Source organism: Hymenobacter artigasi (genome assembly GCF_012275535.1).
Classification (GTDB): Bacteria; Bacteroidota; Bacteroidia; order Cytophagales; family Hymenobacteraceae; genus Hymenobacter; species Hymenobacter artigasi.
In genome coordinates this window covers 748,365-806,035 of record NZ_JAAVTK010000001.1, presented here as the reverse complement: position 1 = coordinate 806,035, position 57,671 = coordinate 748,365, and the positions used below count along the sequence as shown (strand labels likewise).

47 protein-coding genes (2 of these 47 cut by a window edge) are annotated in these 57,671 nt (G+C 62.0%); 29 read left to right on the top strand and 18 right to left on the bottom strand.

What is annotated here, in order from left to right:
* The 3 genes from HBN54_RS03235 to polA form a co-directional block, all read left to right on the top strand.
* On the top strand, nt 1-33 hold the 3' portion of the coding sequence (locus HBN54_RS03235) for a DUF4249 domain-containing protein (protein WP_168671685.1). The gene continues 1,095 nt to the left of window position 1, outside the view; 33 of the gene's 1,128 nt are visible here — the last part of the coding sequence; its start codon lies beyond the left edge, outside the window; it ends in the stop codon at nt 31-33.
* 47 nt (nt 34-80) lie between these two features.
* Nucleotides 81-2,480 (top strand): hypothetical protein, encoded by a 2,400-nt coding sequence (locus HBN54_RS03230; protein WP_168671684.1) that lies wholly within the window; start codon nt 81-83, stop codon nt 2,478-2,480.
* Between the two features lie 121 nt (nt 2,481-2,601).
* Entirely contained in the window at nt 2,602-5,493 is a 2,892-nt protein-coding gene (gene polA / locus HBN54_RS03225; RefSeq protein WP_168671683.1) for a DNA polymerase I, read from the top strand.
* 82 nt (nt 5,494-5,575) lie between these two features.
* Here polA and HBN54_RS03220 read toward each other — a convergent pair whose 3' ends face one another.
* Together HBN54_RS03220 and HBN54_RS03215 are read right to left on the bottom strand one after the other, a co-directional pair.
* Nucleotides 5,576-6,106: a hypothetical protein gene (locus tag HBN54_RS03220; RefSeq protein WP_168671682.1), complete on the bottom strand. Its 531-nt coding sequence runs from the start codon at nt 6,104-6,106 to the stop codon at nt 5,576-5,578.
* A gap of 194 nt (nt 6,107-6,300) precedes the next feature.
* Complete coding sequence (locus HBN54_RS03215) at nt 6,301-6,870, bottom strand: hypothetical protein (RefSeq protein WP_168671681.1); 570 nt, start codon at nt 6,868-6,870, stop codon at nt 6,301-6,303.
* A 145-nt stretch (nt 6,871-7,015) separates the two neighbouring features.
* Here HBN54_RS03215 and HBN54_RS03210 point away from each other — a divergent pair, with 145 nt between their 5' ends.
* A complete protein-coding gene (locus tag HBN54_RS03210) occupies nt 7,016-7,438 on the top strand; it encodes a DoxX family protein (protein ID WP_168671680.1) in 423 nt (140 codons plus the stop codon).
* A gap of 14 nt (nt 7,439-7,452) precedes the next feature.
* Nucleotides 7,453-7,935: a DinB family protein gene (locus HBN54_RS03205; protein WP_168671679.1), complete on the top strand. Its 483-nt coding sequence runs from the start codon at nt 7,453-7,455 to the stop codon at nt 7,933-7,935.
* A 68-nt stretch (nt 7,936-8,003) separates the two neighbouring features.
* On the opposite strand, the gene HBN54_RS23780 is transcribed toward HBN54_RS03205, so the two are convergent.
* Both HBN54_RS23780 and HBN54_RS03200 read right to left on the bottom strand, forming a co-directional pair.
* Nucleotides 8,004-8,126: a hypothetical protein gene (locus HBN54_RS23780; protein WP_262888243.1), complete on the bottom strand. Its 123-nt coding sequence runs from the start codon at nt 8,124-8,126 to the stop codon at nt 8,004-8,006.
* 82 nt (nt 8,127-8,208) lie between these two features.
* Nucleotides 8,209-10,377, bottom strand: a complete 2,169-nt coding sequence (locus HBN54_RS03200; protein ID WP_168671678.1) for a sigma-54-dependent Fis family transcriptional regulator — start codon at nt 10,375-10,377, stop codon at nt 8,209-8,211.
* A 253-nt stretch (nt 10,378-10,630) separates the two neighbouring features.
* On the opposite strand from HBN54_RS03200, the gene HBN54_RS03195 reads away from it, so the two are divergent.
* From HBN54_RS03195 to HBN54_RS03185, 3 genes are all read left to right on the top strand, one after another.
* Nucleotides 10,631-11,992, top strand: a complete 1,362-nt coding sequence (locus HBN54_RS03195) for a TolC family protein (protein WP_168671677.1) — start codon at nt 10,631-10,633, stop codon at nt 11,990-11,992.
* Nucleotides 11,993-12,150: 158 nt separating this feature from the next.
* Complete coding sequence (locus tag HBN54_RS03190) at nt 12,151-12,576, top strand: universal stress protein (RefSeq protein ID WP_168671676.1); 426 nt, start codon at nt 12,151-12,153, stop codon at nt 12,574-12,576.
* Between the two features lie 111 nt (nt 12,577-12,687).
* The gene (locus HBN54_RS03185) at nt 12,688-13,791 is read left to right on the top strand and encodes an HlyD family secretion protein (protein ID WP_168671675.1); all 1,104 of its coding nucleotides are present in this window, start codon (nt 12,688-12,690) and stop codon (nt 13,789-13,791) included.
* Between the two features lie 76 nt (nt 13,792-13,867).
* Here HBN54_RS03185 and HBN54_RS03180 read toward each other — a convergent pair whose 3' ends face one another.
* Complete coding sequence (locus tag HBN54_RS03180; RefSeq protein WP_168671674.1) at nt 13,868-14,242, bottom strand: four helix bundle protein; 375 nt, start codon at nt 14,240-14,242, stop codon at nt 13,868-13,870.
* A gap of 74 nt (nt 14,243-14,316) precedes the next feature.
* Here HBN54_RS03180 and HBN54_RS03175 point away from each other — a divergent pair, with 74 nt between their 5' ends.
* Nucleotides 14,317-15,888: a DHA2 family efflux MFS transporter permease subunit gene (locus tag HBN54_RS03175; RefSeq protein ID WP_168671673.1), complete on the top strand. Its 1,572-nt coding sequence runs from the start codon at nt 14,317-14,319 to the stop codon at nt 15,886-15,888.
* Between the two features lie 239 nt (nt 15,889-16,127).
* Here the strand turns inward: HBN54_RS03175 and HBN54_RS03170 are convergent, their stop codons facing one another.
* The 4 genes from HBN54_RS03170 to HBN54_RS03155 form a co-directional block, all read right to left on the bottom strand.
* On the bottom strand, nt 16,128-17,162 hold the full coding sequence (locus tag HBN54_RS03170) for a hypothetical protein (RefSeq protein ID WP_317170164.1): 1,035 nt from the start codon (nt 17,160-17,162) through the stop codon (nt 16,128-16,130).
* 97 nt (nt 17,163-17,259) lie between these two features.
* A complete protein-coding gene (locus HBN54_RS03165; protein WP_168671672.1) occupies nt 17,260-18,090 on the bottom strand; it encodes a class I SAM-dependent methyltransferase in 831 nt (276 codons plus the stop codon).
* Between the two features lie 266 nt (nt 18,091-18,356).
* Entirely contained in the window at nt 18,357-19,751 is a 1,395-nt protein-coding gene (locus HBN54_RS03160; protein ID WP_168671671.1) for a M56 family metallopeptidase, read from the bottom strand.
* Nucleotides 19,729-20,136: a BlaI/MecI/CopY family transcriptional regulator gene (locus tag HBN54_RS03155; RefSeq protein ID WP_168671670.1), complete on the bottom strand. Its 408-nt coding sequence runs from the start codon at nt 20,134-20,136 to the stop codon at nt 19,729-19,731. Before HBN54_RS03155 ends, HBN54_RS03160 begins: the two co-directional genes overlap by 23 nt.
* 267 nt (nt 20,137-20,403) lie before the next feature.
* Here HBN54_RS03155 and treF point away from each other — a divergent pair, with 267 nt between their 5' ends.
* The 5 genes from treF to HBN54_RS03130 all read left to right on the top strand — a co-directional run bounded on the left by treF (nt 20,404) and on the right by HBN54_RS03130 (nt 28,619).
* Nucleotides 20,404-22,062 (top strand): alpha,alpha-trehalase TreF, encoded by a 1,659-nt coding sequence (treF, locus tag HBN54_RS03150; protein WP_168671669.1) that lies wholly within the window; start codon nt 20,404-20,406, stop codon nt 22,060-22,062.
* 200 nt (nt 22,063-22,262) lie between these two features.
* Nucleotides 22,263-22,817 (top strand): RNA polymerase sigma factor, encoded by a 555-nt coding sequence (locus HBN54_RS03145; RefSeq protein ID WP_168671668.1) that lies wholly within the window; start codon nt 22,263-22,265, stop codon nt 22,815-22,817.
* On the top strand, nt 22,814-24,565 hold the full coding sequence (locus HBN54_RS03140) for a hypothetical protein (protein WP_168671667.1): 1,752 nt from the start codon (nt 22,814-22,816) through the stop codon (nt 24,563-24,565). Before HBN54_RS03145 ends, HBN54_RS03140 begins: the two co-directional genes overlap by 4 nt.
* Nucleotides 24,566-24,713: 148 nt before the next feature.
* Nucleotides 24,714-27,515: a DUF7619 domain-containing protein gene (locus HBN54_RS03135; RefSeq protein WP_168671666.1), complete on the top strand. Its 2,802-nt coding sequence runs from the start codon at nt 24,714-24,716 to the stop codon at nt 27,513-27,515.
* Between the two features lie 285 nt (nt 27,516-27,800).
* Entirely contained in the window at nt 27,801-28,619 is an 819-nt protein-coding gene (locus tag HBN54_RS03130) for a porin family protein (protein WP_235955352.1), read from the top strand.
* Between the two features lie 227 nt (nt 28,620-28,846).
* On the opposite strand, the gene HBN54_RS03125 is transcribed toward HBN54_RS03130, so the two are convergent.
* Nucleotides 28,847-30,901, bottom strand: a complete 2,055-nt coding sequence (locus tag HBN54_RS03125) for a vWA domain-containing protein (protein WP_168671665.1) — start codon at nt 30,899-30,901, stop codon at nt 28,847-28,849.
* A 238-nt stretch (nt 30,902-31,139) separates the two neighbouring features.
* Here HBN54_RS03125 and HBN54_RS03120 point away from each other — a divergent pair, with 238 nt between their 5' ends.
* Nucleotides 31,140-31,838, top strand: a complete 699-nt coding sequence (locus HBN54_RS03120) for an RNA polymerase sigma factor (protein ID WP_168671664.1) — start codon at nt 31,140-31,142, stop codon at nt 31,836-31,838.
* Nucleotides 31,825-32,991, top strand: a complete 1,167-nt coding sequence (locus HBN54_RS03115; RefSeq protein ID WP_168671663.1) for an energy transducer TonB — start codon at nt 31,825-31,827, stop codon at nt 32,989-32,991. Before HBN54_RS03120 ends, HBN54_RS03115 begins: the two co-directional genes overlap by 14 nt.
* A 216-nt stretch (nt 32,992-33,207) precedes the next feature.
* Here HBN54_RS03115 and HBN54_RS03110 read toward each other — a convergent pair whose 3' ends face one another.
* Nucleotides 33,208-34,296: a proline iminopeptidase-family hydrolase gene (locus HBN54_RS03110; RefSeq protein WP_168671662.1), complete on the bottom strand. Its 1,089-nt coding sequence runs from the start codon at nt 34,294-34,296 to the stop codon at nt 33,208-33,210.
* Between the two features lie 257 nt (nt 34,297-34,553).
* Nucleotides 34,554-34,937 (bottom strand): dodecin family protein, encoded by a 384-nt coding sequence (locus HBN54_RS03105; RefSeq protein WP_168671661.1) that lies wholly within the window; start codon nt 34,935-34,937, stop codon nt 34,554-34,556.
* A gap of 198 nt (nt 34,938-35,135) precedes the next feature.
* Here HBN54_RS03105 and fumC point away from each other — a divergent pair, with 198 nt between their 5' ends.
* The 6 genes from fumC (at nt 35,136) to HBN54_RS03075 (ending at nt 39,392) form a co-directional block, all read left to right on the top strand.
* Nucleotides 35,136-36,536 carry a class II fumarate hydratase gene (gene fumC / locus HBN54_RS03100; protein ID WP_168671660.1) on the top strand — a complete coding sequence of 467 codons (1,401 nt, stop codon included), beginning with the start codon at nt 35,136-35,138 and terminating at the stop codon, nt 36,534-36,536.
* A gap of 161 nt (nt 36,537-36,697) precedes the next feature.
* A complete protein-coding gene (locus tag HBN54_RS03095) occupies nt 36,698-37,291 on the top strand; it encodes a GNAT family N-acetyltransferase (RefSeq protein ID WP_168671659.1) in 594 nt (197 codons plus the stop codon).
* On the top strand, nt 37,284-37,691 hold the full coding sequence (locus HBN54_RS03090; protein WP_317170161.1) for a diacylglycerol kinase family protein: 408 nt from the start codon (nt 37,284-37,286) through the stop codon (nt 37,689-37,691). The genes HBN54_RS03095 and HBN54_RS03090 overlap by 8 nt, the downstream gene beginning before the upstream one ends.
* A gap of 89 nt (nt 37,692-37,780) precedes the next feature.
* Complete coding sequence (locus tag HBN54_RS03085) at nt 37,781-38,239, top strand: DUF6970 domain-containing protein (RefSeq protein WP_168671658.1); 459 nt, start codon at nt 37,781-37,783, stop codon at nt 38,237-38,239.
* 106 nt (nt 38,240-38,345) lie between these two features.
* Nucleotides 38,346-38,837, top strand: coding sequence for a DinB family protein (locus tag HBN54_RS03080; protein ID WP_168671657.1), 492 nt, complete (start codon nt 38,346-38,348; stop codon nt 38,835-38,837).
* Between the two features lie 30 nt (nt 38,838-38,867).
* Nucleotides 38,868-39,392 carry a gluconokinase gene (locus tag HBN54_RS03075; RefSeq protein ID WP_168671656.1) on the top strand — a complete coding sequence of 175 codons (525 nt, stop codon included), beginning with the start codon at nt 38,868-38,870 and terminating at the stop codon, nt 39,390-39,392.
* A gap of 323 nt (nt 39,393-39,715) precedes the next feature.
* Here HBN54_RS03075 and HBN54_RS03070 read toward each other — a convergent pair whose 3' ends face one another.
* The 5 genes from HBN54_RS03070 to HBN54_RS03050 form a co-directional block, all read right to left on the bottom strand.
* Nucleotides 39,716-40,555 carry a DUF4382 domain-containing protein gene (locus HBN54_RS03070; protein WP_168671655.1) on the bottom strand — a complete coding sequence of 280 codons (840 nt, stop codon included), beginning with the start codon at nt 40,553-40,555 and terminating at the stop codon, nt 39,716-39,718.
* Nucleotides 40,556-40,817: 262 nt separating this feature from the next.
* Nucleotides 40,818-42,362, bottom strand: a complete 1,545-nt coding sequence (locus HBN54_RS03065) for a TolC family protein (RefSeq protein ID WP_168671654.1) — start codon at nt 42,360-42,362, stop codon at nt 40,818-40,820.
* Between the two features lie 221 nt (nt 42,363-42,583).
* A complete protein-coding gene (locus tag HBN54_RS03060) occupies nt 42,584-43,945 on the bottom strand; it encodes an HlyD family secretion protein (protein WP_168671653.1) in 1,362 nt (453 codons plus the stop codon).
* Nucleotides 43,938-44,951 (bottom strand): ABC transporter ATP-binding protein, encoded by a 1,014-nt coding sequence (locus HBN54_RS03055; RefSeq protein ID WP_168671652.1) that lies wholly within the window; start codon nt 44,949-44,951, stop codon nt 43,938-43,940. Before HBN54_RS03055 ends, HBN54_RS03060 begins: the two co-directional genes overlap by 8 nt.
* A gap of 230 nt (nt 44,952-45,181) precedes the next feature.
* Nucleotides 45,182-48,211, bottom strand: coding sequence for an AsmA family protein (locus tag HBN54_RS03050; RefSeq protein WP_168671651.1), 3,030 nt, complete (start codon nt 48,209-48,211; stop codon nt 45,182-45,184).
* A 416-nt stretch (nt 48,212-48,627) separates the two neighbouring features.
* On the opposite strand from HBN54_RS03050, the gene HBN54_RS03045 reads away from it, so the two are divergent.
* The 3 genes from HBN54_RS03045 (at nt 48,628) to HBN54_RS03035 (ending at nt 52,333) form a co-directional block, all read left to right on the top strand.
* Nucleotides 48,628-49,851: an OmpA family protein gene (locus tag HBN54_RS03045; protein WP_168671650.1), complete on the top strand. Its 1,224-nt coding sequence runs from the start codon at nt 48,628-48,630 to the stop codon at nt 49,849-49,851.
* Between the two features lie 91 nt (nt 49,852-49,942).
* A complete protein-coding gene (locus HBN54_RS03040; RefSeq protein WP_168671649.1) occupies nt 49,943-50,995 on the top strand; it encodes a PorP/SprF family type IX secretion system membrane protein in 1,053 nt (350 codons plus the stop codon).
* A gap of 69 nt (nt 50,996-51,064) precedes the next feature.
* Nucleotides 51,065-52,333, top strand: coding sequence for an SUMF1/EgtB/PvdO family nonheme iron enzyme (locus HBN54_RS03035; protein WP_168671648.1), 1,269 nt, complete (start codon nt 51,065-51,067; stop codon nt 52,331-52,333).
* A gap of 165 nt (nt 52,334-52,498) precedes the next feature.
* On the opposite strand, the gene HBN54_RS03030 is transcribed toward HBN54_RS03035, so the two are convergent.
* Nucleotides 52,499-53,200, bottom strand: a complete 702-nt coding sequence (locus tag HBN54_RS03030) for a ComF family protein (protein ID WP_168671647.1) — start codon at nt 53,198-53,200, stop codon at nt 52,499-52,501.
* A 211-nt stretch (nt 53,201-53,411) separates the two neighbouring features.
* Here HBN54_RS03030 and HBN54_RS03025 point away from each other — a divergent pair, with 211 nt between their 5' ends.
* The 4 genes from HBN54_RS03025 to HBN54_RS03010 all read left to right on the top strand — a co-directional run.
* Nucleotides 53,412-53,825, top strand: a complete 414-nt coding sequence (locus tag HBN54_RS03025; protein ID WP_168671646.1) for a carboxymuconolactone decarboxylase family protein — start codon at nt 53,412-53,414, stop codon at nt 53,823-53,825.
* Nucleotides 53,822-54,214 carry a hypothetical protein gene (locus HBN54_RS03020; RefSeq protein ID WP_168671645.1) on the top strand — a complete coding sequence of 131 codons (393 nt, stop codon included), beginning with the start codon at nt 53,822-53,824 and terminating at the stop codon, nt 54,212-54,214. Before HBN54_RS03025 ends, HBN54_RS03020 begins: the two co-directional genes overlap by 4 nt.
* Before the next feature lie 65 nt (nt 54,215-54,279).
* Nucleotides 54,280-55,050, top strand: a complete 771-nt coding sequence (locus HBN54_RS03015; protein ID WP_168671644.1) for an exodeoxyribonuclease III — start codon at nt 54,280-54,282, stop codon at nt 55,048-55,050.
* Between the two features lie 162 nt (nt 55,051-55,212).
* Nucleotides 55,213-57,671 carry the 5' portion of a DUF4175 family protein gene (locus HBN54_RS03010; protein WP_235955351.1) on the top strand. It continues 1,060 nt past the right edge of the window, so only the first 2,459 of its 3,519 coding nucleotides appear in the window; its start codon is at nt 55,213-55,215; its stop codon lies beyond the right edge, outside the window.

Here is a 57,671-nt window from a genome sequence, read left to right as displayed (position 1 = left end):
CGGGGCTCGGCTACCCGCCCGGCGTTCTGGTAAGGCTTTGGTTTATGAAACTCCTGTTTACAAAGGCAATGAACCATCCATTGAAATTATCCCGCCCTGGGGCCCGGCATGGGGCGTTGCTGCTGCTGCTCTGGCTGGTTGCCTTTGGCCCGGCCCGGGGCCAGGCCGATACGCTGGCTAGCCTACCGCGCCAGCTGGCGCGCTACGAGAAAGCCCGGGTGCAGGAAAAGCTGTACTTGCACCTAGACCGGCCCGTGTACCTCAGCGGCGAAACCATGTGGTTTAAGGTGTATGCCATTGACGGCACCTATGCCCGCCCGCTCACGCTGAGCAGCGTGGCCTACGTGGAAGTACTCGATGCGAAGAATCACCCCGTGCTGCAGGGGAAAATCGCGCTGAAAAACGCGGTTGGGCAGGGCTCGTTCGTGGTGCCGGCCTCGGTGGCCTCGGGCAGCTACACGGTGCGGGCCTATACGCGCTGGATGAAAAACTTTCCTCCTGAGACCTATTTCCACAGCTCGGTAACGGTGCTCAACACCTTTGTGGCGTCGGGGGCGGCCCGCCCGGCCAAAGACTCGGTGGCCTACGAGGCGCAGTTTTTTCCGGAAGGCGGCAACCTCGTGCAGGGCCTGCGCAGCAAAGTGGCCGTGAAAGTAACCGACCAGCACGGGCACGGCGTGGCCGCTACCGGCAAAGTGCTGAACCCGCAAGGGGCCGTGGTAGCCACCTTCAGCACCTCGCGGCTGGGCATGGGCAGCTTCCTGTTCACCCCGGCCTCGGCCCAGGAAACCTACACGGCGCAGCTCACGCTGGGGCCGGGCCATACCATCAGCCGGCCCCTGCCCCGTGCCTATGCCGAAGGCTACGTAATGCACCTGGAGCGGGGCGAGCAGAACCTGCTCACCCTGACTGTTGACGCTACGCAGCGGCCGCCGGAAAACCTGTTTCTGCTGGCCCACTCCCGGCAGCACACCGCCCTGGCCACCCGCTTGCAGCTGGTGAACGGCCACGCCGTCTTCGTCTTCCGCCCCGACCAGCTGCTCGGGGGCGTGTCGCACCTCACCGTGTTCAACGAAGCGCAGCAGCCCGTGGCCGAACGGCTGTATTTCCAGCGCCCCGCGCAAGGACTGGCCCTCACGGCCCAGGCCGACAAACCCCGGTACGGCCCGCGCGAAAAAGTGCAGCTGCAACTCGCAGTGACCGCCGCGCCCACGGCCAGCGCCAGCCTCTCCATGGCCGTGTACCGGCTCGACTCGCTCGCGGCCACGCCCTCCCACACCATTGACCAGTACCTGGGCCTGACCTCCGAGTTGAAGGGCAACGTGGAAAACCCCGACTATTATTTCACGACCAACGACCCCGAAGCCACGGATAACCTGCTGCTGACCCAGGGCTGGAGCCGGTTTCGGTGGGAAGATGTGCTGGCCCCGTCGCTGCCCGCCCCCAGGTTCCTGCCCGAGCCCAATGGCCCCGTGGTGCAGGCCCGGCTTACGCGGGCGGGCACTGCCACGCCGCGCCCGGGCGTGATGACCTACCTCTCGTCGCCGAGCCGCATCATTCGCCTGACCAATGCCGTGAGCGACGAGGACGGCCTGGTGCAGTTCGAGATGCACCACTTCGACGGGCCGCAGGACCTGATGGTGCAAACCGACCCGCAGCAGGACAGCACCTGCCAGATTCAGGTGCTGGAGCCTTTTTCGACGCGCTACCGCAGCGGGCCGGGCCGGGCGTACGGTCTCACGCCCCGCTTTCAGAGCGACTATGAGAAGCGGCACCTGCAAGCGCAGGTGCAAAACCTTTACTTCGGCAAGTACCGTAATCTGTACGCCCGCGAACGCACTGATAGCCTGGCATTTTATGGCAAGCCCGACGAAACCTACCTGCTGGATAAGTACACCCGCTTCAAAGTGCTGGAAGAAGTGCTGCGCGAGTACGTGCCCGGCGTAGTGGTCCGGATTCGGAAGGACGGCTTCCACTTTCTGGTGGTGGATAAGGTGAACCAAACCCTACTCGCCGAGAATCCCATGGTGCTGCTCGATGGGGTGCCGGTGTTCAACATCAACAAGATAATGGCCATGCCAGCCATTAAGATTCGAAAGTTGGAAGTGATTGACAGCCGGTACTTTCAGGGCCTGGCCGTGTACAACGGCATAGTGAGCTTCAGCACGTACAAGGGCGACCTGGAAGGCTTTCAGCTCGACCCGCGGGTGCTGGTGGAGCGCTACGAAGGCGTGCAGCGCCAGCGCGAGTTCTACGCCCCGCGCTACGACACGCCCGCCGCCGCCCAAAGCCGCCTGCCCGACCTGCGCAACCTGCTCTACTGGAACCCGAACATCACCACGACCGGCACCCAGGCCCAAACGCTAAACTTCTTCACCGGCGACCAGGCCGGCCGCTACCTGGTGGTGGTGCAGGGCCTGGCGGCCGATGGGCAGGCGGGCAGCCAGCGCCTGGTGCTGGAAGTGAAGCCGGCGCTGTAGCTTTTCAGAACCGGCTGCTCAACGGTTCTGGCGGTGCTTTTTGCAATCGTCAGGACCGTTTTGTTTGGGCTATTGAGGCCGGATTTAGCCGTCGGTTTCGTTCCGCCCGTACCTTCGTACCATGACCGACACCACCGCCGCTCCCGCCAAAAAGCTCTTCCTGCTCGACGCCTTTGCCCTTATCTACCGCTCGCACTTCGCGTTCAGCAAAAACCCGCGCATCAACTCCAAGGGCATGAACACGGGGGCCGTGCTGGGCTTCACCAACACGCTGGTGGAAGTGCTGCAAAAGGAGAAGCCCACCCACATCGGCGTGTGCTTCGACGGGCCCAAAAAGACCTTCCGGCATGAGCAGTATGCCGAGTACAAGGCCCAGCGCCAGGCCATGCCCGAGGACATCGGCATTGCCCTGCCCTACATCAAGAAGATTATCCAAGGCTTCCACATTCCCATTCTGATGCTCGACGGCTTTGAGGCCGACGATGTGATTGGGACGCTGGCCCAGAAGGCTGAGAAGGAAGGCTTCGAGGTGTTTATGATGACGCCCGACAAGGACTACTGCCAGCTGGTGACGGAGAACATCAAAATTTACCGGCCCGCCTTCATGGGCAACGCGGCCGAAATCCTGGACGTGGCCCACGTGCTGGCCCGCTTCGAGATTGAGCGCGTGGAGCAGGTGATTGATATTCTGGGCCTCCAAGGCGACGCCTCCGACAACATTCCCGGCATTCCCGGCATCGGCGAGAAGACTGCCAAAACGCTCATTCAGAAGTACGGCTCGGTGGAAAACCTGCTGGCCAATACCGACCAGCTGAAGGGCAAGCAGCAGGAAAACGTGCGCAACTTCGCCGAGCAGGGCCTGATGAGCAAGGAGCTGGCCACCATCCACGTGAACGTGCCGCTGGAGTTCGAGGCCGATAAGCTGGTACTGGATGCGCCCGACGAAGCCACCCTGCGCGAGCTGTTCGACGAGTTGGAATTCCGGCAGCTGGCGGCCCGCATTCTGGGCGGCGGTGGCCCCGTGCGCACGCCGGCCGGCGTGGCCGCGCCCGGCAGCAAGCCCGTGCGCCGGCCCAAGCTGGTACCCGGCGGGCAGTCATCGCTGTTCGGCAATAGCGAGGACGCGGCCGTGGCCATCGGCGCGGAGGAAGGCGAAACCGGTGGTTTCGGCGCACCCGGCGGCCCGCGCAAACGCCTTGAAGACGTGCCCTACCAGTACCACCTGATGGACACGCCCGAGCTGCGCCAGTCGCTGCTCAGCTTCCTGCTGCAGCAGGCCGAAGTGAGCTTCGACACCGAAACCACCGGGCTCGATACCATGACGGCGCGGCTGGTGGGCCTGAGCTTCGCCTGGCTGCCGGGCGAGGCCTACTATGTGCCCGTGCCAGCCGACGACCAGGAAGCTACCCAGGCCATCGTGGACGAGTTCTGCCCGTTTTTCGAGTCGGAAACGATTCTGAAAATCGGCCAGAACATCAAGTACGACCTCACCATTCTCAAGCACTACAACGTCAATATTTCGGGGCCGCTGTTCGATACCATGCTGGCTCACTACCTCATCGAGCCCGACATGCGCCACAACATGGACGTGTTGGCTGAGACGTACCTGCACTACTCGCCGGTGCCCATTACGGACCTCATCGGCCCCAAGGGCAAAAAGCAAATCACGATGGCCGACCTAAGTCCAGCCGCCGTGAAAGACTACGCCTGCGAAGACGCCGACGTAACGCTCCAGCTCAAGCACGTCTTCGAGCCGATGCTGAAGGAGCTGGGCCTACTGGGCCTGCTCAACGACGTGGAAAACCCGCTGGTGCCCGTGCTGGCCGACATCGAATACGAGGGCATTCGGATTGATTCCGGGGCTATGAACGAGTATTCGGCCGAGCTGCAGGGCTACATCACGGAACTGGAAACCCAGATTTTCCGGGAGGCCGGGCAGGAGTTCAACATCGGCTCGCCGAAGCAGTTGGGCGAGGTGCTGTTCGATAAAATGGACATCGGCAAGGGCAAAGTCAAGAAGACTAAAACCGGCCAGTACGCCACCGGCGAGGAAATCCTGAGCCAACTGGCCACCGAAAACCCCATCGCCGCCCTCATCCTCGAATACCGCCAGCTCACCAAGCTGCGCAGCACCTACGTGGAGGCCCTGCCTCAGCTGGTGAGCGTGGTGGACGGCCGGGTACACACCAGCTTCAACCAGGCCGTGGCCGCCACCGGCCGCCTCAGCAGCACCAACCCCAACCTGCAAAACATCCCCATCCGCACGGAGCGGGGCCGCGAAATCCGCAAAGCCTTCGTGCCGCGCGACGACCAGCACGTGCTGCTCGCGGCCGACTACTCGCAGGTGGAGCTGCGCATCATGGCCGACTTCTCGGGCGATGCGACCATGATTGAGGCCTTCCGCCTGGGCATCGACGTGCATGCCAGCACCGCCAGCAAGGTCTTCCACGTGCCCATCGAAGCCGTGGACTCGGAGATGCGCCGCAAGGCCAAAACCGTCAATTTCGGCATTATCTACGGCATTTCGGCGTTCGGCCTGGCCCAGCGTATCGGTATCAGCCGCAAGGAAGCCACCGAAATTATCGAGACCTACTTCCAGGAATTCCCGAGCGTGAAGGCGTTTATGGACGACAGCATCAACCGCGCCCGCGAGCTGGAATACGCTGAAACCCTGCTCAAGCGCCGCCGCTACCTACGCGACATCAACTCGCGCAACGCCACGCTGCGCGGCTACACCGAGCGCAACGCCATCAACGCCCCCATCCAGGGCACGGCCGCCGACATCATCAAAATGGCCATGATTAACATCCACCACTGGCTGCGCGAGGAGAAGCTGGGCACCAAAATGATACTCCAGGTGCACGACGAACTCGTGTTCGACGCCGTGGCCGAGGAAGTGGCCTACATCACGCCCAAAATCAAGGAGTTGATGACCACGGCGCTACTGCTGCCGCGCGGCGTGCCGCTGGAAGTGGAAGTGGGCAGTGGGCGCAACTGGCTGCAGGCGCACTAGGCGGCAAGCAGCTTTCAGAAAAAGGCCTTGCACGATGCGCATAAGCACCATGCAAGGCCTTTTTATTACTTAGCAAAGTGCACTATTGCCGGGTGAAAACGGCCCTATCTACGCGAAGGGAATCCTGCTTTTGCCCATAAATATACCTAGCGCTAAGAGTGAGGGTGGTGTTGCTGAGCGTGTACTCATATGCTCCCGGCACGGCTTCCATCACGGGTATAACGCTTCTGCCGACTCCTCCCCAAGGGCTGTTGACGGTGAGTTCGGTTTGCGCGTTATTCGCACTCCACGTTCCCCAATCGGAACTCACAAAGTAGCTTCTCACCGAACAGCCGCGGGCTTCCTGCTTCCAAATGACTTTACCCGCCGAGGTGAAGGTGAAGGTGTTCAGCCCCAGGCAGGGCGTGGTAGGGTCGTTAGAAAACGACAGAAAAAAATTGTTTGTGCCGGTGAGAGGCCCGTTTAAGGGCCCAAAATCGATGGTATAGCCCGTCATGCGCCAAGTGGTGTCGCTGAGCGAATCGGTTTTCAACGTAGGCGCCGGCTGGTCTTTTGAACAGGCAAAAAGCATAACCCCCAGGAGAGCTACACCAATAAATGGGGCTTGTTTCATACAGTATTATGGGAATAATGGTGAATACAGCCATGACCGGACGACTAACGATAAGGTTGCTCTACGACTTCGTTGTGTGAACCCATTACCCTTTTGGAACTGTACTCCGAAAACTCGCCTGCCGCAGAGTTGCCCTCTGCCCGCAGAACGGCTCCATGCAGCAAGTTAGATTGAATGACTGGGGCTGGCAGCCTCTACCGATTATACAGCACATCAAACCGCCCGCTGCTAACCTGCACCGCGCCCGAGCCGCCCAGGCGGCTCAACTGTCCCTCAAAGGTGCCCGAAACGATGTTTTGCACGGTATCGAGTTTGGTGATGGTGATAGTGGCGGTGCCGGGCTGGCTCTGGTACTCCAGACTCTGGCGGCTGTTGGCGAAGTAAATTTTGGTGCCGGCCTCGCCGCCGGTGGCACCGGGGCCGACGGCCGTGGCGCGGTACACGCCGGGGCCGGTCAGCGCCTCCAGCTGCAGGATAAACGACTCGTTGCGGCTGCCATCGGTGCGGGCGGCGGTGAGCAGCAGCTCGCGGCGGCCGTTGGTCACGAAGGAGCTGGCTTCCACCTTATTATCGGAGCAACCGTAGATGCCGCAGCGCCGCCCGGCGGGCACCCAGGCGCTACCTTCGAGGCTGAAGCCCAGGGTTTCGGCCCCGGTGCTGGTGGCTGGCGGCAAGGCTGTTTGCGGGTCAGCATCGGTCTTCTGGCAGCTAGTTAAGACCACCAGGGCCAGTACGGTGGCATGAGCAAAAATCGAACGTTTCATAGCAGCAGGGTTGGGTGGGAATTACTGGTAGCACGGTTGCCGCGCTGCCAACGCCGTGCCAGCTCCCAAGCTCGGGCCCGGCAGCCTGATGCACCCGAACCGGCGGCTGGCCGTATAGCCTCCACTCCTCACCAACAGGCCAGCCATGCGACAGAACACTCACACCACCACTCTCCAAAACGTAGCCCGCGGGCTGATGGGCACCTTTATGGTGGTGGCCGGCACCGGCCACCTCACCTTCGTGCGGCAGGATTTCCAGGCCCAGGTGCCCGATTTTGTGCCGCTGGACAAGGACACGACCGTGCTGGCATCGGGCGTGGTGGAAATTGCGCTCGGCCTGGCCCTGTTGCTGCTAAAGGGCAAAAACCGGGTGCGAATGGGCATCGGGCTGGCCGCGTTTTATGCGGCGGTTTTCCCCGGCAACATTCACCAGTATACCCACCACCTTTCCGCCTTCGGCCTCGATACCGATGCCAAGCGGCTGGGGCGGCTGTTTTTCCAACCCGTGCTGATTGGCACGGCCTTGTGGAGCACCGGTGCCTTGCATGCCCTGAAGAAGCGGAAATAACGCCTAACATTACAATGGACAGACCCAACCAGAAAGCCCTGCTGGCGGAATTAACCAGCCTGCTCACCAAAGGCAACGCCCACGTCACCTTCGAAGAAGCAACCGCCGACCTCACGCCTAAAACCTGGAACCAACGCGTGCCGAACGCGCCCTACACCATCTGGCAGCTGGTCGAGCACATCCGCATTGCGCAGTGGGATATTGTGGAGTTCTGCGTCGAACCCGAACACCAATCGCCCAAGTGGCCGGAGGGCTACTGGCCGGCCCCCGACGCTACCGCCGATGAAGAGCAGTGGCAGGAAGCCCTGAACCACATCCGGCAGACCCGCCAGCAGTTTCTTCACCTGCTGCACGCGCCGGGCACCGACCTGCTGGCCCCCATTCCGCACGGCACCGGCCAGACTATTTTGCGCGAGGCCATGCTCATTGCCGACCATGCCGCCTACCACGTCGGCGAAATCATCCTGCTACGCCGCCTGCTGAAGGACTGGGAATAACGGCCGCTTTCAACCACAAAAAAGCCCGGCACGTCCAACGCGCCGGGCTCTTTTGTGGTTGAAAAAACCTACTTCTTCTGGGTTTTCACGGCTTTGCCCGAGGGCTTGTCCTTGATAACCTCTTCGTTCTGCTTCTCCTTGCTTTTGGTGGCAGGGTCGGTGTGCTTGGGGGTGCTGGTGGTATTGGCCATGATGGGGAAGGGTTAGGTGAATGCTGGTTTATACGGGCTGGCAGCGCCGGAGGCTAAGCAGGCGGCCACTTTTCCCGGTGCCCTACCCTTCTACGCCCACCGTGCGCCGGATGCCCAGCTTTTTCATGCGGGCCTCCAGGGTTTTGGGGTTGATATCCAGGAGCAGCGCGGCGCCCTGCGCGCCGCTCACGCGCCCGCCGGTGTGCTGCAAGGCCACCAGAATATGGTCGCGCTCCTGCTCCCTGAGGGTTTTGATGGGCGCAGCGGCCAGCCGTGCCGACGGCGCGGCGGTAGCCGCCAGCATCAGCGGGGAGCCGGCAAAGCCCGCAAATTCCAGGAACGTCCCCTGGCTCACGATGATGGCCTGCTCCAGCACGTGCTCCAGCTCGCGGATATTGCCGGGCCAGCCGTAGGCCTGCAAGGCGGCCAAATCGGTGGGCCGCACCTGGCGGATGGGCTTGCCCAGGCGCTTGCTCAGCCGCTGAATAAAGTGGCGCAGCAGCGGCTCCACGTCTTCGCGCCGCTCGCGCAGGGGAGCCAGCTCGATGGGAAACACGTTGAGACGGTAGTATAAATCGGCGCGGAAGCGGCCGGCGGCCACTTCATCGGCCAGCACGCGGTTGGTGGCAGCAATCACGCGGGCGTCGGAGTGCAGCACCTTGGTGCCGCCCAGGCGCTCGAACTCGCGCTCCTGCAGCACGCGCAGCAGCTTGGCCTGCAGGTCGAGGGGCAGCTCGCCGATTTCATCGAGGAAAATGGAGCCGCCGTTGGCCAGCTCAAACTTGCCGATGCGGCGCTCTACGGCGCCGGTAAAGGCGCCTTTTTCGTGGCCGAACAGCTCGCTTTCGATGAGCTGGGCGGGCAGGGCGGCGCAGTTGAGCTTGATGAGGGCGCGGGCGTGGCGGGGCGAGGCGTTGTGCAGCTCACGCGCCACCAGCTCCTTGCCGGTGCCGGTTTCGCCCGATATCAGCACCGTGGTATCCGTGGGGGCCACCAGGCCAATGCGGCGCTCGACCAGCTGCAGGGCCGGGCTGTTGCCGATGAAGGTACCCGAATTGTCCCCGAAGCGGGCCGAGGTGTTGATTTCATCAACCAGATAGGTGCGCTCCTGCTCTACCTGGGCCTTCAATTCCTCAATCTGCTCGAAGGCGAAGAGGTTTTCCAGCGCCAGGGCAATCTGCGGGGCGAGGGCGACCACCGTGGCCAGGTCCTCCCGGCGGAAGGCGGTGGGGTTGGGCGAGGCCAGCATGAGCACGGCCGCGCCATCGGCCCGCTGCCAGATGGGCACGATGAGCATGGCCCGCGTGCCGTACTCCTCATACACGTGCCGCAGCAGTGGGTAGCGCTGGGCCTGGGCCCGGAAATCATCGGCGGCGTAGAGGCCCGGCACCTTCAGCAAATCGTTCAGCTGCTGGTACATGGCGGAGGTATCGAGCTGGTTCAGGCCGTTTTGGCGGTTGGGGTCGAGGGCCAGCAGCGGGGCATCCGGGCCGTCGCCGGAGCGCGAAAACTCGGCGAAGCCCTCGAACGGCTCCTGCCGCCCGGCCCGCTGCACCCGCAGGCCAAAATAATCGAACCGCACCACCTGGCTCAGGGCCCCGGCCACGGCCCGGAACAGCGGCTCGCGCTGCTTGATGCTGAGCAGGGCGTTGGTGATGTTGAGCTGCAGGCTCCGCTCCTGCTCGCGGCGGGCCACTTCCTCGAAGGCTAGGGTATTGGTAACGGCCACGGCGATGAGGGAGCCGATTTTTTCCAGCAGCTTTTCGTCGGCGGGCGTGAGGTTCGGATTGCGCCGCGAGGCCAGCGTGAGGAAGCCCGCGAGGCGGCCGCCGAGGTGCAGCGGCACGGCCGTGAGGTGCGTCACGCCCAGCTTTTCAAACTTGTTGTAGGGCGCGTAATTCGGGTAGTTTGCCATGTACTCCCTCGGCGTGAACTGCCGTACGCGGGGGTCGGCCACGAGTACTTCGAGGGGCGTGCCGGCAACGGGCGAGAACTGCTCCAGGCCATCGGGCAGGGCGGGGGCTTCATCGGCGCCGTAGTAGTCGCGCAGGAATAAGCGCTTGTACTGCAGGGTTTCATCGAAGACGTTGATGCCGATAAGGTCGAAGGGGAAGATGAGCCGCAGCTTGGTCGTGACCACCTTGAACAGCTGGTCTTTGTCGCGGATGGTGGCGATGGCCTCGTTGAGGTGGAGCAGCAGGGTTTCGTCGGTGGTGGGCATGGGATGCAGCGCATGCTTCAGCTTGCGCATGGTTAGGCTATAAAAACTGGCACAAACGAAAGCATGCGCCACAAATTTCCTCAAATATCAGGAGTAAAAACAGGTAAATTCCTGCCATTTGAGGAATAAAAGCAAAACATACCAAAGATGTAATACTCTAAAATTTGCCGAAACTTAATTTTAAATACTTAGTATTCAATGGATAAATATGATGTAAATCTCTCCCATTGGTGCTGGCACGTCTTTCGGTAAGGGCAGTGCACACCCTAAGCCACTTGGCCTTATGTTTTCTTCTCAATCTTTAAGAGGTTTTGCCGGTTTGTCGCTGCTTAGCGGCTTGGCGCTGGCTCAGCCGGCGCTGGCCCAGAACCAGCCCAGCGTGCCGGCCGCCGCCCAAGCCATTGGCCTGGCCAGCGACTCCCTGACCCTCGGCGCGACGCTGCAAGCCGTGCTCGACGCCAACCCCAGCATCACCAACCTCACCGAGCTGTCGGCAGCCTCGACCAGCCGCCTGAGCCAGACGCGGGCCGGCTTCCTGCCCCAGGTGACGGGCACGGCCACTTACACCCGCATCGACCCCGTGGTGAAGCTGCCTTTTAACGGCGAAACCCTGCAGTTTGCGCCCAACAACAACTACGACTTTCACCTCACGGCGCAGTACCTGCTGTTTGATTTCGGCAAGAACGACGCGACCGTGAAGGTGGCCGAATCGCAGGTGCAGACGGCGCAGGATAACATTACGGTGGCCCGCCGCGACTTGGCGTTCAACGCCGCGCAGGTGTACTACAACATCCTGTTCATGCGCGAGAGCATCAAGGTGCAGGACCAGCAGATTGCCTCGCTACAGGCCCACCGCAACGAAATGAACAAGCGCGTGGAGGCCGGCGTGAGCACAAAATTCGACGTGACCACCACCGATGTTCGCATCACGCAGGCCCAAAGCACCAAGCTCGACCTGCAAAACCAGCTGCGCAACCAGCAGGTGCAGCTGGCCCGCCTGCTGCACAAGCCCGCCCAGGCCGACGTTCCGGTGAAAGGCCGCCTCACCTACGAGCCGCAGCCCGTGAACGTGGAGGCTGAGGTGACCAAAGCCAGCAACAACCGCCCCGAGGTGAAGCTGGCCCGCGACGCCGAAAACACCGCCACCCTGCAGGCCCGCCTCATCGAAAAAGGCAACATGCCAAGCCTCGGCGCGGGCGTGCAGGCCGGTGCCAAAAACGGCTACATCCTGCCCGACATCAACCGCATCCGCTTCAACACGGTGGGCGTGCTACAGCTCTCCGTACCGATTTACGACGGCAACAAGAACAAGAAGCAGCGCGTGGAAGCCGCCGCCATCTCCCGCGCCGCCATGGCCCGCACCGCCGACACGCAGGAGCAAATCCGCGCCGACGTGCGCCAGGCCGTCAACAACATGGATTTCAGCCAGGCCCGCCACGAAAATGCCCAGCAGCAGGTAGCCCAGGCCACCCTGGCCCTAAGCAAAGCCCGTGACCGGTACCGCTACGGCGTGGGCCAGAACCTCGACGTGCTGGACGCCGAAACCCAGCTCGCCCAGGCCCGCCTGGCCCTGGTGCAGGCTGAGTACACCTACACGCTGGGCCAGTACCAGCTGCGCCGCGCCACGGGCGAGCAAATATGGTAAATGAGTAAGTGAGTAAATGAGTAAAGTGCCCTGTTAAAGCTGGCCGTAATGCGAGTTTGCAACTCGCTGCTGCGCAGCAGCACGTTAAGTCCGCTTTACTCATTTACCCATCTGCCAATCAAAAATTTACTCAATTACTCATTTACCATTTTACCCTCATGACCATCCTTTGCCCGCTCGATTTCTCGGCCGCTTCAGCTGGTTTAGTAGCCTACGCGGCGGCCCTGGCCGTGGCGATGGGCGCTGAGCTGCGGCTGCTGCACGTGTGCGAGCCGCAGGAGGACCCCACCGGTCAGCGGCCCGATGCTACGGTGTTTGCGCCCTGCAACGGCCGGATGCAGGCCTTGCAGGCTGCCGCCCAGGAAGCCGGCGTGGCCAACGTGCACACCGGCATGGTGCGCGGCGAGGCCGCCCCCGAAATTGTGGCCGAAGCTACCCGCCAACAGGCTGATTTGATTGTTATTGGCGCGCACGGCCAAACAGGCCTCACCCGCTTCTTAATGGGTACTACCGCCGAAATCGTGCTCCGCACCGCCCGGTGCGCCACCATGCTGGTGCGCGCGCCGCTGCTTAATGAGGAATGAAGAACGAGGACTGAAGCATTGTCTTTACCGACGCTTCAATCCCACCTTCTGCTTACTCACCACCTCTTTCTAATTCTTCATTCTTAATCCTTCATTCTTAATTCTATTAAGATGGCCCAGACCGAAACTTCCGTTCAAAACGCTCCTGCTCCCTACCCCAATGCTACCAGCGAAAGCGAGCACGTAGAAGAGCCGAAAAAGCGCAATCCGCTTGTGCTCATCATTATGGCCCTGGTGCTGCTGGCGGGTGGCTACTATGGCTTCACGCGCTACCAGTTTGCCAAAGCCCACGAAAGCACCGACGACGCCCAGGTAGAGGGCGACGTGTACCCGGTGCTGCCCCGCGTGGGCGGCCCGGTGCTTGAGGTGAAAGTGGACGAGAACATCCGCGTGAAAAAGGGCGATGTGCTCGTGACTATCGACCCCGCTGATTACCAGCAGCGCGTGAACGCTGCGGAGGCCGCCCTCTTCGCCGCCCAGGCCCAGGTAACGGCCGCCCGCGCCGGTGTAGGCACCGCCAACGCCAACGTGCGCACCGCCCAAACCGGCATCGGCGTGAGCCAGGCCAACCAGGAGCGCCTCCAGAAAGACCTCAAGCGCAGCGACTTGCTTCGCAAGCAGGACATCATTCCGCAGAGTGAGTACGATGCCGTGCAGGCCAACCTGAAAGCCACCGCCGCCCAGCGGGCCACCGCCACCGACCAGGTAGCCGTGGCCCGCCAGCAGGTGGCCGTGGCCTCGCAGCAGATTGCCGTGGCCCAAGCCGTGGTGAAGCAGCGCCAGGCCGACCTCGATAACGCCAAATTGCAGTTGAGCTACACCACCATCGTGGCCCCGCAGGATGGCATCATCAGCAAGAAGAACGTGCAGCCCGGCCAGGTAGTAGGGCCCGGCCAGCAGCTGTTCGGCATCGTGAGCAGCGCCCGCACCTGGGTGGTGGCCAACTTCAAGGAGACCCAACTGGAAGACATGAAAGTGGGCCAGCCCGTGAAACTGGAGATTGATGCCTACCCGCATGAGGAATTCAACGGCCACATCGAGTCGCTCTCGGCCGCTACCGGCGCCCGCTTCGCCCTGCTGCCCCCCGACAATGCCAGCGGCAACTTCGTGAAAGTAACCCAGCGCATCCCCGTCCGCATCGCCCTGGACAAAGTGGACCCCGAGCACCCGCTCCGCGCCGGCATGAGCGTAAATGCGGTGGTTGCTGTAAAATAGTAAATGAGTAATTGAGTAAAGTGGGTGTTCAGAAGGCGCAGGCTACAATTACCCACTTTACTCAATTACTCATTTACTATTTTACCATCTTGTCTTTATAGGATTTGCGGGCGGTGGTGAGGATGGCTACTATTTCGGTGTACTCCTGCTGCAGGCTTTCCAGACGGGACTTGGGCAGGATTTCGGCATCGCTCAGCAGTTCAAGCCAAAATTGGGTTTCATCGGCTTCCTCTAGGCAAACGCACATTTTGGCAAACCACTCGGCCCCCGAACGGCCCCGGCACGCCGCCCGATAATTAGCGGCGACAGAAGTGGCTGACCGCAACAGCTGCTTCCCCAGTACCTGCGCTTCTCCCGTGCGGGGCAACTGCTGAAACAGGCGAATCACGCGCACAGCCGCCGCCTTGGTGCGCTCCCGAAACGCTTGATTAAAGGAAGCCTTACTATCCATTACGTCCATTATTAAAAGTATGAGAAAGCTGACGCGAAGCTACTTTACTCATTTACTCATTTACCAACTTACCAATGGAGACCGGTTTTAGAAAATGGATTATCGTGGTTACGGTGGTGCTTTGCGTACTGCTGGAGCTCATCGATACCAGCATCGTGAACGTGGCCCTGACCCAGATGATGGGCAACCTCTCGGCCACCCAACAGGAGGTGAGCTGGGTGGTGGCCTCCTACGGCATCGCCAACGTGATTGTGATTCCGATGACCGGCTTCCTGGCCGAGCAGTTTGGGCGCAAAAACTACTTTTTCTTCTCAGTGATTCTCTTTACGCTGGCCTCCATGGCCTGCGGGCAGAGCACCAACCTGTGGGAGCTGGTGGCCTTCCGCTTCATTCAGGGCGTGGGCGGCGGTGCCCTCATGGCCACATCACAGGCCATTCTGATTGATACTTTCCCGCCCAAGCAGCTGCCCTTGGGGCAGGCCTTGTTTGGCATGGGTGTGATTATCGGGCCCACCATTGGGCCCACGCTGGGCGGCTACATCGTGGATAACTACGACTGGCCCTGGATTTTCTACGTGAACGTACCCGTGGGCATCATGGCCGCCATCTTCACCTGGCTGTTCATTCGCGACCCGGAGCGCATCAAAAACGCCATTCCCCGGCCGCTGCGCGAGATTGACTGGTCCGGTATTGGCCTGCTGATTCTGGGCGTGGGCTCGCTACAGTTTGTGCTCGAGCAGGGCGAAACCAACGACTGGTTCGACGACTCCACCATCGTGCTGTTTACCGTGCTGTCGGTTATCGGCATCGTGGGCTTCATCTGGCGCGAGCTCACGGCTAAGGCTCCCATCGTGGACCTGCGCGTCCTCACCAAGAGCCGCAACCTGGCGGTGGGTGCTTTTCTGTCGTTCGTATTGGGCTTTGGCCTGTTTGCCTCGGTGTTCGTGTTCCCCATCTTCACGCAGCGCATTCTCGGCTTCACGGCGGCCCAAACGGGCTACCTGCTGCTGCCGGGCGCCTTGGCCTCGGGCTTCATGATGCCCATTATCGGAAGGATGCTGGTGAAGGGCGTGCCCCAGAAACTGATGATTCCGGTGGGCTTCACCATTTTCTTCGCCTTCACGTTCTGGATTGCCGCGCGCCTCACGCCCACGGCCGGCGAAAGCGACTTCTTCTGGCCCCTTATTGTGCGCGGCGTGGGCCTGGGCCTGATTTTCCTGCCCATCACCACCATGAGCCTGGCCGGCCTGGCGGGTAAAGACGCAGGCCAGGCGGCCGGCCTCACCGGCATGATTCGCCAGCTTGGCGGCTCGTTCGGCGTGGCCATCGTGGGCACCTACCTGGAGCGCAGCATTGCCCAGAACCGGGTGGCGCTGCTGCCCAACATCTCGCTCTACAACGAGGCCACGACCCAGCGCATCCAGGCGTTCACCCAGAATTTCATGGCGCACGGCTTCCCGCTGGAGCAGGCCCGGCAACAAGCCTACGCCGCCCTCGAAGGCATTCTGATGAAGCAGGTTGCCATTATTACTTACGGCCAGGTATTCACGGGCCTGGGGCTGTTCTTCATCGCCTGCGTGCCGCTGGTGCTGCTCATCAAGCGCAACAAGCCCGGGGCCGCCATCGACCTCAACGCCGCGCACTAATGCGCGGCCGGCGCGGGCGGCACCTCACCCCCTGACCCCCTCTCCAAAAAAGAGGGGGCACCGGAAATGCTTCTGACAGTTTCGACTATGAATGAAAAGAGCCCAGCGTGATGCGCTGGGCTCTTTCTATTTTACTCCTGCTCCGAACCGGTGCCCCCTCTTTTTTGGAGAGGGGGTCAGGGGGTGAGGTGCCGCCTGGCCCGGCAACCGCCACCTTACTCACTTACTCATTTACCACCTTACTGATACTGAATGTACAGCGGCGAAGGCGTGAGGGCAATGACCTCGCTGGGCGTCATGATGTGGTGGGGCTTGGGGCGGGCGTCGTACTCGTAGAACAGCTTGAAGCCGGTGTACTGCACGGGCTCGGCCTTGATGTAGGCATCGTAGGAGTCCTTTTTCAGGGTGGGGTCGCCGTGGCCGTCCATGTGCATCACCACCTGCACGCGGGGGTCGAGCTTGATGTTTTTGTAGTTGCTCAGCATCTTCCGGGTGAAGCGGTGCACTGTGAGCACCTTGGGCGGCAGGTGGTTTTCGCTCACGATGCGGGCCAGGAAGTTGATGGTGAAGTTCACGTCCTTGGCGTCGAGGGTGCCGATGCGCTGGTTGGGGCGCACGCCGGGCATGGTGGCCAGCGAAAACTCGGGGTCGATGCCCAGGTGCACGATGGGGTCTTTGAGGTACTGCTCCAGCTTGGGCAGCTCGGCCTGCAGGGTGCTGTGGCCGGGCTGCACGTCCAGAAACAGAATGCAGTTGTGCTCCTTGGCCCAACTGATTACCTCCTCAATCGTGGATTTGGAGTTCATCAGGCGCCATTTGCCGTCTTTGCCGGCGGTGCCCTGAGCTGTGATGGTTACGTTGTGCAAAGCCGGCTGCACCGGGATGCTGGGGTCGGCGGCCTGCCACTCCTTTATCACGCCGGCAAACTTGCGGAACATCTGCTCCTTGGGCTCGCGGCCCAGAATGCCCATGCCCTTCGAGCGGATATTGCCATAGAACGCCACAATGCGGTGGCCCGGCAGGATGGCGCCCGGCAGCTGCCCGTTTTTCTTGGCAATGCTGTCGGCCTTCAGCGAATCGCGGCGCATGGCCATCGCCTGAATCTTGATGGTATCGATGGGCGCTGGCTGGGCGGCCGTGTCGCCATCGGCGGCAGCGGTGCCGGCCGTGCTTTTTTCACCCTCGGCGGGGCGGGTGGAACAAGCGGGCAGGGCGAGGGCCGCAAACAGGCCCAGCGAAGCGACAAACGCGCTAGGGGTGGCTTTTAGAAACACTGACAATGGAGGACAATACGAACAATAGATAGCTCAAAGGTAAGGGTTTCCGTGTCGCTTGGCCCGCCGATGCCTTGAGATTCACCAAAACTACACCTTACCGGGCAGGCTGGCGCGTAACCGGCTGGATGGTTACCTCAAACCACGCCGTGGGGTCGGCGAGCGGGTCGGGCACCTGTGCGGGCAGCGGCGTGGGCGAGTACAGAGCGCACAGCGAGTTCTCTACCTGCACCAGCTGGCCGGTGGCAGCCGCGGGCAGCCCGTCGAGCAGGCCGGCCAGCACTTCCCAGCGCGGCTCGCCCGGCTGGCGGCTGGCATCGTGCCATACAACTACAGTATTCGGGCCCACCAGGTGCTCAAACACGCGCCGGGTATCGGTCCGCACGGCGTCATAGCGGTGGTCGCCGTCGATGAAAATCACATCAAACGGCCCGCCCAGCGCGGCAAAATCATACGTGGCCGAGTTGCCGTGCAGGTGGCGCACGTTGGGCAGCGGCTTCGAGAAGAAGCCGTGTAGCTCGATGTAGCGCTCGGGCAGGCCTAGGGCGCGAATTTCTTCATCCGACAGGTTCAGGGTGAAAACTTCGGCAGCTACTTCGGCCACGTTGGCGGCGCTCTCGCCGCGCCAGGTGCCAATTTCGAGGTAGCGGCAGCCCGGCACCCGGCGGGCCAGGGCGCGCAGCAGGAGCAAATCGGTGGGCAATGAGCCGCCCTCGCGGAAGGCAAACGGGCGCACCGTGGTATCGGCCGGACTCAGAAAATGGGCCAGCGATACCATCGGCAGGCCTTTGGCGGTGAGCTGGCGGCCGGCGTGGGCCAGCGCCCGGCGCTGCCATTCGGCCACATCGCCGGCAATGACGTGGTTGAGCAGCGAAGGAGTACGGGCCAGGCTGCGCAGGGCCTGGAGGGCAATGGATAGGCGGGACATAAATTAGCTTATCAGGCTGAAGCACCGTAGCGCGAACTGTGTAGTTCGCGTCCCCGCGCCATTAAAATCGTTCGGGAACGCGAACTACACAGTTCGCGCTACGGCATTATGCCCCCTACCGGAACGCCGAAAAGCAGCGTTAGCCACTACTTCCGGCCCTAAAGTTACTTGAAGGGCTGCGGCCGGCCTTCTGCGGAGCCATCAACGCAGAAAGGCCCCGGCGCGGGCCGGAGCTTTTCGAGCGGTTTCTCTCGGTTTTGCCAGGTTTAGTGGCTGATAATTTTGCCCTGTTCGCCGCTGGGAGCAGGGGCGACGTCTATGGTCCCGACAAATAGCAAGGGCACAGTAAACGAGACGTTTACCGCTTTGCCATCTTTCATCCCGGGCACAAAATTCGGCAACTGCCGAATGGCGGCTATCACGGCTTCATCGTAGGCGGGACTGAGTCCTTTTATGACTTTAGCCGCTTGTACCTCGCCCTTATCTGTCACGACGAAGGAAGCAAACACGCGGCCCGTGTGCCGTTCGGCCGTAGGCACTTTGGGATAAACCAGGTGCTGCTGGATATTGGTCACAATAGCCGCCGGCCCACCTCCACCCGGCAGCTCCGGCATCTGGTCAACCATATCATAGACAACCGGAGGGGCTGGCGGGGGCGGTAGTATTGTTGTTTCGGAGCCTTTGTGAAGAACAAGCCGGTTCTGGCCGTCAATTTTTACTAATTCAATTTTTTCTCTTGGCGCAGCTGGCGGCGCGGCTTTTTCGCAGGCAACGGCAACGACTAACACGCCCGCCAGCGGCAGGGCAAGCCACTGTTTCCAGCGGCGGATGGGATTGGTTTTCTGAATCATGGCAATGCGACTGAGGGTTTGGGAATGGGAGAAGGAGTGCGCAAGCGGAACCGAGAAACCGAGGCGGCTGGCCACTTGCCGGGCCAGCAGTTGGGAGTAGGAAGTGGAACGGGAAGGAGCAGGCGAGGCATCATCATGCAGGGCCGCTTCATCGGCCAGATACTCGTGGGTGAGAACCAGCGCCCGCCCGCAGAAGTGCACGAAGGGATTGAACCACAGCGCGGCGCGCAGCAACTCCAGCAGCAGCCGGTCGTAGGTGTGGCCTTGCTGGACGTGGGCCAGCTCGTGGCGCAGCAGCTGCCGGGCTTCGGCCGGGCTCAGGGCCAGCGTTTCATCCCAGAACACAACCCGGCCGAAGGAGCTGGTGGGCAGCCGGCCGTGGGTTTTAGCCAGCGCATAGCCGGCGTGAGCGGTGCGGGGCAGGCGGCGGGCCGTGTGCCACAAGTGGCCCAGCCCGTAGGCCAGGCGGGCCAGCATCAGGGCCGCGCCAGCCAGGTAAGCCACTAGTAGCCAGAAGGCCCAATCGGGCCCGGCCGCCGCGATGGTCGCGCCGGCAGGGCCAACCTGCACGGCCGGCAGCAGCACGGCCGCCACGCCGGCCAGGCCTGCCGGACCGGTGCCCCACCAGCCGGCCGGCCAGGCCAGCGGCAGCAACGGCAGGCCGGCGGCCAGCAGCGGCCCCAGAGCCAAGTAGGCCCGGTTGTAGGCAAAGCTGCGTTCCGAACGCAGGGCCAGGCGGTAGCAAGCCCACCACGCGCCGAGCAGCGCGGTGCTGAGCAGCATCCAGTTAAGCAGGCTGAGTTGGCTCATGGTCTTCGGGGGTTTGGGGGTGGGCGGCGTGGCGCAGGAGCTCATCGAGCTGGGCGGCGTCGAGGTTTTCTTCCTTGGCGAAAAACGAAACGAGGCGGCTGAACGAGTTGCCGAAGTGCCCGCCCAGCAGCTTGCGCAGCGAGAAGCGGCGGTAGTCGTCTTGGGCCACCAGCACGAAGTAGCGGTGCGTGCGGCCGAAGGCTTCGTGGTCCACAAAGCCCTTGGTTTCGAGGATGCGGATGATGGTCGAAACCGTGTTGTAGGCGGGCTGGGGCGCGGGCAGCTCGGCCAGCACGTCCTTCACAAAGGAGGGGCCGAGGCGCCAGAGCACCTGCATTACTTGTTCTTCGGCGCGGGTGAGTTCGGGGAAAGCAGCGGGGTCCATATTGCGGGGTTGAGTCAGGGTAACGCAAACGTATAACTAATATTTTAGTTTACAAACTATTTCTTTAGTTTATTATGCAATCAGGTGGTTATCCGATGTAAATGAATGATTTCAGGTAGCTTACAGTAGCTGGTTTGCTCTGGTAGCCAGCCGCTCCGGAAAGTGGCAGCCGCCGCTACGAAGCCAAAAGCTACCACCAGCCGTAAGCCACTAGGAAGCACCTGCTGGCGCACTGCCGGGCAGCCTCGCATTCTTCAATTCCTACCCATGCTGAAACCTGTATTCTGCTCGCTGCTCGGGCTCCTGGCTACCCAGCCGGCCTGGTCCCAGACCGAAACCGCCGCGCCGATGGCTACCAAAGCGGTAGCTGCCCCGCCGGCAATCGCCCTGAAGCCGGCAGCAGTGCCGCTTTCGCCCCGGCAGCTGTTTCCCGGGCTGTTTGAGGCGGTACAGCTGGGCCGCATCTTCCCCGACAACAAGACCTTTGTGGATGCCGCGCCGAAGCAGCGGCCGGCCACCATTCTGGCCGCCTGGCGGCGTGAGAAAACTCAGCCGGGCTTCCAGCTGAAAGCATTTGTAGAGGCCCATTTCACGATGCCAGCTGACGGCTCCGTCCCCTTCCAGAGCGACTTAAAAGCCGGCCTGCGCCACCACCTCGACACGCTGTGGACGGTGCTGGCCCGCCCCGCCGCCCCGGCCGCCGATGCGACTGATTCGCTGGCCGAGTTCCGCTCGCTGGTGCCACTGCCCAAGCCCTACCTGGTGCCGGGCGGGCGCTTCCGGGAGGTGTATTACTGGGACTCCTACTTCACGATGCTGGGGCTGGCCGAGGCCGGCAAAACCCAGCTAATGAAGGACATCACCGATAATTTCGCCTATCTCATCGGCCGGTTCGGCTTCATTCCCAACGGCAACCGCACGTACTACCTCACCCGCTCGCAGCCGCCCTTCTTCGCAAACATCGTGCAGCTGCTGGCTAAGGACCTGGGCAACGCCGAGCTGCTGCGCTATCGTCCCGCCCTCGAAGCCGAATACCGCTACTGGATGCGCGGGGCCGAAACCCTGAAGCCCGGCACCGCCGCCCACCGCGTGGTGCGCCTGCCCACCGGCGCCCTGCTGAACCGCTACTGGGACGAGAGCGACCAGCCCCGCGAAGAATCGTACGCCGAGGACGTGGCCGCCGCCAAAAAGAGCAAGCAGCCGGCCGCGCAGTTCTACCACCATATGCGGGCGGGCGCGGCCTCGGGCTGGGATTTCAGCAGCCGCTGGTTCAAGCCCGGCGGCGGGCTGGAGAGCATTCAGACCACCGATTTGGTGCCCGTCGACTTGAACTGCCTGCTCTATAATCTCGAAACGGTGCTGGCCGAGGCGGCCCGCGTGGCGGGCCAGCCCGCCCAGGCCCGCCTGTACGATACCAAGGCCGCCCAGCGCAAAATGGCCCTGCTGGCCTTGAGCTGGGACCCCAAAGCCGGCTGGTTTCAGGACTACAACTGGCGGCTGAAGCAGCGCTCGCAGGTGCGCAGCCTGGCGGGCACGTACCCATTGGCGTACGGGCTGGCCACGCCGGAGCAAGCCCGGCGGGTAGCGGCCGGCCTGCAAACCAACTTCCTCAAACCCGGCGGCCTCGTGACCACGCTATCGGCCACCAGGCAGCAGTGGGACGCCCCCAATGCCTGGGCTCCGCTGCAATACCTGGCCATCGAAGGCCTGACGCATTACAAGCAGCAGGCGCTGGCCGACACCGTGGCCCACCGCTGGGTGCGCCTCAACAGCCGCGTGTATAACCAAACCGGCAAGCTGCTGGAGAAATACGACGTGCAGAACGTGAACCGCCCCGCCGGCGGCGGCGAATACCCGCTCCAAGACGGTTTCGGGTGGACTAATGGCGTGCTGCTGCGCCTACTAAACCGCGAGCAGCCCCAATAAGCTGAACGATGTAGAGGCGGGGCGGTGCCCCGCCTCCCGTTGAACGGAATCGTTGTTTTTGAGCGAACGACAGGCGAAGCACCGCTTCGCCGCTACAGCTACCAGCTACCGAAAAATACTTCGCCCCCGCAGCAGCCTTTTTGGGCGGTAACTTGTCTGCCGGGCAGCACCCGTCCGGGCTGCGCTGCTTTCCCGATGTAATGCCCCTTTCTACCGAACTGGACGCACTTCTTGCTGCCTGCCGCCGCCGCGAACCAGCGGCGCAGCGGGCGCTCTACGTCCGCTACGCCGGCCGGATGCTGGGCGTGGCGCGCCGCTACGTGCGCTCGGTGGCCGAGGCCGAGGACGTGTTGCAGGATGCCTTCGTGAAGATATTTACCCATCTGGGCGAGTTCCGGGCCGAGGGCTCGCTGGAGGGCTGGGTGCGGCGCATTGTGGTGACTACGGCCCTCAACCACTGGCAGAGCGGGCAGCACCGCCGCCAGCAGTTGCTGCTGGATGACGTGCCCGAACCCTTCGCGCCCGATGCCGACGCCTTCGACCGCCTGGGCGTGGCCGAAGTGCTGGCCCTGATGGAACAGCTACCCGACGGCTGCCGCATGGTCCTCAACCTCTACGCCGTGGACGGCTACACGCACGGCGAAATCGCGGAGCTGCTGGGCATTCAGGAGAGCACCTCCAAAGCCCAGCTCAGCAAGGCCCGCAAACAACTCACGCTGCTGCACCAGCGGCAAGCCAACTACTTACGACTATGATACCCGAATCGGAAGAAAACCGCCTCGATGAGTCTTTGCGCAGCAAATTCGATGATTTCGAGCTCCCGCCGGGCGCACCGGTGTGGGCCGGCATCGAGCAGCGACTGCCCCCGCCGCCCCGGCTGCGCTCGCGCCGCCGGCCGGTGCTGGTGCCGCTGCTATTCGTTCTAACCGCCTTCCTAGCTGGGCTGGGCGGCTGGCTGCTGCCGCATGGGCCGGCCGCTTCGGTAGCGACGAATCAAACGCGCAATATTGCCACAAATACCCAGCAGCCGGAACGCCGGAGCGCGGAAGCGGCAGCTTCTGAGCGGCAAAGCCCGCGCCAGGCCACCGGAAGGGTCGATTCCGGGCAGCAAAACATTGTTCGGAGCGCCGAAATAGCTAAATCAGACCAGCAAAGCTTGCTCCAGAACCTAGGACTAGCTGTTTCGGCTCGGAAAAGCGCTTTCCGCAATGCCGAAATTGCTGAATCGACCCAAGCTAATCTGGCCATAAAGCCACCTGTAGATAGCAGTGCTACTGTTGCCTCAACAGAAACAGCAGCGGCTCAGGTGCTGGCCGGCGCTTCACAGAGCACTGCCACAGCTTCTTCCGCCGCCGAAACCTTCCCCCCCACCCTGCGCCCCCTCGCAGCCCTGGAACGCCAGACGCTGGAGCAGCTGCCAAGCCTCAGCACCCTCGCGCCCGGCGCGCTGCCGGCCGACAGCCGCGCCGCGCTGCTGAACAACCTGCGCCATGAGCGGGCCGAGCTCTTCCGCCTCCAGCGCCGCACCGACAGCCTGCTGCTGGCCCTCGGCGACCTGCCCGGCGCGGCACCGGCCGCCCCCGCCGTGGCCGCCGCCGCGCCCGATACGGCCCGCCCGCGCCCGCTGGCCCACCGCTGGAGCGTCATGCTCGCGGCCGCGCCCGAGCAGAATACCCTCACCCTGCAAGGCCCCGAAAACGACTCGCTCACGGCCCTGCGCCGCAACCACGAAACCGGCCGTGCCGGCCTCAGCGCCGCCCTCACGGCCGAGTACCGGCTCACGCCCCGCCTGAGCGTGGGCGGTGGCGTGGGCTACACCGCCTTCGGGGCCGACCTGCGCATCACCAACAAAACCACCGACGTGCGGGTGGCCTACAACACCACGACCACCACCAGCACCAACGTTTTCACGTCGAGCTACCAGACGCATTCCATCCGCATTATCCAGGTGCCGCAGCTCTCGCCCATCTTCAACGGCAGCGGCCAGGTTATTCGCTACGATACGGTGTATGTGCCGCGCCAGGACACGGTGTTCACCACCACCGTGCAGCACGATACCATCCGCAGCACCAACCACGTCACCACGCCCACCATCATCAAAAAAGAAACCCTCACCACTAAGCTGCTGCAGCCCAACTACCGCTTCTTCACGGTGCCGGTGCTGCTGCGCTACCGCCTGGCCACGCCCGGCACTAGCCGCCTCTGGACCGATGTGGCCGTGGGCGCGCAGCTCCAGTTTTTCCTGGGCGGCACGCAGGTGGTGACGAATGATGGCGAGAACTTCCGCACCGAGAAGATAACCGCCGGCACTGGCCCCTTCCGCGCCCTCAACGTGGCCCTGGCCGGCTCGCTGGCCCTGAACTACGCCCTCACGCCCCGCCTGAGCGTGAGCGTAGCCCCAAGTATGCGCTGGCAGGCTCTCTCGCTGTACAAGCCCGAAACGGGGTTGCGCCAGCAGGCTACTTCCACGGGGGTCATGTTCGGAGTGCGGTTCGGGCTGTAAGTTCTTCTGATGGGGCCGGCAGCCTTCTCGGGGCGGCGCTGGTCTGGGCTTTTGAAACCGAAATAGCCTGCGGCCCGGCCGGCGCGGGAAATGGTTTTCTGCTGCGCGGCTACGCTTCTGGCTTTTCCTTCTTTTCTCTCTTATGCCAATGAAAATGCTACGCCATTGCTACCTGTTGGTGCTTTTTCTGTTCGTGGCCGGCCTGGGGTCGGCGCGGGCGCAGTCGTTTGCTTGGGCAAAGGTGGCCCGCGTCGCAAGTGATACGTCGAGTACTTCCGGTGCGGTTAAAAGCGCCACCGACTTGAACGGCAATACCTACGTCTATGGAATGTACCAGGACAGCGTGACAGTAGGCAGCACCACCTTCAAATCTTCTGGGACGATGTCAGCGATTATCATCAAATATGACTCGACTGGCACCGTACTCTGGGCAAAAAATCTGAACGGAATCTTTGTTACTTCGATTGCAGCCGATAATGGCGCAGGTGGTGTCTTCACAACGGGAGAACAGTTTCCATCGACTGGCGCGGTTACCTGGGATGGTGCACCTTTCCCGTCGAGCACCTCTTCGTCGTTCTACGCCAAATGCTCGGCCTCCGGGGCGTTGCAATGGGCCCAACCATTACCAATTAATACCGGCGGCAGCGTGGTAGCCGCCGACGCGGGCAATGCCTACCTGCAGAGCTTTACATACACAAACGTAACAGTAGGCGGGGTGTCGGTAAACGCCAATTCGCATTACATTCTCAAAATCAACAGTGGAGGCACCACACAATGGGTGCAAACATTACATTTAGGCGCGGGCAATGGTTTCTATTTCGGCGGCATCAGGTTGGGCGCGAAGCCGGGGGGGGGCTTTTTGCTAAGCATCTCTATTTCGGCGGGTGCCACCCTGTTACTAGGGCCCGGCACAGGCACGCCCTTGCTCACATCTGCGGCAACGAATGATGAGCTGCTCATCAATTTTGACGCTTCCGGCACGCCGCTGTGGACCATTGTGATGGGTGCCTGGAGTCGAAGCGCCACTACGGGAGCAATCGTCGCCGATGCCATGGGCAACTGCTACGTTACTGGGTATGCCCCCAACGGGATTCAAGTGGGTAGCGTCGCGTTGGGACCCAGCTATTTCCTGGCCAAATTCAATGCCTCTGGAACCATGCTGTGGGCCCGTGGGGAACAACAGGGCACAACTGGCCTCTACAACGGGAGCTTCATCTTGGTGGCAAATAGCCAGGGAGTGACCGCCTTGGTAGTGGTTCAAAATCCGATTAATAACCCGGTCACACTGGGTCCTCTGACCCTGCGTTCGTACTCCAACATCGTGCATTACTCGCCCCAGGGAGATGAGCAATGGGCGGTGTCCGATTCGCGGACTGACTACGGTACGTCGGCTCCAATTTCTGGCTTTTACACGATTCGCGGCCTAGGAATCGATTCGCGGGGTAACCTATATACAGCAGGTGCCCCTGGAACGCGACTATACCGCGCCGGCACAGTAGGCAATCCGCCGGTTCTGCAGTTGGGAACGCAGACGACGGTGGGGCGAGGCATCGTGGTTTGCCGCATCAATGCATCCGCTAATACCTTACGTGGGCAGGTCTACCTGGACCAGAACGGCAACGGCCAGCAAGATGCCTCGGAGCAAATGTTTCCGCGGCCCCTCACCGGCATCCTGACCCAAGGCGGCGCAACCAGCTATTCTGCCGTGGGTGCCGATGGCGTGCTACAGGCTTATGCCGTTGCGGGCGCTTACACCTTGAGCCTGGGCTCTTTGCTGCACTACACGGTGACGCAGCCCAGCAATGGAAGTTATGCAGGCGCTTTCAGCGGCAACAACCAACTGATAGCCAGCCAAAATTTTGGACTGGCTCCCATTGCCAACCAAGCCGATATCCGCGCCACCCTCACGCCCTACGGCGCGGCGCGGCCGGGCTTCACCACCCGCTACCGCCTCACGGTAGAGAATGTGGGCACCACCACCGTGGCCAGCGGCACGGCCACGATGACGCTTGATAGCCGCATGGCCTACATCAGCAGCACGCCCAACGGCAGCCGTGCGGGCCAGACCGTGACGTGGACCTACGCCAACCTGGCCCCGCTTGCCCGCCGCGAGTTCGACGTACTGTTCAGCCTGCCCACCAACACGCCACTGGGCACGCAGCTTAGCAGCACGGCCAGCGCGCCGCTGGCGGCCGACCTCGTGCCCGACGACAATACCGCCGCCGCCACCCAGGCCGTGACCAGCTCCTTCGACCCCAACGACATCACCGTGAACTACCAGCGCCTCACCCCGGCCCAGGTGGCGGCTCAGCTGCCGCTCGACTACACCATCCGCTTCCAGAATATGGGCACCGACACGGCCTTCACCGTGGTTATTACCGACACGCTGGACTTTCGCAAGCTGAACGTGGCCAGCCTGATGCTGGTGGCCCAGTCGCACAACTGCATCTGGAGCCTGAGCGGCACCGGCCGGCTTACGGTACGCTTCCTCAACATCAACCTGCCCTACCGCAACCAGGACATCATTCGCTCGCAGGGCTTCGTGCGCTTCCGGGTGCAGCCGCGCACCACGCTGACCGTGGGCGAAATCATCCCCAACCACGCCAGCATCGTGTTCGACTACAACGAGCCCGTCATCACCAATACGGCCACTACCACGGTAGCCCAGCCCACCGCCGCCCTGGCCCGCCACGACGCCCCCGCCTGGACCGCCTACCCAAATCCCGCCACCGACGCCATCAGCCTGGATGCCGACCTGGCTACCGCCGGCAAAGTCGCCATCGAGCTGCTCGACGTGCTGGGCCGGCCCCTGCGCCGGCAGCTGCTCACGGCGCCCGCCGGCCCACTCCGCCAGCTGGTCGACCTGCACGGCTTGGCCGCCGGGGTGTACCTGCTGCGCCTCACGCCGCCCAACGGCCCGGCCACCAGCCGCCGCGTGGTGATTCACTAGCTTTCCCTTCTTTTTCCACTTTTCAGCTCCCAGGCCGGGCCGCTCACTTGAGTGGTCCGGCTTTTTGCTTTTTTAGAATGTCCGTTTTGGTCGATTTCGTGCGGCCGTTAATCCGGGATTTGGCGGCTTTGGTCTGCTGCGCCGAAAACCGGGACGCGAACGGGGAGCTTCTGCGAATCGATTTGGCACGGTTTTGCAATGTATCCCTGCATCGGCCCAGTAGCCGGGCCGGTAGTCCGGCCCCGAGCGGTCGGTTTCTTTCACTCGTTTCAACCAATGCTGGTTATGAAAATTTCACGCCTCTCAGGCGGCCTGGCCGCGGCTTGCCTATTGATTTCGGCCACCTGTTCTACCGCTTCGGCCCAGGGGGCCCGCGATGCCTACGGCAACCCCAAGGCGGCGCCCTCGCCCCGCCCCATGGGCTCGCCCACCACGCGCCGCGCTCCCAGCTACGCCAAGCAGCCCACGTATTCTGCTCCCAGCGCCACCACTTCCGGCGTGCGCTTCGGCTTCCGGGCCGGCCTGAACGTGGCTGATTTGCAGGGCGATGCCGTGCAGAGCTTCACCACCCTGGCCGGCTACGCCCCCGACGGGTCCATCAGCAAGCAGCTGCGCCCCGGCTTCTACGCCGGCCTGTACGCCACGCTGCCCATCGGCCCCGGCTTCGCCATTGAGCCCGGCATTACCTACGCCGAAAAAGGCGTGGTGCTCCGGGGCACGCTGCCCTTCCCGGCCCTCGATTTCCTGAACGCCAATGTGACCGGCACGGCCCGCCTCGCCTACATCGATGTGCCGGTGCTGGCCAAGGTATTCATCACGCCGGGCTTCTACCTCTACGCCGGCCCGCAGGCCTCGTTCCTGGTCAGCGGCAAGGCCCGGGTAGATGCCAGCGTGCTGGGCTTCTCGGCCTACAAGCAGGATTTCGACGTGTCGGACCAGTTGCGCAAGGTTGATTTCGCCGCCGTGGCCGGCCTGGGCTACCAGTTCGATAACGGCTTCGGCCTGAGCGCCGGCTACGATTACGGCCTCACCTCGCTCGACGCCAACAACCGCTTCCAGGCCTACAACCGCGTGGCCAAAGTCGGCCTCAACTACTCCTTCTAAAGCGGATTATCCGCCATTATATCCCTCGATTCTTCGTTGCCGATTTAGTCGTCATTATCCGAGATATGTTATTGAAAAGGCCCCTTCGTTGCAACGGAGGGGCCTTTCTGATTTGTAAAATACCGTCTGTCATCCTGAGCGCAGCGAAGGACCTTATCACGTTGTGAACAAACTCTCCTAACCTGATAAGGTCCTTCGCTGCGCTCAGGATGACAGACGGTGTTCTGCTACCGCACGCCTACGCTGCCGCTGCCGCTCAGGCCCTGGGCCAGGCGCACGAAGCGCACGAACTCGGCGCGGTAGCCGTCGGTGTCCTGGCCCCGGGCGCCGTCGGCCAGCTGCTCGGTAGCGGCCCAGGTGGCGGTGCCGCGCTGCTCGCTCTGGCGCAGCAGCATGCCGAACTGCGCCACGGCGGCGGCAAAGCGGAAGTCGGGCGAGGCTTTTTCGATGGCCAGCGCGGTGCCGGCCAGCGGCTGGGCCAGGAGCTTGCTGGTATTGCCCTGCGGCTCTTTGTAGCGCAGCTTCACGGTCAGCACATCGTTGGTGAGGAACTGCTGCATGGTGGCGGTGGTGGGCTGGTATTTGAGGTCGTCAATCAGCGGTTGCGAAGCGCCCACGGGCACTATTTCGTAGAGAGCCGTGACGGTGTGGCCCGCGCCCAGCTCGCCGGCATCCTTGCGGTCGTTGTTGAAATCCTCGGCGGCCAGCAGGCGGTTTTCGTAGCCCACGAGGCGGTAGCTGGCCACGCGGGCGGGGTTGAATTCGATTTGCAGCTTCACGTCCTTGGCCACGGTGAAGAGCGTGCCGCCAAACTGCGCCACCAGCACCCGGCCGGCCTCGTCGAGGTTGTCGAGGTAGGCGTAGTTGCCATTTCCCTTATCGGCCAGGGTTTCCATGCGGCTGTCGCGCAGGTTGCCGCGCCCACAGCCCAGCACCGTGAGGAATACGCTGCTTTCGCGCTGGTCCACAATCAATTGCTCCATGGCAGCGTCCGAGCTTTCGCCCACGTTGAAGTCGCCATCAGTAGCCAGAATCACGCGGTTGTTGCCTTCTTTCTGAAAGTTTTGCCGGGCCGTGGAGTAGGCCAGCCGCAGGCCCGCGCCGCCAGCCGTGGAACCGCCCGACTGCAGCCGGTCCAGCGCATCGAGAATAAGCTGGGGCTGGTTGCCGGGCGTGGGGGGCAGCACCAGGCCGGCCGCGCCGGCGTAGGCCACCAGCGCCACATGGTCCTGGGGCCGCAACTGCTTTACCAGCAGCTTCAGGCCGGCTTTCACCAGCGGCAGCTTATCCTCCGAAAACATCGAGCCCGAGACATCGACGAGGAAAACCAGGTTGGCGGGCGGCAGCTTGGCGGTTTCAATTTTGCGGGCCTGAATACCGATGCGGGCCAGCTGGTGGCCGGCGTTCCAGGGGCAGGCAGCCAGTTCGGTGCTGATGCGCACGGGGTCGGGCGAAGTGGCGGCCGGCGCGGCGTAATCGTAGCGGAAGTAGTTCAGCATTTCCTCCACCCGCACGGCATCGCGCGGGGGCAGCTGGCCTTCGTTCAGGAAGCGGCGCACGTTGCTGTACGAAGCATTGTCCACGTCGAGCGCGAAGGTGCTAAACGGGTCTTTTTTGGCGCTGAAAAACGCGTTTTCCGTGATGTGGGCGTAGGTATCGCCGGCACCGGCTTCGTCCTGGGCGGGCAGGGTGGGCAGGGGCGGGGCGTAGTTGCTGTCGGCCAGCGTTTCGTATTCGGCCATTGCAGGAGCCCCCAGCCTATCAGCACGCTTGGCTTTGTGCGGGCTGGCTGCTCCCCGAATCATCACACCCGACGCTTTGCCCGCCAGTCCGTTCACGGTGGCCGGCGCCACGGTTGCAACGGAGTAACTCACGTTCTGGCGCTTCTGCTCAATGCCCTGGGCCGTTACCACCACTTCGCTCAGCTGCTTGTTGTCGGCCCGCAGGCGCAGGTTGAGGGTATGCAGCTTGCCTACGGGCCGCTCCACGGGCAGGTAGCCGATGGAGTTGAACAGCAGCACGGCCCGCGCCGCGCCCGGCACCAGCAGGGAGTAGCGGCCCTGCGCGTCGGTGCTGGTGCCCAGGCTGGTGCCTTTGATGAGTACCGTGACGCCAGGCAGCGGGCCGTGGCTGGCCTGGTCGGTCACCACACCGGACACGACCCAGTTTCTGGTCGTGTTTTCCGGGGCCGGGTGGGTGGCTTTGAGCGGGGTTGTCGATTGGGCGGTGGCGGGCGGGGCCAGCAGCCCGGCGAGGAGCGGCAGCAGCAACAGGTTTCTCATGGCATCGGCGTTAGGAGTGAAGTATGCTCAGTCGATGCCTGGGTTTGGGAAATTGCACAACGTGGCTGAAAAATTAATTTCTGGTTTTCAGAACGTCATGCCGAGCGCAGCCGAGGCATCTCGCGTGTAGTAGTAATCCAATCGTTGTAGGGTGACTGATTAGTGGTGACCCGCGAGATGCCTCGGCTGCGCTCGGCATGACGTTCTGAAAACCAGAAACCAGTAACTTCCCGGCCCGATGTTCTTCCGCCGCTCCTTGCCACCCGCCGCCGCCGCGCCACTCTCCGACCAGGAGCTGCTGGCCCGCTACCGCGCGCACGGCGACGTGGCCGACCTCGGCCAGCTCTACGACCGGTACCTGCCCGAGGCCTTTGCCGTGTGCCGCCGCTACCTCGCCCCGCCCGACGAAGATGCCCAGGACGCCGCCATGCAGCTTTTCGAGCATCTGGTGAAGGTTCTGCGCACCCATGCGCCCGAGAACTTCCCGGCCTGGCTGCACACCACGGCCCGCAACCACTGCCTTATGCAGCTGCGCGCCCGCAAGCGCGCCGGCCCCAGCGCCGGGCCGCTCGTGCTCAGCTTCCCCGATGCGGCCGATGTGGAATTGGCCGCCGCCCGGCATCTGCCCGATGAGCAGGTGGCCGCCGAAGACGCCGAAACCGCCGAGCTGCGCCTGCAAAGCATTGAGGCGGCCCTGGCCGAGCTGCCCCCGGCCCAGCGCCGCTGCCTCGAATTATTTTACCTCGAAAAGAAAAGCTACCGCGAAATCGCCACTGAAACCGGCCTCGAACTAAACCTGGTGCGCAGCCATTTGCAAAACGGCAAGCGCATGCTGCGCCGCCAGCTGGAACCGCCGCCCACGCCCGCCAAAACGGCCATTTCCCGCTCCCCGTATCCCGCTCCCGACGCCAACAACCCGCTCCATGCCACCCGCTGATTCGCCCTTTGCCCGCCTGCCCGCCCCCGGCCCCCACCCGGCCCCGGCGGAGCTGCGCGCCTACGCGGCCGGCACCCTACCCCCCGCCGAGGAGCACCGCCTGGAGGCCCACACGCTGGACTGCGAGCGCTGCGCCGACCTGCTGACGGGCTTTTCGATGAGCGACCCGGCCACCACCGACCAGGCCGTGGCCGAGCTGCGCACCCGCCTGCAAGCCCGCATCGGAACCGGGGAGCCGGTACCCGTGGCCGGCGGCTGGGCGTGGCCCCGCATTGCGGCAACCGCAGCCGTACTGGGCATAGTAGCCGGCGGCATCTGGACCTGGGAGCAGCACGAAACCATTCCGCCCGCAGCCACGGCCCGCCTCGAAACGGCAGCCACTGCGCCCCCGGCCGCCCCGGCTGCCCGCCCGAATCCCACGCCGGAGCCGATGGCACCGGCCCCGACTACTGCGCCCGCAACGGAAGTAGCGGCAGCCTCCATACCGCCACCGCCAACCAGTAAAACCACTGACTACGCGGCCGTTAGGCCATCCCGCTCGCAGCGGCGGGCACTGCTGGGCCAGCCAGCCAGCCGGGCGATGAACGCAGCCGGTACCGACGCCATGATGATGGCCGACGAAGCTTCGGCCCCGGAAGCAGAAGCCAAAGCCGCCGCATCCGTAGCCGCCGCCCCAGTCGGTTACACGGCCGAAACCGCTTCTACGCTGGCTGAAACGACCTCGGCCGACACGCTGGCCAATGCCAAAGCAGCCCGAACCAGCCGGACACTCGCTGCCAAAGCCAAAACCATGGCCGCCAATCAATTGACGGGCAATACCGCCGGTGCAAGCGTGATTAACACGCCCATGCCGGCTACTCCAACCTTCCAGCCCGCGCCGGTGGGCGGCACGCCGGCCCTGCGCAGCTACCTGCACCGCGAGGCCGCCGCGTTCGAGCCCGAGGAGGGCGAGCGACCACTCAATGGCACGGTGCGCCTCCGGTTTATGGTAGGGGCCGATGGTAAAATCAGCAACTTGAAAGTGGTCGGCAGCCTGCGGGCAGACTATGACAATGAGGCCTTGCGCATGGTATGCGAGGGCCCAACCTGGCAGCCGGGCATTGCCGGCGGCCGCCGCGCCGACCTACCTATGGAGCTGGCAATCACGTTTTAGAGCGGTTTCCGGGTTTATGTACAGCTTATGAGGCCAGCAAGCAGTAGCGCGAACTTTGTAGTTCGCGTCCCCGCGCCGTTAGAACTACGCTGACGGCGCGGGGACGCGAACTGCAAAGTTCGCGCTACGTGTACACGAATCTGAAAACCGCTCTAATTATCTGTGCAGCAGTTGCCCCGGTCCGACTGCCTGGGGCCGTCGGACCGGGGCAACTGGCTACAGGGCCGCGCCGGGCTGCACGGTGCCGGCATCCGCCGCTTTCAGGAACTTGACGAGGCCGGTGAAATAAGTTTGCTGGTCGTCGTACATGCTCATATGGCTGCCTTGGGGGCAGATGAGGGAGTTGCCCTTTTGCACCTTGGTGGCAATCATGCGCATATGCTCGGGGTCCATGGTGTCGTACTTGCCGCCGATGCTGAGCACGGGTACGGTGAGCTTGGGCAGGTCGGGAACGCGGTTCCAGTTCAGGAGCTTGCCGGACACCCCGAATTCGCTGGGCCCCTGCATGGTAACGTAGAGCGACCGGTTCATTTTGCTGAACGAGCGGTTCACCGGCTCGGGCCATTGGTCGAGCGGAATGCGGCAAATGTGCTCAACGTAGAAGTTGGGCAGCAGCAGCTCCATGTAGCGCGGGTTTTCGAAGTCCTTTTTGGCTTCAAGCTTGCGAATTTCGGCCAGCACTTCCGGCTTCATCTGCTTGGCCAGCACGTTGTCGGCATATTTGCCGTAGTCCGGGATACTCATCATCATATTCGAGATGATGAGGCCTTTCATGTTTTGCTGGTATTTGAAGGCGTATTCGGCGGCCAGAATGCCGCCCCAGGAGTGGCCCAACAGGTAGAAATTGGTCTTGTCAAGCTTCAGGGCCTGGCGCACCTGCTCTACTTCCTCCACGTAGCGCGGCAGGCTCCACATGGACGTATCCTTGGGATTGTCGGAATTGCCGCAGCCCAGCTGGTCGTAATAAATGAATTCGATGCCTTCCTTCGGCAGGAAGTTTTCGAAGCACTCGAAATACTCGTGCGTAGCCCCCGGCCCGCCGTTCAACAGCAGGACCTTGATTTTGGGATTGTTGCCAAACTGCTTGGTCCAGACCTTGAACGTGCCCTTGGGCGTCGTTATCGGAATCATCCGCACGTTGCCGTCCTGCACGCCGGTTTCGGGGTTTTGGAAGTAGCCGGTCAGCGTGGGGCCCGTGGCCGGGTCGATGGGCGAATCGGTGGTGGGGGCCGACTGGCAGGCGGCCAGCAGCGTGGCGGCAGCCAGCGCCAGCAGGGCGGGGCGGAGGGCGAACGGCAGCTTCATTTTCAGCAAAAACTGGGGATGAGTGAATGAGCCAACAAGCTACCACTCGTTTAGCCAAGTCGCCGGCTACCCGTTGCCAATAGCCCCTGCGCATCACCTGCCGTTCCCGGCTGCCGCCACGCTGCTGGCCGCCAGCAGCAGCAGGACAAGGTGGCCAACTACCCGGCTGCTGCCCCGGAGTGGCATTTGAACCGGCATCCGGAACGCCGTGCAGCAGCGCTGCTGCACGGCGTTCCGGATGCCAGCCAATAGCCCGGCTAGCCGCTGTAGCCGCCGCCGCTGGCGGGCTCGGTGGCGCTGCCGTTTTCGGGCTCGGTGGGGGTGGGCAGGTCGGGCTCGGTTTGCAGGTCGAGGTGGCTGTAGTCGGGCGCGCCGTTGCCGGCGGGCTGGGGCATTTCGTCGAAGGTGCGCTCAATGTCCGTCATGTCGAACTCTTCCACGGGCGTGCCGAAGCTCACTTTGGCCGTGATGCGGTATTCCACAATGCGGTTGTCGCGCACCTTGCAGCTCTGGTCCTTCACGTAGATGGAGGTGATGTTGGGCACCGAGCTGCTCAGGGTTTGTACGGCGCGCTGGAGGGCATCTTCGAAGCTCTTCTCGGACGAGGCCAGGATTTCAATAACTTGTTTGATGGAGGACATTCTTTCTTAATATGAAAATGAGAAGATGTGAAAAGGGGAGAATACTCTGCCGTTTTCCCGGTGGGTGTACGCTGGCAACAGCTTTTCAGCCATTCGGGGCGCAGTAAGCGGTGGGTTTCCAGTGTGGTGTACTTTTGCAAACTGTTGACACCGAATTCTGCACTTCTTCACATTCCCCCATTTTCACATTAAGAAAAAATGGCTTTCCGCACCGAAAAGGATACCATGGGCACCGTTCAGGTGCCTGCTACCGCCTACTGGGGCGCCCAAACCCAGCGCAGCATCGAGAATTTTCCCATCGCTCAGGACATCAACCGGATGCCCAAGGAAATTATCGCCGCCTTCGCCTACCTCAAGAAAGCGGCCGCCCTCACTAACCGCGACGCCGGCATCCTCTCGGCCGAGAAAGCTGAGCTGATTGGCAAAGTGGCCGACGAAATCCTGGCCGGCAAGCTCGCCGATTCGTTTCCGCTGGTGGTGTGGCAAACCGGCTCGGGCACGCAGTCCAACATGAACGTGAACGAGGTGATTGCCTACCGTGGCCACGTGCTGAACGGCGGCCAGCTCACCGACGAAAAAAAGGCCCTGGCCCCCAACGACGACGTGAACAAGAGCCAGAGCTCGAACGACACGTTCCCGACGGCCATGCACATCGCGGCCTACAAAATCCTGACTGAGCTGACTATTCCAGGCATCGAGAAGCTGCGCGACGCGCTAAAAGCCAAGTCGAAGGAGTTCATGCACATCGTCAAAATCGGCCGCACCCACTTCATGGATGCCACGCCGCTCACGCTGGGCCAGGAGTTTTCGGGCTACGTGTCGCAACTCGACCACGGCCTGCGCGCCATCAAGAACACGCTGGCGCATTTGAGCGAGCTGGCCTTGGGCGGCACCGCCGTGGGCACGGGCATCAACACGCCCAAGGGCTACTCCGAGAACGTGGCCAAGCACATTGCCGACCTCACCGGCCTGCCCTTCGTCACGGCCGAAAACAAGTTTGAGGCCCTGGCCGCCCACGATGCCATCGTGGAAGCCCACGGTGCCCTCAAAACCCTGGCCGTGAGCCTGATGAAAATCGCCAACGACATTCGCATGCTCAGCTCCGGCCCCCGCGCCGGCATCGGCGAAATCGACATCCCGGATAACGAGCCCGGCTCCAGCATCATGCCTGGCAAGGTGAACCCCACCCAGTGCGAGGCCATGACGATGGTGGCGGCCCAGGTAATGGGCAACGACGTGGCCATCACCGTAGGCGGCTCGATGGGCCATTTTGAGCTCAACGTGTTCAAGCCGGTGATGATTTACAACTTCCTGCATTCGGCCCGCCTCATCGGCGACGTGTGCGTGAGCTTCACCGATAAGTGCGCCGTGGGCATCACCGCCATCCTGCCCAATATCAAGAAGCACGTCGATTCGTCGCTGATGCTCGTGACGGCCCTCAACCCGCACATCGGCTACTACAAAGCCGCCGAAATTGCCCAGACGGCCCACAAAAACGGCTCGACGCTGAAGGAAACCGCCATCAAGCTCGGCTATGTGACCGCCGCCGAGTTCGACGAGTGGATGAAGCCCGAGGAAATGGTGGGCGAAATCAAGTAGCCGAAAACCGTTTGTCATCTTGAGCCTGCGAAGAACCTTATCACGGTAGCACGAAGCGCAGCAATCAATTTATTCACTGCTAATTGTTTGGCCGTGATAAGGTCCTTCGCAGGCTCAGGATGACAAACGGTTTTCGGCCACCAATCAACAACTCGATTCCCATGGATTTCTCTGCTCAAGTAGTTCTCGAAAACAACCGCGTTCGGCTGCGCCCGCTTGAGCTCACCGATTTCGAAGCCCTCAAAGCCGTCGCTTTTGATGCCGACATCTGGAAGTACACCCTCACGCGGGGCGACGATGCCGTGAGCCTGGCCGCTTACCTGCGCCAGGCCGTGGAAGCCCGCGAGCAGGGCCTGCGCTACCCCTTCGCCATCATCGACCGCGAAACCGGCGAGCTGGCCGGCAGCACCAGCTACTACAGCGTAGTGGAGGGCGACCAGCGCCTGAGCATCGGCTACACCTGGGTGGGCACCAAGTTCCAGCGCTCGGGCCTGAACCGGGCCTGCAAGCACCTGCTGCTCAGCTACGCGTTCGACACGCTGGGCTGCGAGCGGGTGGAGCTGGAAACGGACTCGCGCAACGATAAATCGCGCACAGCCATGGCCCGCATGGGCGCTACCGAGGAGGGCACCTTGCGCAGCCACCGCCTCACGCAGGGCGGCGTGCGGCGCGATACGGTCATTTTCAGCATTATCCGGCCTGAGTGGTCGGGCCTGCGCACGACTGTTTTCAACGATTTCGACATCCGTGGCTGAGCTTAACGCACCGGCTTCGAACCAGCTGCGCCCCCCCGAAGGGCTGTGGCGGCGGCGCGTGGCCAGCTTCGGCCACGCCGGGCGCGGCGTGTGGAGCGCGCTGCGCTCCGAAGTGCATCTGCGGTTTCACGCGCTGGCTACCGTGGTGGCTATCGGGCTGGGGTTTTACTGCGGCATCACGCGCCTGGAATGGGCGCTGGTGGCCATTTCGGTGGCCAGCGTGTGGGCCGCCGAGCTGGTGAATACCGCCATCGAAGCCCTCACCGATTTAGTTTCGCCTGCCTACCATCCGCTGGCTGGCAAGGCCAAGGACGTGGCCGCCGGCGCGGTGCTGCTGGCCGCGCTGGGGGCGCTGGTGGTGGGGGCGCTGGTGTTCGGGCCTCACTTTTTTAATGCCTGATTACGGGCCGCAGCTCAACTATTGGCCGCGCCGGGCGTACCCATAGCAGCCCCCGCCTGGGGGCCTGCCCCGCTTCTTTTTTAAATCCTATGCGCTTGCTCTCTTTTGCTGCCGCTTTGCTTCTCACGTCAGCCTGCGCCCACCAGCAGGTGAGCGTGACCACGCCCACCACGCCGCCGGCCAGCGGCAGCGTATCGGGCACCGACACGCCCGCCCCCACCAGTGCCAACACAGTGGACCCCGTGAGCCGCTACGTGCCCGAATCGGACACCACTGCCCGCCCGCAGTGGCTGAAGGCGCGCATTGCCGCCGTGCTGGCTGAGCGCAAGCGCAACCCCATCACCCGCATTCTGCGCTACCAGTACGAGGGCAAAACCGTGTACTACCAGTCGGCCCCGTGCTGCGACCAGTACTCGCAGGTCTTCGATACGAAAGGCAAGCTCATCTGCCAGCCCGATGGCGGCATCACCGGCAAGGGCGACGGCAAATGCCCCGATTTCGAAAAAAACAAATCCAACGAAAAAGTGGTCTGGCAAGACCCACGGTAGAGTTAGGAGTTAAGAGTTGAGAGTTAAGAGTTAGGAGTTGTCGGTTGGACAAGTCGTGACTTCAACTCACAACTCTTAACTCCTAACTTTTAACTCTTAACTCATTATGATTAACACGATTGCCAAGCTCGGCGCTTTCAACGTCTGGGCCAATGAAACCCTGCTGCGCCGCCTCGATTCATCCGTAGCCGCCGGCCAGGAGGCTCCCCAGCCGGCCCTGCGCATCTTCAGCCACCTTATCAATGCCCAGGCCATCTGGATTGCCCGCCTCTCCGGCACCCCAAGCCCGCTGAAAGTGTGGCAGGAGCACGACCTGGCCGGCCTGCACCACTGGCACGAGCAAACGTCGGCCCGCTTCGCGCAGCTGTGCGAGACCACTGACGAGGCCGAGCTGACCCGCCACATTCAGTACACCAACTCGCAGGGCGACGCCTTCGACTCGCAGGTGAGCGACATCCTGACCCACGCCGTGATGCACGCCACCTACCACCGCGGCCAGGTGGCCACCAAAATGCGCGAAGGCGGCCTGGAGCCCGTCAATTCCGACTTTATCACCTACTGCCGCGAAATGAGCGGGCAGGTGCAGCCGCAGCTGTAAGCTTTCCTCTTTTCACCTTAATCTTTGGGTATGGTCTGCATCATCATGGGCGTTTCGGGCTGCGGCAAAACCACGGTGGGCCAGGAGCTGGCACCGCCGTTCGGGCTACCGTTCTACGATGCCGACGACTTCCACCCGGCCGCCAACATCGATAAGATGAGCCACAATATCCCGCTCACCGACGACGACCGGCGCGGCTGGCTGGCTACCCTGGCCACCAACCTGGGCCAGTGGGAAGCCACCGGCGGGGCCATCCTGGCCTGCTCGGCCCTGAAGGAAAGCTACCGCACCACCCTGCAAAGCGGCGTGAGTAGCCCCATCCACTGGGTGTTTCTGGACGGCCCCCGCGAGCTGCTGCTCGAACGCATGGGCGGCCGCAAAGGCCACTACATGCACCCCGAAATGCTCGACTCGCAACTGGCCACGCTGGAGCGCCCGGCCTATGCCCTAAAACTGTCCATCACAGCCACGCCGGAGCAGCTGGTGCAGCAGATTGTGGCCGCGAAACAGCAGGATGCCGCTTTCGGCACCAAGCCGGCAGTTCAGCCGGCATAGCCACAATACCTTTAGGACTTACGCACGCTCAGCCCCGCAGGGGCAGCATATCGGTAGTAACTAGCTGATGTTGAACAAGAAGCCCCGTAGGGGCGACACTCGGCGAATCGCCTGGCGAGTGTCGCCCCTACGGGGCTTTAGAGTCGCATTATCCCTCGGTTACTATCGATATGTCGCCCCTACGGGGCTGGGAGTGCGTAAGTCCTAACCTTCATTATAACGAATAAAAGAGGCGGCCCCATGGGGCCGCCTCTTTTGGTTTAGCCGACTACAAAATCCGTGAACCGAAGGTCGGCGTAGCCAAATCCGCTAAAATCAGTGGTCTAGTTGAGGCTGGTCGTACCCAGCGTCGTTACCTGGTCGTTCACCACCGTTACGCCGGTACGCACCACGTTGCGGTAGGCTGCCTGGCCCGTGGGAGCCGTGGTGCTGGGGAAATATTCGACGCGGTAGGTACCCGATGGCAAGCCGCCAATCTGGTAGGCACCCGAGACATCGGCCGAAGTGCTTACCGTATCGGGGCCAAGGATGGTGCTGCGGATGGCCAGAATCTGGGGGCGGGCCGCCGCCGGGCTCACCGTGCCACTGATGCCGCCGCGCAGGTCCTGCGCAACTACCCGAATAACGGGCTTGAGTAGGTAACGCTCTTTTTTGTCGTTGCCGGGCTTCCAGCCACCGCGCTCCACTACGGATTTGGCCACGTCGAAATCGAGCAGCAGCTGAAAGGTTTCGCGGGTTTTCAGGGTGGCTTTGTCTAGTTTCAGCTTCACGCCCGAGGTCTGGCCGCTGGGCGTTTTCAGGTCGTACTGCTGGCCGTCGCGGCCTATCACGTAGCTATTGGGCCCCAGAATGAGTCGGATTTCCTTAAGGTCGCCGGGGGCGAAATCGTCGCTCACCAGCAGGGCCGAGCGGCCGTTCACGTAGTCGAGCACGTTAATAACCTGCGGGCTGAAGCCGAGGGTTTTCCAGCCGTCCGGGTTGCCCTCATCCTTGAGGTGCACTTCCACCTGACGCACGTCGAGCACCACGCTCTGAAAGTCGCCCGGGGCATCCGTCAGCCGCACTTCCAGCTTGGCGGTATCAGCGTTTTCGGAAGTTTTTGAGCAACCGGCTAGGCCCAGCAGGGCGGCGCAGGCAAACGGCAGGAGACCGGAGTATTTCATACGTCTATCGGTTGGTTTATTATTGGATTAATTCAATTAACTGACTAACACCGAGGTTAGCGCAGCGCATACTTCAATAATACGACCAAAGTTTCGTCGTCCTGCTTATCAGGCTCACTCACTACTCTTTACCACCTGATGCCCGATACCTGAAAAGCCTGTCAGCACCCTACGGGCAGCCGGACAGGCTAATTGCCCAGTCCCAACAAAAACCGTAAAACCAATAATTCGGCCCTGGATGGCGTGCGTGCCCACCGCCGACCTACCGGGCCGCCGCCAGCGACTGCATGCCGGCGTAGTAGTACAGCTCGGCCCGCGACTTCTCGTAGCTGGCCCGTAGGCTTTCCTGCTTAATGCGCAGGTCGATAAGCTTGGTTTCGCGGGCGTTGATGAGGAAGATGGTACTTTCGCCCAACTCAAACTTTTGCAGCTCTGCTTGCAATAAAAGGCGCTGGTTGGCAATGGTTTGGGCCTGCAGGGCCAGCTGGCGCTCGTAGGCCCGCAGGGTATTGAACACGGTGTTGACCTGCGTGACGATGGTGCGCTGGCTCTGCTGACGCTCCAGGGCCACTTCCTTCACCTGAATGCGGGTGTATTGCAGCTTGCCACGCTCGGCCCGCAGAAACAGCGGGAAGGCAAAATCGACGCCCACCTTGTAGTTGTCGCGGCCGAAATTGTAGGCGGCGGGCACTTCCGACTGGTAAAAATTGCCCTGGCTCAGCAGCACGCCGCTCACGTTGAGCTTGGGCTTCAGCATTTCGCGCCGGTATCGCTCCTCAATGCCCAGCTGGCTGATTTTGGCTTCGAGCTTGCGCAGCGTGGGGTGCTGGGCGGCGGCAAAATCGGCGAGGCGGGCCAGCTCGGCGCGGCTCACACTGTCGAGCGATGGTACCTGGGGAATGGCGTAAGCGGGCAGCTCGGCGGGCTGGCCGGCGGGCGTCCAGAGGTGGTTGGAGAGGATGAGGCGGGCGTTTTGCAGGTCTACGCGCAGCTGCTCGGCCTGCACCTGGCGGTCCTGCACGGTAATCTGGGCCTCTACCGAATCGATGGGGGCCTGGTCGCCAATCTGGGCGCGGCGGGCGGTGCCCCGGAAGCGCCGGTCGGCCAGCGCCACGCCTTCCTCAATAAGGGCGGCCTGCCGGAAGGTGTAGTACCAGTTCCAGTAGTCTTTGGCGGCCTGCAGCCACACTTCGTTTATCTGCTTCACGCGCTCGGCTTCGGCAGCGCCTTGCAGCACACGAGCTTGGCGCAGGGTGCTGCGGCGGGCGTCAATCAGCAGCCCCGCCCCGATAGGCACCGATAGGCCGATACCAGCTAAGCCTTGGCCGGAAGTGCGGCTTTCGGGGTTTACGTAGGTGCCCACGTAACGGTCGTAACTGGCTTTCAGGTCGATGCCGCCGGGCCAGAGCGGGATTTTCAACTCATTGCCCCAGTTGTTGTAGTAGTCGGTGCCACCAAACTGCTTGCGGTGGAAATCGGCCCCCAGCTTGGGGTCGAAGCCGCCCCGGGCCTGCAATACCTGGCTGCGGGCCTCATCGCTGAGCAGGGCTGCCTGCTTCACGATGGGGTGGTTGGCAAATACCAAATCGGCCAGGTTTTGGAGCGAGAATACCCGCGCCGTGTCGCCGGGCGCAGCGATGCTCAGCTGCGTAGTTTGCAGGGGCGCTTTTTCCAGCCCCGCACGGCGTTCGGGCAGGGTAGGGGTTTGGGCGAAGGCCGGGGTGGTGCAGGCGGCCAGTAGCAGCCAAAGCAGCCAGTGGCGGCAGCGTTGGGGGTGGAGAAGCTTATTGGATATGATGGATAACATCTTGATTTATAGAAATTCTTATTGCGCGACCGGTTCACCTCACCCCCTAGCCCCCTCTCCCGTGGAGAGGGGGAACTAGTATTAGTTTCTAAACTATTAGCGTTCAAAACAACTAGGCTAATGCTAGAAACTAGTCCCCCCTCTCCGCGGGAGAGGGGGCTAGGGGCCGTGCCCGGTAGGGGTGAGGTGAACGCCAAGCCGGCTTTGCCAGTCGAACACCCCTACTTCGCTTTCACCGGCGTCACGTCGGGCTCGGTGTCCAGCGTAGGGGGGAAGCCGTTGAGCTGCCGCCAGACTTCGTACCATACGGGCACCGAATCGAGAATGACCCAGCCCTGCACGCCCGAACCCAGGCGCAGCTGGCGCGGCCAGCGCTTGTCGCCGGCCTGGGGCTGGGCGGGGCGCACCAGCAGGCGGTACTTGCCGCCGCCGCTGCTCACCACGTCAATCACCGACACGAAGCCGCCGAACGTGCCCACCGCTGCCGAGGGCCAGCCCGAAAACTGAATGGCCGGCCAGCCATCGAACTGCAGCCGCACCTGCCGCCCGCGCTGAATGAGCGGCACATCCATGGCCCGCACGTACATCTCGGCCGCCAGCAGCGGCGCTTCGGGCTGCAGCGTGGCAATAGATTCGCCCTCCTTAATGGTTTCGCCGATGCCGGCCTTGAGGGCCCGCACGATGTAGCCCGTTTGGGGGGCGCGCACCACGTAGAGGCCGCGCCGGACCATTACGTTGCCGATTTTGTTGCGTAGCGCGGCTACTTCGCCCTCCGAGCTGGCCTGGCTCGATACGGCCGAGCTGCGGTCCGACATGGTTTTGGCCAGGTCCTGGCCGTACTTGGCGCGCAGGTTCGACAGCTCGATGCGGGCGTTGGCCAGACTCTGCTGGCTGCTGGCCAGCTTGTTGCGCTGGGCCGTCACCTTGGCCAGGTCTTCCTGAAGCTTCAGGCGGCGGGTTTCGATATCGGTGAGCGAGAACAGGCCGTTTTTGTAGCCGTCCTCATAGCGAACCAGGCGGGCCTGGCTGGTCTGGTAAAAGTTCTGCACGGCCACGAGGTCGGCGCGGTCGCTGGCCAAGGTGTTTTCGGCCTGCTCCACGCGGTTGCGGGCCGATGAGAGCTGCACCTCCAGGGTGGTGCGCAGGGCGGCCAGCTGCTGGTTGGTGGCATCAATTTTGGCGGCGTTGGCGGCCACGTTGCCGCGCTTGGCGGCCAGCTGCTCGCTCAGACGCTCGGGCAGGTTGGGGTCGAAATATTCGTCCTTGATTTCGGAGATGGTGAGCAGCGTGTCGCCCTTGCGCACCAGCTGGCCCTCGCGCACGTTCCAGTGCTCGATGCGGCCGGCAATCTGGTTCTGCACATTCTGGGGGCGGTCCTGCGGGGTGAGGGCCGTGAGCGAGCCCGCGCCGTAAATCGTCTGCCGCCAGGGTAGAAACAGCGCAATCAGAAACAGGATGCCCACCACCAGCAGAATGCGGCTCAGCCGGCGGCTGCCATTGGTACGCAGCAGCTCGGGGCGCGACTGCCGGGGCACCTTTTCCCACACTTCTTCGGGTACGTGCTGGTTTGAAAGATTAAGCATGACCGATAGGAGCGTGTTTAAGGTCGAGGGGCAGGTCGGTGACGGCCGCCATTTTTTCCACCCCCGTCAGAATATCGAAAATGGTGCCCACGCCCGTCATCAGCTTCTCAATCGAGCCGCTGATTTGGACGATGAGGACCTCGGCGGCCACAAACTGGCCCAGCGTCATCTGGCGCGACACCACAAACAGCGTGCCCGCCACCAGCAGCCCCGCCGTGAGCACCGTGCGCAGGGCCGTAGCGTAGCCGTAGTACGTTTTCAGTACCTGGAAGTGGGCATTACGAGCGTGCAGGTAGCTGGCGGTCAGCTCGTCGGCCCGGGTCAGGGCCTCGTCTTGCTGGGCGTGGCTGGCGCGCACCTCGGGCAGGCGGCCGGCCACTTGCTCCAGCCAGTCCACCAGCTCGTATTTGTAGGCCGATTCGGCAATGCTGGTGCGCAGCGCGCCCCGGTAGTTCAGGGCATAAATAAGGATGAGGGCGATGATGGTGAACAGGCCCAGGGCAATGAAAATGGGATGATAGAACGCCAGCACCAGCGCCCCAAACAGGATTTGCATGCCCGCAAACATCAGGTCAATCAGCAGCTTGGTGAGGCCCTTCTGCACCGTGAGCACGTCGAAAAAACGGTTCACCAGCTCCTGCGGGTTCTGGCCTTCCAGGGCTTCAGGCTTGATGCGCGGCAGGCGGTAGGCAAACTCAATGGCCGCCTTGGCAAACAGGCGCTGCTCAATGGCTTCCACCATCGTGAGCTGCCCGATAAGCAGCACGCTGGCCAGCAGCACCCCGCCCACCACCACGGCAATAAGCAGGTAAGTCGAGCCGAACACGGCCCCCGTCGAAACTAGGTTGAAAACGGCCTGCGTGCCCAGCGGCAGCGACAGGCTGACGATGCCCGCCACCACGGCGTACCAAATGATGTGGCGAATCGTATTGCGCTCGGTGTCGAGCATCCGCATCAGCCGTTGCCACGGCGTGGGCGGCGGAAAAGCACCAGCATGTGAAGCCATTAAAAGGGGTGAAAAAGTGAAAGTACGTGCGCGCAGCCCGGAGACTGGGCCTGCAAAATTCACCCCTTAAATGAGCGTTTCAATATCTTTGTTATGGATTTTCGCTGAATTAACGCCCTTTTAACCAGTCATTAATGCCGCTTTAATTTCGCCTCCCGCCCTTCACCGCGCACAAAAAAGCCGCCTCACAATCACTGCGAGGCGGCTTTTTTGTGTGTATTCCAACCACCTTATTTCTTGGTGGTATCGGCGGGCTCCACCGGCTTGGGCTTGGGCTTCGGCTTGTTGAACAGGCTGTTGAAGCCCTTCGACAATTGCTCCTTGGCTTTGTTGGCCGCGTCGATGCGCTGCTGCTGCTTGTCCTTGGCGGCCTGGGCGGCGGCCTCCTCAGGCGTCTGGCCGGCGCGGCGCACGCTGTCTTCCTTGCTCACGACGCGGGGCTTGTTGAGGCCCAGTAGGTCGAGGGCTTTTTGCTTGGCCACGTTCTGCACCAGCGCTTTGCCCTGGTCCTTCATGCTGCCGCTGGTCAGCTTCACCACCGGGCTGCTCACGGTGCCGCCAATGTTGAGGCCCAGCGTCACGCGGTCGGTGCCCTGAATGTTGCTCACGCCCGTGAGCTTGGTGAGCTGGCTGTTCATGGCCGAGCCCAGCTTGCCGGTGGGCACGTTCAGGGCCGTGACGTAGGAAAGCACACCCGCCAGGCTGTTCGAGCCGCCGATGTTCATCTTCACGTCGCCGATGGTCAGGTCGAAGGGTTGCACCACCAGGTTGCCATCCACGATGTTGGCCTGGATTTTCTTGTCCACCACCAGCAGGGTTTTCAGCTCGGGCAGGGTGGTCAGACTGGCAATTTTGGTCATCACCTCCGATTGGTTGATGGCGGCCCGCACCACGTCGAAAACGCCCTTGCCCGTGAGCGTGGCCAGGTTCGGGAACATATCCGGCCCCATCTCGCCGCTCACGTTGAACGTGGTGCCGAAGATGCCCTCCACCTGGCTGGCCAGCGGCACCAGCGTCTTGATGGTGTTGAAGGCCGAAAACGCTTTCTGAAAGCTCAGGTTATTGATTTTCAGGCCGAAGTCGAATTTCGGGTGTGCCAAATCCTTGCTGCTATAGCTACCCGTAGTACCAAAGCTGCCCCCCAACGTATTAAACGTGAGGTTTTTGAGCGTTGCCGTCTGGTCTTTCACCGTCACAATGCCTTTGGCGTCGGTCAGCTTCAGGTTGTCGTAGGTCACGTTATCGACGTGGCTGTTCAGCACCAAATCGAAGAATTTCGGAATCTGCAGCACGCCGTTGGCCTTGGCCGGGGCCGCGCCGCCGGTGGCCGTGGGCTTGGCCGATACCTCGTCCACCATCCACTCGTTCACGTTAAAATTGCGCGAGTTCACCGTCAGGTTGCCCTTCAGCGACTGCCCCGGCGTGAACAAGTAGCCCAGGTAGTTGCTGATGGTACCCGACGCCGCGAAATCGGAGCTGCCGGCCACGCCGTTCACGCCTTGCAGGGCAATCTGGTTGTTGTTGAAGGTAGCCGTGCCGCTGCTGATTTTCACGCCCTGCGGCAGGTCCTTGCTCTTGTAGGTCACGTTGCTGGCCCGCACCGTGCCGCTGGCCACCACGTTCTGATAGCGGCCGGCGTCCACATCGGCCATGTTGCCCTTGGCGGCAATGTCGCCGGCCACGCGGCCCGTCACGGTCATGCCCTTCAATGGGAAAATCTTCGTGATTTTGGTCAAATCCACCGTGCCGCGCACGTTGGCGTCAAACACCGGCTTGTCGATGTTGTGCGCGCTCAGGCGGCCTTCCAGCGGCTCGCCCTCCAGCACCATCTTAAACTGCGGCAGGTTTATCTGGGTATCGTTCACCTGGCCCGTGGTGTTCACCACCGTACCGCTCAGGTTAATGTTCTCAATCGGGGCCGGAAACTGGGCCGATTTCACGTAGCCATTGGCCAGCCGAATGGCTGCGTTCACCACCGGCATCTGCGTTTTCGAGTAGATGCCCTTGGCCGTGCCGTCCACGAAAAACTGCCCGCGCATGGCCAAATCCTTCACCGGATACACTTTTAGGGCCTCCTGCAGGTTCACGTTGGCCTTCACGCGGCCGTCCACCTTCATTGGGTTCAGGCCATCAATGGCCATGTTGCCATCAATCGGGTCGGGGCCGAGGTCGAGGTGAAACTTCGGGATGTTGACTTTCACATCGTTGGTCACGCCCGTGGGGTTGTCCACCTTCATGGTCAGGTTGATGTTTTTGGCCGCCTGGGGCAGTTCCGGGTACTTGAACTGGCCATTGGTCACGGTTAGGTTCACGCCGTAGCCCGGTAGGTGGTCGGCATTCTGCACGCCCTTGGCAAAGCCGTCAAACGCCACTTTGCCGCTGGTTTCAATGTTCTTAAACTTGTCGGTATAAGCGCCCGGCACCAGGCTGAGCAGGGTTTTGAAATCCGTTTCCAGCGCTTTGAAGGTGATGTCGTAGGTAATGTCCGTGGCATTGGGCAGGCCAATAGCCCCCGCGAAGCTGAACGGGAAGTCGTTGAGCTTAAATTTATTATCCTTGAACGTGTACAGGCTCTTGTTCAGGTCCATGTTCAGGGTCACGTCGGCGTCCAGCTTCTTATCCGTCACGTACGCCACGTTGTTGTAGCTCATGTCGAGGTCGGTGGCGGTGGTCTGCGAAGTCATGTCGAACACGTTGCTGGCGAAGTCGCCGCTGCCGGTGTGGTTCACGCCCCGGGCCTCCATGCGGAAAGGCAGGGTCAGGTCCTCGTAGCGCAGGTGGCCATCGGTCAGCTTCCACTTCTTAATGGCCAGGCTCACCTGGCTGGTATCCTGGCCTTTGGCGGCGGCAGCCGAATCCGAAATCATGATATCCCAGTTGGCCAGGCCGCTTTTCAGGCGGCGCAGGCTCAGGTCGGGCTGCTCCAGCTCCACGTTGTTAATCTTGATTTCCTGGCCCTTGATAACGGTCATAATGTCGAGGCCCACGCGCAGGCTGGGCAGGTAGGCCAGCGTATCGCGGCTGAACGAGTCGAGCCCAATGATGCGCAGGTTCTTGATATCCAGCGTCAAATCCGGAAAGGAGTGGAGCACGCTCACGTCAATATCGGCCGGGTTGTAGAGCACCTTGGCCCGCACGCGCTGCGCAATCTGCTTATCGGCCACGGCCCGCAGCTTGTCTTTAAACAGAAACGGAGCGGCAATGGCCGCCACCACCAGCACGACAACCAAGGCCAGCAACCCCAACAAAATCTTTCGCATAGCAAGTCCTTTTAGATGAATGAATCCCAACAAAGGTAAAACGCTGGCTGTGCCACAATTTGAGGCAAAATCGACGAGCGGCCCGTTTTAACCGAGCAGTAATAACGGCGATAGGCTCAACAGTTGGCGGCGATGCCCCTCAATTCGCCCTTCACCAGGGCCAGCTATTGACACTTTATTATCAAAAAAGTGAAATTATTGAATTAGATTATTCATAAATAATTATCTAATTATTCTATCGTAATTTCTGCACTATCTTTGGCCTGGGGTGGACAATTTGGGTATCTATTTGGTATCAGGTACCTATGCAAGCTGCTCGAATAAAGCCAGCAGCCGGCCATTGCCCAGCTATCTGCTTACATACCAAAAGCTTGCTTTTTCTGACCAGGGCTTTACGCCCCTATTTCTGCATTCATATGAAGCGTTATTTACCAGCTATTCCTTTGGTCGTGCTGGGGTGGCTACTGGGAGCGGCCCAGCCCGTCCAAGCCCAAAACCCGGCCATGAGCCTGATGGGCAGCGTGCAATCCGATTCGCAGGCCCCCCTGCCGGGCGCGGCCATCACCGTTATCCACCTGCCGTCCGGCGTGCGTCACGCTGCCGCTACCGATGCGGCCGGCCGCTTCATGGTCGCCAATCTCATGGTGGGCGGCCCGTACCTGATACGGGTGGGCGAGGGCGGCTACCGCCCGCAGACGGTGGAGAATATTTTCCTCGAAACCGGCAAAACCACCAACTTCACCGTCACGCTGAACAAGCTCAGCGATGCACCCGGCAAAGCCAGCAGCCGCAACAACGCCCCCAGCACGCCCACGCTGGCCCTAGCCGATGAAGCCGCAATAGGCGGCCCCGTGCTGGTAACTACCCTCAGCGGTGCCCCGCGCCCTGCACCCGCTGCGGCCAGCACCAGGCCCACCGCCAGCCACGCCACGAGCAAGGCCGCCCCAGTGCCCGCGCCAGCTGCATCCCCGCCCATGCCGGCCGCTTCGGCGCCTGCTCCCGCACCCGCACCCGCTCCCACTACCCCGGCAGCAGCCGCAGCCCCCGCCACGGAACGGTACCCGCGCTACAGCCGCTACCCCGCCCGCCGCCCGACCGACCGCGTGGCTGACCCCATCGTGCCGGGCCATTTTGATGCCAAAACCGGCAACTACCTATACGATACCGGCCAGCCCACCACGCTCAAGCTGCCCGGGGGCGGCACCGTCCCGAACGTGGGAGCCAACTCGACGGAGAGCAACCTCTTCCGCTTCCTGAGCGACCCGCAAATGCAGGTCGACTCCGTGGACCTGACCCGGGGCTGGTACAATTTCGACCGGGTGTATTTTGAAGCTGGCAAGGCCACGCTCACGCCCGAGTCCGTCAGCCAGCTGCGCAACATTGCCACGCTGCTGCGCGCCTACCCCAAAACCCGCCTCAAGCTCGGCGGCTACACCGACGATACCGGTACCTACAAGGTAAACAAAGAGTTGAGCGAAGCCCGCGCCCGCACGGCCTGGGCCAGCCTGGTCGAAATGGGCATCAGTCCCAGCCGCCTCGACGCCCGCGGCTACGGCCCCAATTACTCCATCTCCTCCAACGCTACCGAAGAAGGCCGCGCCCAGAACCGCCGCCTGAGCGTGAAAGTGCTGCAGAAATGAGCCCCGGCCATTCCGGGCCTGGCCGGGCCGGGACGTATCTTCGCCAGGCCGGTGCACTAATTCGCGCCGGCCTGGCGTTATGCCGTTTCGTATGCCAGAGCCTCCTTCCCCGTTGTTTAGCAAGCTGATACGCCCCACGTTGCTGGCCGGGCTGCTGGCGGCGGGTGCCACCGGCAGTGCCCACGCGCAGGATGTCTTTTTTTCCCAGCCCTTTGCCACCCGGCTGCACACCAATCCGGCTTTCACGGGCCTGGTCGATGATTACAGCGTCACGCTGAGCTACCGCAACCAGTTTCCCAGCCTGGCGGGCTCCTTCGTGAGCACCCAGCTCGCGGCCGACCTGCGCACCAACTCGCCCGGCCAGCACCACGCCCTCGGCCTGCTCCTCAACCAGGACCGCACCGGCGCGGTGGGCTACACCCGCCTCGAAATCGGCGGCCTCTATGCCTACCACACCCGCCTCACCAACACCATTGCCCTGAGCGGCGGCCTGCGCACCAGCTACGGCCGGCAGCGCGTGGGATATGACAATTTCGTGTTCGGCGACCAGATTCGGGAAGATGGCAGCGTGGGCGGCCCCTCGGCCGAAGCGCTGGACTTTGCGCCCGTCAACTATTTCAGCGTGGGTACCGGCGTGGTGGTGTATTCCGAGCAGGGCTGGCTCAGCCTGGCCGGGCAGCACCTCAACCAGCCCAGCCTGGGCTTTCGCAAGCAAAGCCAGCTCCCACTTTCGCTGGGCATTTCCGGCGGCTATAAACTCTTCGTTATCAAGCCCGGGCAGGGGGTAGCTACCCGCGAGGTTAGCTACACGCCCGTAGCGGCCTATACGCGCCAGGGGGGCTCGCAACGCATCGAAACCGGCGTGTACCTCACGGCCTCACCCGTAACGCTCGGAGCGGTGTACCGCAATATTTCGCTACCCAATAGCGTTAGCCCCCAACACGTACTCGCCGTGGTAGCGGGCATTCAGGCCGGGGGCCTGCGCCTTGGCTACAGCTACGACGTGGGCCTGAGCCGCCTAAGTGCCGATTTGGGCGGTGCCCACGAAGTCACGCTGGCACTGCGGGCGTTTGACCGATTGGAAAATGCCCATCGTCGCCTAAAAAGGCGTGTTTACCCGGTAGCCCCTTGCCCGGTATTTTAATATTTTGTATTATTGCGTCCTAATTGCGCTTGCTAACCCCTCCTCACCCATACGGATTTTAACTTTGTTATGAAATTAAATAATTATCTACGCTTAGCTTTGGTGGGCGCGATAGCCCTCGCCGGCTGTAGCAAGAAGGGTCCGGCCTCGGCCACGAACCCCGGTAAATATTCCTCTACGACGGGTATCGAATACAATACGGAGAAGGGCATGGCAGTTGCCAACTTCAAGAAAATTCCCGAAGGCCCCGGCCTCGTGTTTATTGAAGGTGGCCGCACGGTGCTGGGCTCGCAGGAGGAAGACGTGACCATGACGCACGACAACATCGAGCGCACGGTCACCATCGCCTCGTTCTACATGGACGAAGCCGAAGTAGCCAACATTCACTGGCTCGAATACCTGCACTTCATCCGCACCGACTCCGCGGAAGAGTTCTATAAGTCGGCCCTGCCCGACACTACCGTTTGGGCACGCGACTTGTCGTTCAATGACCCCTACGTGACTTACTACCTGCGTTACCCCGGCTTCCGCTTCTTCCCCGTGGTGGGCGTGAGCTGGCTGCAGGCCGATGACTACTGCACCTGGCGTACCGCCAAGGTAAACGAGCGCCTCGCCTCCGGTGGCGACAGCAAGGGTGGCAAAGGCGGCCTGTTTGGCAAGAAAAAAGACAAAGGCGCTGCTGCCGGTGCCGAAGGCACTGCCGGTGCCGCTGGTGCCCTGGGCAACGGTAAAAGCACGACTTCCATCGAAAACGGCAACACGCTGCCCAACTATCGTCTCCCCACCGAGGCGGAGTGGGAGTACGCCGCTCAGGCCCTCGTAGGCACGCAGGAAGTGGGCAACGAAAACCAGGAGGAGAAGCGCATTTATCCCTGGGATGGCAAATCGACCCGCAACGCCTACGGCCGCAAGCAGGGCCAGTTCCTGGCTAACTTCAAGCGGGGCCGGGGTGACTACGCCGGCATCGCCGGTAGCCTGAACGACGGCGCCATGATTACCGAGCAGGTGTACGCCTACCCGCCCAACGACTACGGCCTCTACAACATGGCTGGCAACGTGAACGAGTGGGTGCAGGACGTGTACCGCCCCCTCTCGTTCCAGGACGTGGAAGACCTGAACCCCTTCCGCCGCAACGGCGTGGGTGACCCGGCCGACAAATACGACAAGAAAGGCTACCAGTCGCTGATTGACGACCATGTGCGCGTGTACAAAGGCGGCTCGTGGCGCGATGTGGCCTACTGGCTCTCGCCCGGTACGCGCCGCTTTATGGCCGAAGATTCGGCCACGGCTACCATCGGTTTCCGTTGCGCGATGATTAACGCCGGCAGCAACAAGTAAGACCACTGATTAGCACGGATTTCACGGATTTTGTGGACGCTGCCCGACCAAAAAAGGCTTGCCATCTGGCAAGCCTTTTTTGTTGCCTAAATAGCAGTAAAACAGCTCACTCATGCCGTCCACAAAATCTGCGGAATCCGCTAAAATCCGTGCTAATCCGTGGTTTTAGCGGTCTGCGCAGGCAATGGCGGCAATGCTAACCTCGGCCGCGCCGGCAGCCAGCAGCACCGCGCCGCAGGCTTCGAGGGTAGCGCCCGTGGTAAGCACGTCGTCAACGATGAGGATGCGACGGCCAATGATAAGTGCCGGGTCTTCGATTTCGAACACCGTGGCCACGTTTGCCCAGCGTTGGGCGCGGTTCTTTTTGGTTTGCGTTTTGGTGTTGGTATTGCGGCGCAGGGCGGTGTTGGCAGCCGGCACTTTCAGGCCTTCGGCCAAGCCGGTGGCGAAGGCGGCAGCCTGATTGTAGCCGCGCTTGGCCAGCTTGCGCGGGTGCAGCGGCACGGGGATGATGAGGTCGAAATCAGTGGCCAAGCCTGCCGCGAGCAGCTCGGCCCCGTAGAGTTGGCCCAGGGCCGTGCCCACGTCGCGCTGGCCCTGATACTTAAGCTCGTGCAGCAGGTGCTGCACCCGGCCGTGGCGCACGAAGCGCAGGTAGCTCAGGGCGTGGCGGATGGGCAGCTTGCCCCAGAAGCGGCGGCCCAGCGGGTTTTGGTCGGGCGGCAGCAGGTGGTAGTCGGTATAGGGCAGCTCGGCCCGGCAGCCAGTGCAGAGGTGGTTTTCGCCGGTCACGAGGGGCTCGCGGCAGGCCAGACATAGACGCGGGTAGATGAGGCCGACGAAGTCCTGCCACAGGGTGCGGAGCATGGCGGTAGAGTGGGGGAAGGGTTTGGGAGTAATTTTGAGGGAGCAATGTAGCCGATAGTGCGACGTCATTCACTATAAGCCCGTCATGCAGAGCGTAGCGAAGCATCTTGCCCGCTACCAGTAATCCAATCGACAGGAGTTAGTGATGGCGGGCAAGATGCTTCGCTACGTTCTGCATGACCGTTCTTTTTTCTCAGAATATCCAACTAAAATGTCCCAAGTAACCGAATTCAACGAGTACCGCCAGCGGATGAACGCCACCATCCTGGCGGCTGATAACAAAGTCATCAAGCGGTTTTTTAACCTCGACACCAACACCTACGCGGCCGGCGCGCTCGACGTGAAAACCAAGGAAATGCTGGGCCTGGCCTGCTCCATGGTGCTGCGCTGCGATGATTGCATCAAGTACCACGTGGGCAAATGCTTTGAAGAAAAGCTGACCGACGAGGAGATTTATGAGATATTCGCCATTGCCAACATCATCGGCGGCAGCATTGTGATTCCGCACTTCCGCCGCGCGGTGGAGTACTGGGAAATCCTGAAATCGGAAGCGGGTGCCACGGCCCACGATGGCGCAGCCCTGGCCGCCCACAAAGCCGAACACGACGGCCAGCCCACCGCATGAGCGACGACCTGAACCACGCCGCCCCCGCCGCACACCACGAGGATGAAGCCGACTTCGACGCCCGCTGGGAAACCCTGATGGTGGAGATGGAAGCCCGCTTCGACAAGCGCCCCGATTTGAACGCCCTGCTGCTGCTCATCGGCATTCAGGAGCTGAATCAGGGCCTCACCACCTTCACCAAGGAGGAAAAGCAGGACCTGATGCACATCGCCACCTGCCGCCTCTTTAGCCTCAGCGGCCACTACGAAAAGACGCACGTGGACGCCGATGGCTGGCCGCACTACAAGCTGCTGCGCCCCGTGCCCTTCGCCAACCTGAAGGAGCAGGAGCGCATGCTGAAGTGGCACGTACTGGAATATTTTGCGCTGGACCCGGGCGACGATTTATAAGTTGATAGCCCGTCAGGCAGAGCTGCGCTCTGCCTGACGGGCTATTTTTTTCAAGTCAACACGCAATGAAAATCGTTTCTTACAACGTCAACGGCCTGCGCTCGGCCCTGAGCAAGGGCCTGCTGACTTGGGTGGCCGAAGCCTCGCCCGACGTGCTGTGCCTGCAGGAAATAAAAGCCAGCCGCGAGCCGATGGACATTTCCGGCTTTGAGAAGCTGGGCTACCACGCCTACCTGCACCCGGCCCAAAAGCCGGGCTACAGCGGTGTGGCTACCTTCTCGAAAACGGAGCCTAAAGCCGTCATTCATGGCTGCGGGCAGAGCTGCTACGATGACGAGGGCCGCGTGCTGCGGCTCGATTTTGAGGACGTATCGGTGCTGAACACCTACATGCCTTCGGGCACGAGCGGCCCGGAGCGGCAGGCCTTCAAGGTTGAATGGCTGCACTTTTTTCGCGACTACGTGGCAAAGCTGCGGGCTGATGGCAAGACCCCGCCGCTGCTCATCGGCGGCGATTTCAACTGCTGCCAGACAGCTATCGACCTGCACAATCCCAAGGCCAACCAGAACAGCCCCGGCTACACGCCCGAGGAGCGGCAATGGTTTAAAGATTTCCTGAATGATGGGCTGGTCGATACCTTCCGGCACCACCACGGCGAGGCCGTGGGGCACTATTCGTGGTGGAGCTACCGGGCCGGCTCGCGCGGCCGCAACGTGGGCTGGCGCCTCGACCACTGGCTGGCCGATACGGCCCTGCAACCCCGCCTGACCGGCGCGGGTCTGTTGCCCGACGTGGTGCATTCGGACCACTGCCCGGTGTGGGTAGAAGTCATGTAGCACATGCTTTAGCTTGTGCCCGTCAGGAAACTACTAACCCCGTTTCGCCGGTTATGCCCGCAGATGCGGCGTTGCGCTCGTGCAGCAATCGTTCGAAAGGACGGCCAATGCACAAGCTAAAGCATGTGCTACGTTGTATCTTTCCCGACTAAGACCTGATTTATGGCGATGTTGATGGAGCGCGGCGCTGCGGCAGGCCAATACCCCGCCCTGGCGCGGGTAAGGACGGAGCTGGAGGCCTTCAAGCGCAAGTTTTACCTGAACCTGCTGGTGCGTGGATTGCTGGTAGCCGGCGGGCTGCTGCTCACGTTTTTCGTGGCCTTCAACGGGCTTGAATACTTCCTGTACCTGCCCACGGTGGTGCGGGCCGGGCTGCTGTTCGGCTTCATCGGCCTCACGGTCTACAGCTTTGCTCACTGGATTTGGACGCCGGTGGCGGCCCTCACCAACCTGCGCCGGCTGCTGAGCGATGAGCAGGCCGCCCGCCGGGTTGGCGAGATTTTTCCGGAAGTGCAGGACCGGTTGGTGAATGCGCTGCAGCTGCAGGGCCAGGCCCGCGACAATGCCCTGATTGCCGCCAGCCTGGAGCAGCGCGCCGCCCAATTCGGTCAGTATTCATTTGCCGAGGGCATCAACATTCAGCAGCAGAGCAAGCCGCTGTGGAAGTACGCAGCCATTCCGGCCGCCGTGCTGCTGGCGCTGCTGGCCTTTTATCCCAGCTTCCTAGTGCAGGGTACCGAGCGCATCTGGCATTACAAACGCGCGTATTCACCGCCCGCGCCTTTTCAGTTTTTGATTAAAAACCCGAAGCTGACCGCATTTCGGGGCGAGGATTTTACGTTGGACGTGGGCGTGGCTGGGGCAGCGTTGCCGGCCGATGTGAGTATTGCTTTTAATGAGGGGGAGCGGCGGCTGAGCAAGGTGGCCGGGCGCGGCGATGCCTTCCGCTACACGTTTGAGCAGCCGCAGGGTGACGTGACGTTTCAGCTGAAAGGGGCGGGGTTTGCTTCGCCCGAGTATAAGCTCACGGTACTGGAGCGGCCCAATCTGCGCGACTTCAAGGTCAATATCACCTACCCGCCCTACACCGGTAAGGCGGCTGAAACCATCGAAAACGGCGGCAACCTGACGGTACCGGAGGGCAGCACGGTGCGCTGGGAGTTTGCCACGGCCGCCACCGATGAACTGGCCCTGGTTTTCCAGAACCCGGACGAAACACTGGCCGCTACCGGCGACGATGGCACGTTCACGGCTACGCGGCGCATCCTGCGCTCGCAGCCCTATTTGCTGCGCCTGAAAAACCCGGCCAGCCTCAACCGCGACCCGATTTCCTACCAGCTCACGGCCGTGCCCGATTTGCCGCCCGCGCTCACGCTGGAAGCTTTTTCGGATACCGTGACGCGGCGCTTTCTGGCGCTGGGCGGCACCGTGCGCGATGACTACGGCCTCACCCGCCTGGAGCTGCACTACGCCCTGCGCCGCGCCGGACAGGGTCCGAATTCGGCCCCCAGCCGCCAAGGCGCTACGCCGCTGGGCCTGCCCCGCGAGAGCGCCGGCACCTACGCCTACACCTGGAACCTGAACGCACTGAACCTGCAGCCCGGCGACCGCCTCGAATACTATGTGGAGGCCTGGGACAACGACGGCGTGCACGGCCCCAAAGCCACCCGCACCCGCCCGGCCGAGTTCCGCCTGCCCAGCCGCCGTGAATTGCGCCAGGAAATGAAAGCGCAGGCCGAATCTGTGGCCAGCCAGATGAGCCAGGCCGCCAAGCAGAGCGAGAAGCTGGAGCGCGAGCTTGCCAAAACTCAGGACAAGCTGAAAACCAAGCGTGACCTGAGCTTTCAGGACCGCAAGCAGCTGGAAAACATGCTGGACCAGAAAAACCAGCTGAACCAGCAGATGGAACAGATGCAGAAGATGTTTGAGCAGCTGCAGCAGAAGCAGGACCAGGCCAGCCCCAAAAGCGAGGAGCTGGCCAAGAAAGCCGAGGAGCTGAAAAAGCTGATGAATGACCTGCTCGACCCCGAAACCAAGAAGCTCTACGAAAAGCTGCGCAAGCTGCTGGAAGAGCAGAAGCAGCCCGATGCGGAGATGCAAAAATTGCTGCAGCAGCTCGAAAACAAGGAAGACACCCTACAAAAGGAGCTCGACCGCGCCCTCGAAATGTTCAAGCAATTGCAGCTGGAGCAAAAGGCTGAAGAAACCGCCAACAAGCTCGACGAATTGGCCAAGCAGGAGGAAAAGCTGGCCGAAAAGACCGAGCAGAACGACAAGGAAAACCCTGATAATAAGGCATCGAACCAAGAACAAAAAGCTAAGCAGGAACAGCTGAAGCAGGAGCAGGCCGAGAACCAAAAGGAGTTTGAAGACCTGAAAAAAGAGCTGCAGGACCTCAAGCAGATGGACAAGGAGCTCGACAACCAGAACGGCATGGACGAGCAGAAGCCCGACCAGGAGCAGACCGACCAGGACATGCAGGAAAGCCAGCAGAGCCTGAGCAAAAACCAAAACAAAAAGGCCGCCGGCCAGCAGAAAAGCGCTGCCTCGCGCATGAAAAAAATGGCGCAGAAAATGCGCGACCAAATGAGCGAGGAGGAGAGCGACCAGGCCCAGCAGAA

Coding starts and splice junctions, on each gene's coding strand:
- HBN54_RS03180 (WP_168671674.1), bottom strand. CDS start 14,242: ATGGATAGTAAGGCTTCCTTTAATCAAGCGTTTCGGGAGCGCACCAAG.
- HBN54_RS03105 (WP_168671661.1), bottom strand. CDS start 34,937: ATGTCCTCCATCAAACAAGTTATTGAAATCCTGGCCTCGTCCGAGAAG.
- HBN54_RS03200 (WP_168671678.1), bottom strand. CDS start 10,377: ATGCGCAAGCTGAAGCATGCGCTGCATCCCATGCCCACCACCGACGAA.
- HBN54_RS03185 (WP_168671675.1), top strand. CDS start 12,688: ATGGCCCAGACCGAAACTTCCGTTCAAAACGCTCCTGCTCCCTACCCC.
- HBN54_RS03145 (WP_168671668.1), top strand. CDS start 22,263: ATGCCCCTTTCTACCGAACTGGACGCACTTCTTGCTGCCTGCCGCCGC.
- HBN54_RS03130 (WP_235955352.1), top strand. CDS start 27,801: ATGAAAATTTCACGCCTCTCAGGCGGCCTGGCCGCGGCTTGCCTATTG.
- HBN54_RS03205 (WP_168671679.1), top strand. CDS start 7,453: ATGGACAGACCCAACCAGAAAGCCCTGCTGGCGGAATTAACCAGCCTG.
- fumC (WP_168671660.1), top strand. CDS start 35,136: ATGGCTTTCCGCACCGAAAAGGATACCATGGGCACCGTTCAGGTGCCT.
- HBN54_RS03095 (WP_168671659.1), top strand. CDS start 36,698: ATGGATTTCTCTGCTCAAGTAGTTCTCGAAAACAACCGCGTTCGGCTG.
- HBN54_RS03190 (WP_168671676.1), top strand. CDS start 12,151: ATGACCATCCTTTGCCCGCTCGATTTCTCGGCCGCTTCAGCTGGTTTA.
- HBN54_RS03085 (WP_168671658.1), top strand. CDS start 37,781: ATGCGCTTGCTCTCTTTTGCTGCCGCTTTGCTTCTCACGTCAGCCTGC.
- HBN54_RS03210 (WP_168671680.1), top strand. CDS start 7,016: ATGCGACAGAACACTCACACCACCACTCTCCAAAACGTAGCCCGCGGG.
- HBN54_RS03110 (WP_168671662.1), bottom strand. CDS start 34,296: ATGAAGCTGCCGTTCGCCCTCCGCCCCGCCCTGCTGGCGCTGGCTGCC.
- HBN54_RS03175 (WP_168671673.1), top strand. CDS start 14,317: ATGGAGACCGGTTTTAGAAAATGGATTATCGTGGTTACGGTGGTGCTT.
- HBN54_RS03055 (WP_168671652.1), bottom strand. CDS start 44,951: ATGGCTTCACATGCTGGTGCTTTTCCGCCGCCCACGCCGTGGCAACGG.
- HBN54_RS03080 (WP_168671657.1), top strand. CDS start 38,346: ATGATTAACACGATTGCCAAGCTCGGCGCTTTCAACGTCTGGGCCAAT.
- HBN54_RS03050 (WP_168671651.1), bottom strand. CDS start 48,211: ATGCGAAAGATTTTGTTGGGGTTGCTGGCCTTGGTTGTCGTGCTGGTG.
- HBN54_RS03025 (WP_168671646.1), top strand. CDS start 53,412: ATGTCCCAAGTAACCGAATTCAACGAGTACCGCCAGCGGATGAACGCC.
- HBN54_RS03065 (WP_168671654.1), bottom strand. CDS start 42,362: ATGTTATCCATCATATCCAATAAGCTTCTCCACCCCCAACGCTGCCGC.
- HBN54_RS03165 (WP_168671672.1), bottom strand. CDS start 18,090: ATGTCCCGCCTATCCATTGCCCTCCAGGCCCTGCGCAGCCTGGCCCGT.
- HBN54_RS03160 (WP_168671671.1), bottom strand. CDS start 19,751: ATGAGCCAACTCAGCCTGCTTAACTGGATGCTGCTCAGCACCGCGCTG.
- HBN54_RS03075 (WP_168671656.1), top strand. CDS start 38,868: ATGGTCTGCATCATCATGGGCGTTTCGGGCTGCGGCAAAACCACGGTG.
- HBN54_RS03120 (WP_168671664.1), top strand. CDS start 31,140: ATGTTCTTCCGCCGCTCCTTGCCACCCGCCGCCGCCGCGCCACTCTCC.
- HBN54_RS03115 (WP_168671663.1), top strand. CDS start 31,825: ATGCCACCCGCTGATTCGCCCTTTGCCCGCCTGCCCGCCCCCGGCCCC.
- HBN54_RS03155 (WP_168671670.1), bottom strand. CDS start 20,136: ATGGACCCCGCTGCTTTCCCCGAACTCACCCGCGCCGAAGAACAAGTA.
- treF (WP_168671669.1), top strand. CDS start 20,404: ATGCTGAAACCTGTATTCTGCTCGCTGCTCGGGCTCCTGGCTACCCAG.
- HBN54_RS03060 (WP_168671653.1), bottom strand. CDS start 43,945: ATGCTTAATCTTTCAAACCAGCACGTACCCGAAGAAGTGTGGGAAAAG.
- HBN54_RS03030 (WP_168671647.1), bottom strand. CDS start 53,200: ATGCTCCGCACCCTGTGGCAGGACTTCGTCGGCCTCATCTACCCGCGT.
- HBN54_RS03015 (WP_168671644.1), top strand. CDS start 54,280: ATGAAAATCGTTTCTTACAACGTCAACGGCCTGCGCTCGGCCCTGAGC.
- HBN54_RS03135 (WP_168671666.1), top strand. CDS start 24,714: ATGAAAATGCTACGCCATTGCTACCTGTTGGTGCTTTTTCTGTTCGTG.
- HBN54_RS03215 (WP_168671681.1), bottom strand. CDS start 6,870: ATGAAACGTTCGATTTTTGCTCATGCCACCGTACTGGCCCTGGTGGTC.
- polA (WP_168671683.1), top strand. CDS start 2,602: ATGACCGACACCACCGCCGCTCCCGCCAAAAAGCTCTTCCTGCTCGAC.
- HBN54_RS03045 (WP_168671650.1), top strand. CDS start 48,628: ATGAAGCGTTATTTACCAGCTATTCCTTTGGTCGTGCTGGGGTGGCTA.
- HBN54_RS03195 (WP_168671677.1), top strand. CDS start 10,631: ATGTTTTCTTCTCAATCTTTAAGAGGTTTTGCCGGTTTGTCGCTGCTT.
- HBN54_RS03040 (WP_168671649.1), top strand. CDS start 49,943: ATGCCAGAGCCTCCTTCCCCGTTGTTTAGCAAGCTGATACGCCCCACG.
- HBN54_RS03070 (WP_168671655.1), bottom strand. CDS start 40,555: ATGAAATACTCCGGTCTCCTGCCGTTTGCCTGCGCCGCCCTGCTGGGC.
- HBN54_RS03125 (WP_168671665.1), bottom strand. CDS start 30,901: ATGAGAAACCTGTTGCTGCTGCCGCTCCTCGCCGGGCTGCTGGCCCCG.
- HBN54_RS03020 (WP_168671645.1), top strand. CDS start 53,822: ATGAGCGACGACCTGAACCACGCCGCCCCCGCCGCACACCACGAGGAT.
- HBN54_RS03140 (WP_168671667.1), top strand. CDS start 22,814: ATGATACCCGAATCGGAAGAAAACCGCCTCGATGAGTCTTTGCGCAGC.
- HBN54_RS03035 (WP_168671648.1), top strand. CDS start 51,065: ATGAAATTAAATAATTATCTACGCTTAGCTTTGGTGGGCGCGATAGCC.
- HBN54_RS23780 (WP_262888243.1), bottom strand. CDS start 8,126: ATGGCCAATACCACCAGCACCCCCAAGCACACCGACCCTGCCACCAAA.
- HBN54_RS03220 (WP_168671682.1), bottom strand. CDS start 6,106: ATGAAACAAGCCCCATTTATTGGTGTAGCTCTCCTGGGGGTTATGCTT.